Genomic DNA, 55,786 nt, shown 5'->3' with positions numbered 1-55,786 from the left:
CAACCAGCATCCCATCGACGACACGCGCCTGGTCGCGCTGTTGCACGCCTATCTCGATGCGCGCTATCGCTGGCAGTACCGCGACGACTGGCACGACATCGTCATCGGCCTGCCGACGCCCGGCCTGGATCTGCGCTATCCCGACACCGCCGGCTACGGGCTCGTCTCGGCCTGGAATCCGATGTCGATCGCCCGCCCGCCGACCGAGAACCGGCGCTCGGACAAGGCCCTCGATGCGGAACTGTCCGCACTCGGCCTGGCGCACATGCCCGCGTTCGCCAGCGCCACCGACCGCAGCTGGCGCGAGCCAAGCTGGATCGTGTTCGGCATGGACGTGGCCGAGTTCGATGCGCTCGCCCAGCGCTACGGCCAGCTCGGCACCTTGTGGTGGCCGCGCGAAACCGCGGTGCGCCTGCGCATGTACGCCCACCGGCCCGCCGGTCTGGAAGGCGACCAGCACGTCGACTGGCTGCGCTGACCCAAACCCGTCCGCTGCGGATAGGATGGCCGCGCGGTCGTCCGGGCCGCGTCGATACGGGCCCACCGCCGCCGCATGTCCGAGTCCACCGTCGTTCCCCCACTGCTCGCCGCCCGCGGCCTGTGCTTCCTGCGCGACGAGCGGCCGGTGTTCGGACCGCTCGATTTCGACGTGGCCACCGGCGAAGCGCTGCTCGTGCAGGGCGGCAACGGCGCCGGCAAGACCACGCTGCTGCGCGTGCTGGCCGGCCTGCTGGAGGCCGATGGCGGCACGGTCGAAGTCGGCGGCGCGCCGGTTGCGCGCGCGATGCGCGCCGGCGCAATGGCGTATCTCGGGCATCTGCCCGGGCTGAAGGCCGATCTCGACGCGGTCGAGAACCTCGATTTCCTCGCCCGACTGCAGGGCTGCCGGGACAGCCAGAGCGCCGAACGCGCGCTCGCACTGGTCGGGCTCGCCACGCATGCACACCTGCTGGTCCGGCAGATGTCCGCGGGGCAGAAAAAGCGGTTGTCGCTGGCCCGGTTGTGGATGTCGCCGGCGCCTCTGTGGTTGCTCGACGAGCCCTACGCCAACCTCGACCTGCAGGGCATCGAACTGGTCAACCGGATGGTCCGCGCGCAGCTCGAAGACGGCGGCGCAGCGCTGGTGACCACGCATGGCGCCTACGCCGCGCCGCCGGTGCGCACCCGTGAACTGCTGCTGGACGCCACTGCATGAGCGCGACACCCACCCTGCCCGGCAGCGCGGCCGCGCTGATCGCCCGCGACCTGCGCCTGCTGTGGCGGCGGCGCGGCGATGCCTTGCAGCCGGCGCTGTTCGCGTTGCTGGTCGTGGTGCTGTTCGCACTGGCGCTGGGCAACGAGCCCGCGACGCTGCGCGCCGTCGCGCCCGGCGTGCTGTGGGTCGCAGCGGTGCTCGCGGGCCTGCTCGCCCTCGACACGCTGTTCCGCGGCGACGCCGAGGACGGCTCGCTCGAACAATGGATGCTCAGCCCCGTGCCGCTGGCCTGGCTGGTGCTGGTGCGCACCGCGGTGCACTGGGCGACGACGACGCTGCCGCTGCTGGCCGCGACGCCGCTGCTGGCCGAACTGCTGGGCCTGCCACGTGCGCAGCTGCCCGTGCTGCTGGCCGGCCTTGCGCTGGGTACGCCGCTGTTGAGCCTGCTCGGCGCCGTGGTCGCCGCGCTGACCATCGGCATGCGCCGTTCCGGTATCCTGCTGGCACTGCTTGCCCTGCCCCTGTACGTTCCGGTGCTGGTGTTCGGTGCCGGCAGCGTCGCGATCGCGGCGCAGGGGCATGATCCGTCGGGCGGGCTGTTGCTACTCGCCGCGGGCCTTGCCGCCGCGCTCGTGCTGGCACCCGTCGCTGCGGCGACCGCCATCCGCATCGCACTCAATTGACCGGCCCCGCGACGGGTCTGGAGGGCCCCGTCGCCGACGTGCAATCCGTCCCGCAACGCCGCGCCACGCCCGCGACCGCATGCCCGTCATGCACGCGCCGAGACCGCAAGCCCGCCACGCCCGCACGCCTCGCCGAATGAATCCTGTCCTCCGCTGGTTCCACCAACTCGGTTCACCGCCCACCTTCGATCGCTTCGCGCGGCGCTGGGCGCCGTGGGGCTTCGGCCTGGGGCTGCTGACGATGGCCGTCGGCCTGTACGGCGCGCTGTACGTGGTGCCGGCCGACTACCAGCAGGGCGACAGCTTCCGCATCCTCTACATCCATGTGCCGAGCGCATGGATGAGCCTGGCCGTCTTCGCGGCCATGGCGATATACGCCGCGATCGCGCTCGTCTGGCGGATCAAGCTCTGCGAAATCCTCGCGATGGCCTGCGCACCGATCGGCGCCGCGTTCACCGTGATCACCCTCGCCACCGGCTCGATCTGGGGCCGGCCGATGTGGGGCACCTGGTGGGACTGGGACCCGCGCCTGACCACCGAACTGATCCTGCTGTTCCTGTATCTGGGTGTGATCGGGCTCTACGGCGCGATCGAAGACCGCCGCACCGCCGCGCGCGCGGCCGGACTGCTGGCGATCGTCGGGGTAGTGCTGCTGCCGGTGATCCGCTATTCGGTGGTGTGGTGGGATTCGCTGCACCAGGGCCAGACGATCCGCGTGTTCGGCGAGTCGAGCATCGACGGCAGCATGCTGTGGCCGCTGTTGTGGATGGTGGTCGGCACCAAATTCTGGTTCGTCGGCTCGCTGCTGGCGCGCGCGCGGGCAGACAACCTGCGCCGCGAAGCCGGCAAGGACTGGGTGCGGGCGCTGGCCGTACCGACCGGAGATCGCGCATGACCTACATCGAATACGTCGTCGCCGCCTATGCGGTGTTCGCCGCCGTGCTGGCCTGGGATTTCGTCGCGCCGCGCATCCGCACCGCGCAGTTGCTGCGCGCCGTGCGTCTGGTCGCGTCGCGCCGCGCTGCGGCAACGACCGTGGTCGCGGATGACACCGCGGAGCTGAGCCGATGAATCCGGTCCGTCGCCGCCGCCTGCTGTTCTTGGTCGCGATCGTCGCGGCCAGTGCGTTGTCGATGACGCTGATCGCGTTCGCCCTGCAGCGCAACGTGTCCTATCTCTACACGCCGCACGAAGTGCTGGGCGGCATCGCCGGCGCCGCGGTGTCGTCGGGCGAAGCGCGGTTCCGGTTGGGCGGCATGGTGGCCGGCGACTCGTTCTCGCGCGCCGAAGGGTCCATGGAAGCGCGCTTCCGGGTCACCGACGGCGATGCCGAACTGCCGGTGCGCTACACCGGTCTGCTGCCCGACCTGTTCCGCGAACACCAAGCGGTGATCGCCACCGGGCGCATGGACGGCGACACGTTCGTGGCCGAACAGGTGCTCGCACGTCACGACGAGACCTACGTGCCCAAGGAAGTCGCCGACAAGATGGGGCTGGCGCACGACCGGCACGGCGTGGTGACACCCGCCGACACGACGGACGCCGCGCAGTGATCGAAGCGGTGCGTGGTGCGAATCCCGGAGTCGTCGATGCTGCCTGAGCTCGGCCAGATCGCGCTGTTGCTGGCGCTGGTCGCCGCGACCCTGCAGACGGTCCTGCCCCTGCTCGGCGCGCAGCGCGGCCTCGTGCCGTGGATGGCGACCGCACGGCCCGCCGCGTATGTGCAGTGGGCGTTGACCCTCATCGCGTGGGCCATCCTGACGGCCGCGTTCGTGCAACAGGATTTCTCGGTGCGCTACGTCGCCGAGAACTCCAACTCGCTGCTGCCGATGGTCTACCGCTTCACCGCGGTCTGGGGCGGCCACGAAGGCTCGCTGCTGCTGTGGGTATTCGTGCTGGCGTGCTGGAACGCGGCGGTCGCGTGGTTCTCGCGCTCGCTGCCGGACGTGGTGCTGGCGCGCGTGCTCGCGATCATGGGCCTGGTTTGCCTGGGCTTTCTGGCCTTCCTGATCTTCACCAGCAACCCGTTCGAACGCATCCTGCCGATGCCGCTCGAAGGCCGCGATCTGAACCCGCTGCTGCAGGATCCGGGGATGATCGTGCACCCGCCGATGCTCTACATCGGCTACTCGGGTTTCATGGTGCCCTTCGCGTTCGCGATCGCCGCCCTGCTAGACGGCAAGGTGGATGCGCACTGGCTGCGCTGGACACGGCCGTGGACCAACGTCTCGTGGGCGTTCCTGACGATCGGCATCGCTTTGGGTTCTTGGTGGGCCTATTACGAACTCGGCTGGGGCGGCTGGTGGTTCTGGGATCCGGTCGAGAACGCGAGCTTCATGCCGTGGCTCGCCGGCGCGGCGCTGATCCACTCGCAAGCGGTGACCGAGAAGCGCGGCAGTTTCCACGGCTGGACGCTGCTGCTGGCGATCGCGACGTTTTCGCTGTCGCTGCTGGGCGCATTCCTCGTGCGCTCGGGCGTGCTGACCAGCGTGCACAGCTTCGCCGCCGATCCCACGCGCGGGCTCTTCATCCTGGTGTTCCTCGGCCTCGTCGTCGGCGGTTCGCTGCTGCTGTACGCACTGCGTGCGCCCGATGGCCGCGACGGCAAACCGTTCGCGGCGACCTCGCGCGAAACCCTGCTGCTGGCGAACAATCTGCTGCTGGTCGCGGCCTGCGCGATGGTGCTGCTGGGCACGCTGTATCCGCTGCTGGCCGACGCGCTGAACCTCGGCAAGATCTCGGTCGGCCCGCCGTACTTCGGCCTGCTGTTCCTGCTGCTGATGGCGCCGCTGGTGCTGCTGTTGCCGTTCGGTCCGCTGACCCGCTGGCAGAACGAGGACATGTCGCGCCCGCTGCGCATGCTGCTGCCGTGGGCGGCACTCGCGCTGATCGCGGCGACGCTCGCATTCTTCACCGCGCCGCAGGGCCCGTGGAAAGTCGCGATGGGCGTGGCCGGTGCGGTGTGGGTGGCCGGCGGCACGGCGCGATTCGTGTGGACCCGCCTGCGCGCGCCAAGCGGGCGCATGGGCGCGGAGATGACCGGCATGGTGCTCGGACACCTCGGCATCTCGGTATTCCTGGTCGGCGCGTTGCTGGTGGAGGGCCTCAATGTCCAGCGCGAAGTTGCGCTGCTGCCGGGCCAGTCGCTGGAGATCGGACGCGACGCGTTCGTGCTCGACAGCGTTGTGCATCACGTTGGTCCGAACTACGAATCCGACCGCGGCACCGTGCGCATGCTGCGCGACGACCGGCTGGTGACCACGCTGCATCCCGAGAAGCGCACCTACGCAAGCGGCGGCCAGGTGATGACCGAAACCGCGATCCGTCCCGGCGTGTCGCGCGATGTCTACGTCGCACTCGGCGAGCCACTGGGCGGCGGCGCCTGGGCGCTGCGCGTGCACGTCAAACCGTTCGTGCGCTGGGTCTGGGCGGGCGCGTTCCTGATGGCGCTGGGCGGTTTCGTGACCGCGGCGGATCGTCGCTTCCGACGTCCGCGTCGCGAGAAGGCCGCGTGAGCGCCTTGCGCGCCCGCTGGCTGCCGCTGGCCGTGTTCGGGGTGGTTCTCGCGCTGCTGGCTGCGGGCGTCTGGCTGAGCCGCAATCCCGATCGCGATGCCCTGCCCTCACCGCTGATCGGCAAGCCCGCGCCCGCATTCGAGTTGCCGGTGCTCGGCGCACCCGCGCAACGGGTGACGCAGGACGACCTGCGCGGCGCGCCGTACCTGCTCAACGTCTGGGGCAGCTGGTGCCCCGGATGTCGCGAAGAACACGCCGTGGTCAGTGCCTTCGCGAAGACCGGCCGCGTGCGCGTGATCGGCTTCAACTGGAAGGACGAACCGGAAGACGCGACGCGCTGGCTGGCGCAGTTCGGCAATCCCTACGACCTCGTGCTCACCGACTACGACGGCAAGGCCGCGATCGAATGGGGCATCTACGGCGCGCCGGAAACCTTCCTCGTCGATCGCGACGGCACGATCCTCTGGAAGCACGTCGGCCCGATGACCGACGCGACCATCCACGACCAGCTCCTGCCGGTCGTCGCACGCATGGAGGCGCGATGATCCGCGCCCTGCTGTGTGCGTTGCTGCTGTGCGTGGCGTGGCCGCAGGCCGCGTACGCACAGGTCGCCGTCGATGCCGCGCCGTTGCGTTTCGAGGACACCGCCGAAGAACGCCGCTTCCACAGTCTCGTCGCCGAGCTGCGCTGCGTGATGTGCCAGAACCAGTCGCTGGCCGATTCCAATGCGCAGATCGCGCATGACCTGCGCCGCGAAGTGCTGACCCTGATGCGCGAAGGCCTGGATGACCCCGCGATCAAGTCGCATCTGGTCGCGCGATATGGCGAGTTCGTGCTGTATCGTCCGCAGGTCGGCCCGGCGACGTGGCTGCTGTGGTTCGGCCCGCTGCTGCTGCTGGGCGCGGGCGGCGTGGTGATCTGGCGGGCCGTCGCGGCCCGTCGCCACACCGCACCGCTGCCGCCCGACGACACGGAGACCTGGTGATGTCGCTCTTCGTCGTGCTCGCGATCATGTTGACGCTGATGACCGTCGTCGCGCTGACCTGGGGACTGCGCCGCGGCGCCGCGCGGGTCGCGATCGCGGTGACCCTGCTCGTGCCCGTGCTCGTCGCCGGCCTGTACGGCCTGGTCGGCACGCCGCAGGCGCTCGATCCCGCCGAACGCACAGCGCCCGATTCGCTCGACGATGCGATCGTGCGTCTGGAGGCCGACCTGCAGCGGGATCCGCGGCAGCCCGAGGGCTGGCTGCTGCTGGGCCGCGCGTATGCGGAGCTGGCGCGTTTCGACGATGCCCGCGATGCCCTTGCGCGCGCGGCGAAGCTGCTGCCCGAGGACGACGCAATACAGGTGGAAGCCGCGCAGGCCAGCGCTCGCGCCGCGCCGGACCGCCGCTTCGATGCGGCTGCGGTGCAGACGCTGCGCGACGTGCTCGCACGCAATCCGGATCATCAGCACGCGCGCTGGTATCTGGGCATCGCCCAGCGCCAGGCCGGCGACGATGCCGGCGCCGTCGTGACCTGGACGCCGCTGCTGACGCTGCTCGACGGTGCCGCGGCGGACGCGCTGCGCACCCAGATCGCTGCTGCGCGCACTGCCGCCGGCCTGCCTGCGGACGATGCATCGGCGACGACCGCACCCGCGCCGGGCGTGCATGCGTTGCGCGTCCGCGTGCGGCTCGAGCCCGCCGGCGCCTCGCTACCCGGCGATGCGACGGTGTTCGTCATCGCCCGCCAGCCCGGCGGTCCGCCGATGCCGGTCGCGGTGCAGCGCCATCCTGTCTCAGCGTTGCCGCTCGACATCGTGCTCGGGGATGGCGACAGCCCCATGCCGACCCAGCCGCTGTCGGGGCTCGACACCGTGGAACTGGTCGCACGCGTCTCGCGCAGCGGCGATGCCGCGCGCGGCGCAGGCGATTTCGAGTCGGCGCCGGTGCGGGTGTCGCTGCCCGCGCGCGATCCGGTCGAGCTCGTCGTGCCCGTCGCCGCGGCACCCTGACCGGCGCGGCATCGCGACTCGCTACACTGGCGCGATGACCGAATTCATCCCACCGGCCAGCCGCTTCATCGCCCTGCCCTCGCCCTTTCCCATGAAACGCGGCGGCGCGCTCCACGATGCGCGCATGGCGTACGAGACCTGGGGCACGCTCGATGCGAGGCGCGGCAACGCCGTGCTGATCGTCACCGGCCTGTCGCCGGATGCGCACGCCGCCAGCCACGCCGGCGACGCCACGCCGGGCTGGTGGGAGGCGATGCTCGGTCCCGGCAAACCGATCGACACCTACCGCTGGTTCGTCATCTGCGTGAACTCGCTCGGCAGCTGCAAGGGCTCCACCGGCCCGGCTTCGTGCGATCCCGCCACCGGCGCGCCGTACCGGCTCGCATTTCCGGACCTCTCGATCGAGGACGGCGCGGACGCGGCTGCACACGTCGTGGCGTCGCTCGGCATTGCGCAGCTCGCCTGCGTGATCGGCAATTCCATGGGCGGCATGACCGCACTGGCGCTGCTCGCGCGATTCCCCGGTCTTGCACGCACGCACATCAACATCTGCGGCGCGGCGCGTGCGCTGCCGTTCTCGATCGCGATCCGCTCGCTGCAGCGCGAGGCCATCCGCCTCGACCCGATGTGGCAGAACGGCGCCTACACCGACGACGCCTATCCGGAGAGCGGCATGCGCATGGCGCGCAAGCTCGGTGTCATCACCTACCGCTCGGCGCTGGAATGGGACGGCCGCTTCGGTCGCGTGCGGCTGGAATCCGACCGCCGCGAGGAAGAGGAACCATTCGGTCTCGAGTTCGAGGTCGAGAGCTATCTCGAGGGCCACGCGCGCCGCTTCGTGCGCCGCTTCGATCCCAACTGCTATCTCTATCTCAGCCGCTCGATGGACTGGTTCGACATCGGCGAAAGCTGCGGCGGCAGCACCGATGACGGGCTGGCGACGCTGCGCCTCGAACGCGCGCTCGCGATCGGCGTGCACACCGACATCCTGTTTCCGCTGCAGCAGCAACAGCAGATCGCCGACGGACTGCGCGCCGGCGGCGTCGACGCGGCGTTCCTGCCGCTGGAATCGCCGCAGGGACACGACGCGTTTCTCGTCGACATCGCCCGCTTCGGACCTGCCGTCGCGTCGTTTCTTGCTGCGCTGCCGCCTGCACGCGCGTCGTCCGCGGGCTAGACTGCGGCGATGCATGTCGAGTCTGCCGCCACCGAACATCCGGATATCGCCTTCGAAGGCCGGGACCGCCTGATCGCCGCGATCGACACCGCGGTCGCCGCCGGGGACTCCCATGCGGTCACCGGCGCGCTGCGCAGCGCGATGTGCGCATTGATCCGCGATCCCGCCGTCGAACTACCCGCCTGCACGCTTTCGCCGGTCGATGGGCACTACGCACGTCGCGAGCTGTATCGCAGTCCGGCGCATGGCTACAGCGTCGTCGCGATGACCTGGGCGCCGGGCCAGGGCACGCCCATCCACGATCACGACGGCCTGTGGTGCGTGGAAGGCATCTGGCGCGGCACGCTGGAAATCGCCCAGTACGAACTGCTCGAATCCGACGGCGCGCGTTTCCGCTTCCGCGCGGCCTCGGGCATGCAGGTCGGCGTCGGTAGCGCCGGCAGCCTGATTCCGCCGCACGAGTACCACACCATCCGCAATCCCAGTCCGAATGCGGTCGCGGTCTCGCTGCACGTGTACCAGGCTCCGATCGTGCACTGCGCACGGTTCCGCGCCGACGCCGGCGAGTGGTATCTGCGCTACGACGCGTCACTGGCCGTCGATACGCTCGACTGAGCGCACGCGCCACACGCACACGAACGTGAACACGGGGGCGCATCCCGCGACCCCAGCCGCTACAGTGCGTCGGCTCTCCCGCTGTTCCCGTCGAGACCGATGACCCGATTGCTGCTGACCGCCACCGTGGCGATGTTGCTCGCTGCCTGCGGCCGCGCGCCGAACGTGCCCGATGCCGACGGCGGCGCGGTCGATGCCCTGGTCGACGCGCAGTTCGATGCGTTTCTCGCCAACGATCCCGAAGCGATGACCGTGCTCGGCATCGACAGTCCCGATTCGCGGCTCGCGGCCGGTCGCCTCACCGATGCTTCGCTGGTGCACCGCGCCGAGCTGCGCGACACGCTGGCCGCCAACCTCGCCGCGCTCGACGACATCGACGACGACGCGTTTGCACCGCAGCAGCAGCGCACGCTGGAGATGGCGCGCTGGTTCTACCGCAGCCAGGCCGATCTGATCGGCGTCGACTGGGCGCCGGCGTGGCTGCCCCTGCGCACCAACCTCTACGCGGTCGACCAGCTGTCGAGCATTCCGATGGCGCTGCCGGGATTCTTCGAGAACGCGCAGCCCGTCACCGGCGCGGCCGAGGCGCGCAACTACGTCGCGCGTCTGCATGCAGTGGCGACCAAGCTCGACCAGGTAGGCGACAACCTCGACCTGCAGGCGCGCCATGGCGTCGTGCCGCCACGCGTCGCGCTGGAAGGCGCCGCCCTGCAGATCCGCGACCTCGTGCGGGTCGGCGTCGACGCCAGTCCGTTCGTGCAGGCGTTCGCCCGCAAGCTCGATGGCGTACCGGACATCGACGCCGCATTGCGCGAGGAACTCCTGCGCGATGCGCGCAGCGCCATCGAGGACCAGACCCTTCCCGCCTACGCCCGGTTGCTCGCCCGCATCGAGACCGCCATCGGCGCGCAGGATGCGAACGACGGCGTCTGGGCCCTGCCCGGCGGCGGCGACTACTACGCGGCCGCGTTGCGCTGGAACACCGGCGTGGGCATCGACGCCACCCAGCTGCATGCCCTGGGCCACGCCGAGGTCGGCCGGATCCGCGGCGAGATGGCTGCGATCGTGCGCGACCGGCTGCCGCTGACCGATGTCGCTGCGCCGCCCGGCGGCACTTCTGTCGACGCTGCAGGCGACGCAGCCGTGACGGTGGCAGCGGCGGAGGCGGATCGTGAGGCCCTGCGCGCGGCCGTCCAGGCCCGGCTCGACAGGATCGAGGACGCCCTGCCGCGGGTCTTCGGCACGCTGCCGACGCAGCCGCTGGACGTCCAGCTGGCGCCGCCCGGCGCGCACGGCACCGCAGCCGTCTACTACGTGCCGCCCGGCGGCGACGTCCGCCCGGGGACGCTGGTGATCGATGCCGCGCAGGTGCGTGCCCTGCCCGAAGGTGGACTGCCGACGCTGGTCTACCACAACGGATTGCCCGGCCATCATCTGCAGGTCGGGCTGGCCCAGGCCCAGGTCGCACTGCCGCGCCTGCGCCGCAGCCTGGCGCCGACCGCCTTCACCGAAGGCTGGGCGATGTATGCCGAGCGTCTGGCCGTCGAAATGGGTGTCTACGACGACGATCCGCGGGGCGATCTGGGCCGGCTGCGCGCCGAGCTGGTGCACGCCGCGCGACTGGTCGTCGATACCGGCCTGCATTCCGAACGCTGGACACTGGCGCAGGCGCAGACCTACCTGCGCGACGTCGCCGGCCTGAGCGAGGCCCAGGCGCGCAGCGAGGCGCAGCGTCAGCTGGTGCGTCCGGGCCGCGCGTGTGCACACACCGTCGGTCTGCACACCCTGCTCGCGCTGCGCGCGCATGCGCGGCAGTCGCTGAAGAAGCGGTTCGACCTGCGCGCCTTCCACGGCGTGCTGCTGGAGAACGGCGCACTGCCGCTGGACGTGGTCTCGCGCGCGATCGATGCCTGGATCGCCGCCTCGAAGATCGAGGACGAAGGCGGCGCCGGCTGAGCCGGCGCCACAGGATCAGTCGGACAGCAGCTGCCTGACCTCGACCCGCAGCGTCCGGCCGCCTTCGATCAGCCAGGCCCGGCCATCGACGACGATGCCGTCGCCGACGTGCGCCTGCTCGACCAGTCCATCCTCGACCGCGCCACCGGACGCCGCGTCGAAGCGGACCTGTTCCGGCATCCGCGACACCGGCTGCGGCACACCGGGGCGCAGCGCGGGCGGCCGGCCCTCGACGTCCGACACCATGTAGCCATTGGGGCACGGCGCGCGCACGCAGCGGATGTTGCTCAGGTGCACGCGGAACACGCCATCCGCCAGACGCACTTGGCCGTTCGGTTGCGACGGCACGAGGTCGCCGCCCGGCGGCGTGGCGAGTTCGCGCTCCGCGACGGGCTCGGGATCGGCGATGCGCGACGCCGGCTGGCTGGCGCAGGCGGACACGGCCAGCGGCAGCAGCACCGCGAACAGGATCCGCAGGCGGCGCGCACGCGCGGCCGACCGGCGCGGCCGCGCCCACATCCAGGCCGCTGTCGGATGCGGCGTCGTTCGATCGTGCATGTTCCCTCCCGGACTCCCGGCCCTGCGCCGGCGCGCACATGATGCCGGCCCGCATGTTCGAAGAACGCAAAGAGACCGGGATTCAGGCCCTGCCGCGCTTCCGCTATACTCCCGCGTCCGTGCCGGAGTGGCGGAATGGTAGACGCAGCGGACTCAAAATCCGCCGCCCTTAAAAGCGTGCGGGTTCGAGTCCCGCCTCCGGTACCAGTCGACGGCCCGCGCATGCGGGCCGTTGCCGTTTCAGGCCCGTCGCGCTGTTTTCGTTCGACATCGGTCCTCGCATCCGGCATCCGATCGCTCGGCTAGCATGCCTGCATGTGCCTGATCGCCATTGCCTGGAACGTCCGCCCCGACCTGCCACTCGCGCTGATCGCGAATCGCGACGAATTCCACGCCCGACCCACGGCGGCCGCCGCATTCGATCCGCAGCACGCCGACGTCTACGGCGGTCGCGACCTCGTGCAGGGCGGCAGCTGGCTGCTGGCGTCGTCGCGGCGACGGCTGGCCGCGGTGACCAATGTGCGCGCCGGTGTCGCACCCGAAGCGGCTGCGCGGTCGCGTGGCTGGCTGGTCCGCGATTTCGTACAGGGCGATGCATCGGCTGCCGACGTTGCGCAGGGCCTCTCTGCGACCGCACGCGACTACGGCCGCTTCAACCTGCTGGTGTGGGACGGCGCAGCGCTCTGGTTCGCCACCAATCATCCCCAGTTCGCAGCGACGCCGGTGGCGCCGGGCCTGCACGCGATGTCCAACGGCGCTTTCGACGCACCGTGGCCGAAGAGCACCGCGGCCACGCGGACGCTGGAGAACTGGCTCGAGACGACCGCGCATCCTGCCGGCGCTGCGCCGGTCGACGAGGCGGCGTTGGCCCCGTTGTTCGCCGGTCTGCGCGACACGCGGACGGCGCCGGATGCGGCCCTGCCACAGACGGGCGTCGGCATCGTGCTGGAGCGGCACCTGTCGCCCGCCTTCATCGAGGATGCGCGCTATGGAACGCGGTGCAGCAGCGTGGTGCTGGTGGACCAGGCGGGACTCTGGATCTGCGAGCGGCGCTTCGACGCCGAGGGTCAGGCGATCGACACCTCGCGGCAGCGCCTGGACACGCGGGCGCCGTAAGCGCCGTACGCCCCGGACGCAGGACGCGATGCGTCGCGCCGGCCCGGGTCACGATCACCGTCTGGACACGGACTTACACACGCGCCGCTGTGCACACGCACGCGGTGATTCGGCGCCATGCCGTCAGTTCGACGTAGCCTCGCAGCGCACCGGCGCATCGTTCTCCAACGCCTGCTCCCAGCCGTTGGGGCTGCGCGTGGCGACCGTGTTGTTGATGCAACTCTCGCTCTCGCCCGCCTGGCGTGCAGTCATCGGACCCGACAGCCGGCGCGTGCCGTCGTCGACCGGCATCGCCGTCTCCAGCGGCGCGCCCGCAACGTCGGGCGTCACGGGCGGCGCCGTGTCGGGATCGGGAGCGTCGATCGCAGGCCCGGGCGATGCGACCGGCGCGGAGCCGGCCGGTGCCTGCGCCATCGGCGCAGCGGTGTCGACAGGCGCGGCGTCGACCGGCACGGCTGCCTGCTCGACCATCGGCGCAGGCGTGGGGTCGAAGCGGTCGCGCAGCATGCCGCCGATGGCGTCGGCGACCAGGCTGCCGACCATCACGGCGAGCGCGACCGGCAGGAAAAAGGCCCAGGGGGATACGGCATCACGGTCGTAGCGCATCGACGGCTCCAGAGTCCTGTGGGCACACCGGCGGCTCGGACGCCGGATATGCGGAAGATCCAGTCTGCCGCATATTTCCGGCCGCCCGGGCCTTCCAGCGCCGAAAAGTGCGGCCAACATGAGGTCTTCCCGCGTCCGCGCCCACGTCTCGAACCGATTGGCGTCCGCGTTGGCGAGCCGTCAGCAGCGCACGGCCGTCAGGCGATCGGTCACCATGAGGGCTAAGGTCGCGGCCAGGGCCACCAGCCACGCCCCGTCAGGGCGTAGCGATCGGCCGCGCGTTCGAACCGGTTGCGGACACTCACCCCGCCGAAGAGCAGATACGCCGGCAGGAACAGCGGGCCGAGCACCATGTACTGGTAGACGTGCGCGCGTTCGTGGTCTGCCAGTTGGACGGGCGCGTCGTCGCACCAGCCAGCGCGGTGTGCGTAGGTCGTGCAGCGCACGTCCAGCGAGTGCCCGGTGTGCAGGATCGTGTTGCCGAACGTGATCGCCCCGCCCGGCCCCCACGGCCAGCGGTCGAACACCAGTGCGAGATCATCGCGCCGCCACCGGCACTGCGCACCGAACGGCAGGCCGGCCAGGCCGCCAAGAAGACCGATCAGCGTATTGGGCGCTGTCCAGATCGCGCCGGATACGAGCGCCGCGACGCGGACCGCCGGCTGCACGTCAGCCGTCTCCTTCCGGCATCAGCATCCACAGCAGGAGATAGACGATCAAACCCGGAAACGCCGCCGACACCACCGACACGACGACGAACAGCGCGCGCAACAGGGTCGGGTTCCAGCCGAAGCGGCGGGCGATGCCGCCGACGACGCCCGCGACCACGCGATCCTCGCGCGTGCGGCTCAATGAGGTCGACATCGCCATCAATGCATCCCCAATGTGCGTCGGCGCGTCATGCGCGCTGCGCCAGCCAGTCGTGGATCGCCGACGGCACCTGCGTCTGCGCGCGACCCGACACGTAGATGCCGATGTGGCCGCCGCGGAACGACAGTTCCGAATAGTCTTGCGTGCCGACCAGCGTGCGCAGCGCGCGCGACGCGTCGGGCGGCACCAGGTGGTCCTGTTCGGCGAAGATGTTGAGCACCGGCATCTCGACCAGTCCCAGATGCACTTCGCGATCGCCGATGACGATGCCGCCGTTGACGAAGCCGTTGCCCTGGTAGAACTGCTTGATGTACTGCCGGAAGGTCTCGCCGGCCTGGTCGGGCGAATCGAAGATCCACTTCTCCATGCGCAGGAAGTCCTCGAGCGCCGGCGCGTCGTCGAGGATGTCGACCACGCCCACGTACTTCTGCACCAGCAGGCGCCAGGGTTTCAGCGTCAGGTAGCACGCGTTCATCATATCGGCCGGCACGTTGCCCAGCGTGTCGACGAACAGGTCCACGTCGAGATCACGCGTCCAGTGCGCGAGCATGTTGTCGTCGGTGTGGAAGTCCACCGGCGTGACCATCGTGATCAGATTGCGCACGCGCTCGGGATGCAGCGCGGCGTAGCTCAGTGCGAACGTGCCGCCCTGGCAGATGCCGAGCAGGTTGATCGACTCGAGACCGCTGCTGCGACGCAGGTGATCCACCGCGCCACCGAGGAACCGTTCGATGTAATCCTCAAGCATGAGGAAGCGGTCGGAGCGGTCCGGGTAGCCCCAGTCGAGGATGTAGACATCTTCGCCGCGCTCCAGCAGCCCCTTTACGATGGAGCGGTTGTGCTGCAGGTCGACCATATACGGTCGGTTGACCAGGGCGTAGGCGATCAGCAGCGGCACGCGCGCGGTCGGTGCCTTCTCGCCGATGAAGCGGTACAGCACGACCTTGCCGTCGCGCCAGACTTCCTGTTTGGTCGTCGCGCCGTAATCGAAATCGCCGACGTCCCGCAGCGTGCGCAGGCTGGCGCCCAGCTTCTGCTGGAGACGGGTCGCTTCGTCCGCGATGCGGTCGGGCGTGATGTGCAGTGGTCCGGGCATGGTCAACGCTTCCCTTTACGCGGCTTGCCGCCCTTGCCCTGCAACGGCTCGGGCGCCTGCGGAATCGGCGAGATGAAGCCCAGGTTGGGCAGGCTGCCGACGCGGCTCGGTGCGCGCGCGGCCTTGCGCGAGGCGCGGGCCGGCGCGGCGGGGGCCTGCTTCGTCCGGCGGGCGGGTCGCGTACTGCGCGTCGGTGCCTTGGGGGCCGCTGCCGGGCTGCGACGGCGGGCGCTGGAGGCGGGCCGCGACTTCGCTGCCGCCTCCGGATTCGATGCGGTCTTCTTCGCGCGAGCTGTCTGCGCGGCCGCCGTCTTCGCCGGCGCGACCTTCTTTGCAGAGGCATTCTTCGCAGGCGTCTTCGCGGCAGCGCGCTTGTTGCTGGCCTGCTTCGTGGCCACCCTTCTGGCCGCAGTCTTCTTGACGGCACGCTTTTTTGCAGACGTCTTCGCAGGCGCGCGTTTCGCGGTTGCCCGATTCGCCGCCGGTTGCGCCGGCGCTGCGTTCTCCGCCGCGACACGCGATGTCGACGAGACCGGCGCGGGCGCCGGCGTCACGACCCGCGGGGGCCCCGCCGGACGTCGCGGCGGCGGATTCGACGCCGCGGTGGCCTGCGCGCCTGCACCACCATCCACGGCATCGAGACGGTCACGCAGACGACGCAGGGAACGCTCGAGATCAGCGATCTTGCGATGCGCGCCATCGAGCTCGGTGCGCGTCGGCAGGTCGAGTACGCGGCAGGCCTGTTCGACCTCGCGCTGCACGGCCTGACGCAGGCGCATCTGGCCGCCCACCATGTCGGCGTAGGCCTTGCGGAACGCAGGCGACAACGCGACTTCGGCATACGCGTCCTCGGCCGCATCGATCCACAGGTCGAACAGCGCACGCGGAGTTTCGATCGGCGTCGCCGGATCGCGCGCGGCGAGCTTGCGTTCGAAGATGCCGAACGCGGCCGTCGAGGCCTGCATCAGCAGCGTCTGGTAGTCCTGCTGGCTGCGCTGGTGCTCGGCGAACGCACGGCCGAGCTGCTGCCAGCGCTCCTGGTGCTCGCGCGTCAGACCGAAGGTCGGCAGCGCGAACGCATCGCGTCCGCCGCCGCCCATCGCCTGGCCTGCACCCACCGCATCGAGCCACGGCTTGAGCCGCTGCAGCCACGTGTCCCAGCCTTCGATGCCGGGCCCCTGCAGACCGCCAAACATCGCGCCGACGGGATTGCCGCCCATCGCGTCGCGCCACGCGGCGGTGATCGCCTCGGGCGATGCGTCTCGACCCGCGAACTGGGCGGCGACGCGCTGCATCTGCTCGAGCCAAGGACCCGCCATGGACTGGAACTGCCGCAGCGCATCCGCGCCCGCGTCCGGTGGTTGCGCGCCGCCCATGAACCACGGCGGGGGTTCGCCCCAGGGCGCGGCGCCCGCGCCCGGCGACGTGGCGCCCATCGGATTCCACGCGTTGCCCGGCATCGTGCGCTGCAAGGCATCGCGCCATGTGTCCCAGTAACGGCGCGCGAGGCGCTCCAGATCCGCGGCCTGCGCGTCCGGTCCCTGTCCCATGTTGAACATCGTCGACTCCTGCGAACCGGGTTCGATCATAGCAACGCCTCGCGGCGTCGACCGTGTCAGAACTTGGGAATGCGCAGCGTCTTGCTGACCATCATCGCGCCGGACACGGCGAACACCAGCACCAGCGGATGCAGCAGCCACGGGCCCAGACGCAATTCGCCCAGCCACAACGCATCGCCGATGCTGCCCTGCCAGGCCGCGACGACCAGCAGAACCACCAGCAGCAGGCTGGACGGAATCGGCGTGCCCTCGAAGAACTTCACCTTGTCGCTGCCCTGCGACAGCGTCTCGGCGGTCACGTTGTAGCGCGCGAGGCGACTGACGCCACAGCAGACGAAGCCGGCGAGCACGAGCACGTCCCAGCCGCCCTGCATGCCGCAGGCATAGGCCAGCGCGGCCGGTGCGACGCCGAAGGAGATCACGTCGGCCAGCGAGTCCAGTTCCCGGCCCAGCGTGGAGGCGACCTTGCGCCAGCGCGCCACCCGGCCGTCGAGCGCGTCGAAGACGAACGCCAGGGGAATCAGCGCCATGCCCAGCAACAGATCGCGCACGCTGCCGTCCTGCAGATAGCGCATCGCCGCGAAGACCGCGCCGGTGCCGCAGAAGGCATTGCCCAGCGTGAACCAGTCGGCCAGCTGGAAGTCGCGCAGCATCGAGAAGTGGCGGGGTCGGGACATCGGGGCTCCAGGGAAATGGCGTGCGGCGATGGTGCCGCGCCGGCCCACGCGGCTGCGTGAGTGTTGACAACAAGATATCAATCCGATATCACAACTCAAACCCACCCGAGGATGCCGCGATGCAAGAGAACCCGATCCGCTCCCTGCCCGGCATTCCGGTCCTGCTGGTCCAGCTGGTGGTCCTCGCGGCATGCGCGTGGACGTTGCTCGGCGCCGGTGGCGCATTGCCGGTCGTCGCGATCATCGTCGCGCTGGCGACGGCGTTCACCCTGATCGGCCACTACATGATCGAGCCCAACCAGGCCGCCGTGCTGAGCCTGTTCGGCAAGTACGTCGGCACGGTCAAGGACGCCGGCCTGCGCTGGAACAATCCCTTTCTGGCCAAGAAGAAAGTGTCCTTGCGCGTGCGCAACTTCGAGAGCGGCCGGCTCAAGGTCAACGAACTCGAAGGCAGCCCGATCGAGATCGCCGCGGTCATCGTGTGGCGCGTCGTGGACTCGGCGGAAGCCGTGTTCAACGTCGACGATTACGAGAGTTTCGTGCACATCCAGTCCGAGGCGGCGCTGCGTGCGATGGCGACCAGCTACCCCTACGACCAGCACGAAGACGACCAGATTTCGCTGCGCAGCCACCCGACCGAAATCTCCGATCGCCTCAAGGAGCATCTCGACGAGCGCCTGACCGCGGCCGGCGTCGACGTGCTCGACGCGCGCATCAGCCACCTCGCCTACGCCCCGGAGATCGCCCACGCGATGCTGCAGCGCCAGCAGGCGAACGCGGTCATCGCCGCGCGCACGCGCATCGTCGCAGGCGCCGTCGGCATGGTCGAAATGGCGCTGGCGGAGCTGGACAAGAGCGGCGTGGTCACGCTGGACGAGGAGCGCAAGGCGTCGATGGTCAGCAATCTCCTGGTCGTGCTGTGCAGCGATCGCGGCACCCAGCCGATCGTCAATACCGGCTCGCTGTACTGATGGCCCCGCATCATCTCGCCGCGCTGGTGTTCGCGTTGATGGCGATCCCGGCGTTCGTGTCGGCCCGCTGGCTGGTGCAGGGCCGCCTGCCACTGTCTGCCGGCAGCGGCGGCATGAGCGTGCGCGACAAGGCCGTGCTCGACAGCAAGCTCGCACGGCTGTTGCGGATGATCGGGCTGGCGATGCTGGCCACCGCGCTGGGCCTCGCGCTGTGGGGGGACGAAGAACGCCGCCTGCTCGCGCTGATCGTGGTGATGTTCTGCGCGGTCAACGGCCTGGCGGCCGCGTGCATCTTCACCGTCGCCAGCGCCAAGCGCCGCGCCCGCGGAGGCGGCGGGTGACCGATAAGAAGGCCTATCCACTGCGCATCAACGCCGCGATCCTCGCGGCCGTGCAGCGCTGGGCCGACGACGATCTGCGCAGCGCGAACGCGCAGATCGAATACCTGCTGCGCGACGCGCTGCGACGTGCGGGCCGGATCTCCCCGCCCGCCCAAACCGAACCAGGCAAGGACACCGATCATGAGTGAGCGCTGGCAGTACAAGGTCGAGGAAATCAAGGTCAGCCTGCTGGGCGGCCTCAAGCCGGCAGCCATCGAGGAGCGCCTGCAGACACTGGGGCTGCAGGGCTGGGAGCTCGTCAACGCCGTGCACCCCACGCCGGTCGGCCCCACCGTGCTGTTCCTCAAGCGGCGGACGTGAGCACCGCCATGCAGGCGCCGCGACCGCGCCAGGACCTGCGCATCGCGGTGCTGCTCGCGGCTGGTGGCGCGGTCGCCACGCTCGCGGTGATCCCCTATCTGCTGCAGATCGACCCCGCGCGCATGACCGGCAACGGGGCGATCGCGCTGCCGGCGCTCGTCGCGATCCAGGCGATGTCGATGTTCATCGTCTGCACGCTGCTGGCCTGGGCCGGCCTGCGCATGGGCCATCGCGTCGGACTGGGCGCGCCGCTGCTGCAGCATTGGGTCAGTCGCCATGGTGAGGCACGCCTGCGCGAAAGGCGGCCTTGGCAGGCGATCGGTCTCGGCATCGCAGCCGCACTGGCGATCCTCGCGCTGTCACGCGTGGTCGACCCGCTGCTGCTGCCTGCAACCGACGTGGCGATGACCGACATCGCCGGCGCGCGCAGCGCGCTCTACGGCCTGATGGCCTCGTTCTACGGCGGCCTCGTCGAGGAACTGCAGCTGCGCCTGTTCCTGATGACCCTGATCGCATGGGCCGCCAGCTGGGTGCAGCGCAGGCGCACCGGCGTCGAAGGAACGCTGTCGCCGCGCATCGCCTGGATCGCGATCCTGGTCGCCGCGCTGCTGTTCGCGCTCGGCCATCTGCCGACGGCCTCCACGGTCTGGGGCCTGGATGCCGGCGTCGTGGTCCGCACGCTGCTGCTCAACGGTCTCGGCGGTGTGGTATTCGGCTGGCTGTACTGGAGGCGCGGCTTCGAGATGGCCGTGGCGTCGCACTTCGCCGCGGATCTGGTGCTGCACGCGCTGGTGCCGCTCCTGTCGCCGCACAGCGTGCTGTGAGGCAACGCGCGCGGGCTGGCGTCATCCGCGGCGCCAGGGATACGGACCCGATCTGACGGCCGGCACCTGCGCCGCTAAGCTGCGCGGTATGCACGCCCACCCGTCGTCCCGCTTCCTGTTCAACACGCCCGACATCGAGCTCTGGCCCGCGGCGCTGCTGCGTGCGCGCAGCAATCGCGACGCACGCGTCCTGTCGCTTGCGACGCAGGTCCTGCGCCGCAAGCGCGACGGCGCGTATCTCGCCGCCGTACTGCCGGACGGCATCGTCGGCCTGATGCCGCGCTGGCAGCGCGAGGCCGGCATCGACGACGCGCTTGACCTGCTCGATGCCGGCGCACTGCGCGCGCCCCGGGCACCCGCGCCCGATCTGCCGGTGTCGCAGGTCGAAGCCCGGCTCGAGGCACTGGGTCTCGACGCTGACGCGTACGCCGCACGCACCGGCCTGGCGCTCGTGGCCGAGCCGGCATGGCTGACGTTCGCCGGCGTCGATCGCTATCGCCGGCCCTTGTGGCTGGAGGCCCGGACCGCGCGCGCATGGCAGGGCCTGCATGCGGCGGCCGCGCGCGACGGCGTGACGCTCGACGCGGTTTCAGGCTATCGCAGCCACGACTACCAGCTGGGCATCTTCGATCGCAAACGTGCGCGCGGGCTGTCGCTCGACGCGATTCTCGCGGTCAACGCAGCGCCCGGCTACAGCGAACATCATTCCGGCTGCGCGCTGGATATCAGCGCGCCCGGCGAGCCGCCGGCCGACGACTCGTTCGACGCGACCGCGGCATTCGCATGGCTGACCCGCCACGCGCCCGGGCATGGCTTCACCCTGAGCTATCCGCGCGACAACCCGCACGGCATCGTCTACGAACCCTGGCACTGGCGGTATCGATCCGCCATCGACTGAGGCAAGCCGGACCGGGCGATCAGCGCCGCCATGCAGTGACGGCCAGCAACAGCCAGCCGAGCATCGTCAGCATGCCGCCCCAGGGTGCGAAGAACGCCGGCCCACCGAACAGATGCCGCGACACCAGTGCGCCGGCGAACAATAGCGTGCCCACCAGCAAGGCGACCAGCGAAACGAGTTCGAAGGTGCTGCGCACGGCGCGGCCGAGCACCACGAGCACGATGCCGTGGCCGAATGCGAACACCGCCGCGGTCTGCAGCGCGCTGCGCGCATCGCCATCGACGGCGTGCGCCGCGTAGGCCGACAGGCCGACCGAGATGCCGGCCAGCAGCGCGCCGGCCGCAACCAGACCGCCCACGTGTCGCGACGCACGCGTGGAACCGATGCCCATGACTGCCTCCGATGCCGTTGCGACGCGGCCGCTTGGCCGTTCCTGCCGCGGAAACCAGGATCCTGAAACGACACACGCCGCATCCCTGAGGATGCGGCGTGCGATGTAGACACTGCGCGTGGCGCGGCTTACTCGGCCGGCGCCGCTGCAGGTGCCTCGGCCGCCTCGGCAGGCGCCGGGGTCTCGGCCGGCGCCGGCGTTGCCGCCGGTGCGGCTGCGGCAGGCGCCGCATTCGGATCACGCAGCGTCCAGAACACTTCGAACTCGCCGTTCTCGGTGAACGCGGTATCGATGCCGTTGATGTAGTTCTCGTACGGACGATCGGTGACCTCGTAACCCTGCGTCAGTGCCCAGGCGCGCACGGCGTTGCGGACGTTGTCCAGCTCGGCCATGAAGCCCTTGTAGTTCGCCTTGGCGACGCGGGCGCGCGGCACGAACATCGCCTTCACCGGGCCCAGCAGCTCCAGACCGGTCAGTTCGACCGCATCGGTGGTCGATGCGACGACCGGCGGCGCGGCGGCTGCAGCCTCTTCACCCTCGGCGTCGGCGTCAGCTGCCGGCGCGGCAGGCGCGGCCGGACCGGTGCCCTTCTTGCGGACCGGCATGCCGATGTCGAAGGTGTAGGTCTCGCGGCCCAGCTCGGTGGTGATGATGCGCAGCGGACCGGCGGCCTCGAGATTGTTGGCGGCCATGGTGCGGTTGATCCACTCCACGTTGGCCTTCATCGAATCCTGGATGACCTGGTTGTTGCGCTCGACGGCGCCCGCAGCCACGACCAGCAGGTTCTCGGCCGGACGATCGGCGGCGGTCAGGTTCGCCAGCGTGCTGCCCTCGGCGCGGTAGTCGACGTTGGGGACGGCGGCCAGCATGTTGGTCAGGCGACCCAGCCCCAGCTTGATGCCGTCGCCGACGTTGCGGCTGACGTAGAGACCGGCGAAGCGGCCCAGCAGATCCCAGCCGTAATCGACGCTGTAGGTCTGGGTGATCTCGATGTTGCGGTTGTTGCGGCCGGTGGGCCTCAACGTGAACGTGGTCTGCTTGTTGTCGCCACGCGTCTCGCTCTCGACCGCGTAGACCACGCGGGTGCCGGGCTCGGACTCGACGATTTCCCAGCTGCCGTCACCGACGCGCTTGAGGCTCGAGCTGTAATCGATACGGGCGCCGACGCCAGCGTCGGGACCGGAGATCTTGAGCTCGGCGCTCGGATCGTAGGCGGTCACCGGCGACCAGTCCTTGAAGCGAAGCACGCTGTTGAGCGTGTCGAAAACGATCGTCTGGCGACGGTTTGTTTCCGCTGATTCGGTCAACGTGCGGCTGGAGGGAAGCAGAACGGCCACCACGAGAAACAGCACGGCGACGATGACGCAGGAAATCAGCAGTTCGAGCAGACGGGTCATTCAGAGTTCTCCAGGACCAAATCCGGCCTGAGGCGGCACAGACCGGCAATCGTATCAAGTTGCGTGTAACCGGGCGAGTCTCTTCAAGCCTCGAATCGACGGACGCGTCCGGTCACCGGTCGTGCCCACCGGATCGGGCTGCCGCCGGGCCGGGCATGTTCAGAAACGCGATGTCTGTGGACTGCGAACGCCTGCTGGCGCCCGCGCCCTGTGCGGCGCGCGCCGAAGCGCCGCGCTGCACGCACTCCGGATGTCGTGACCCTCCGGGCGCACCGGGGTGTGCAGGCCGGCGTGCGGCTTGAATTCGCGAATAGAAATGGCTTGCGACGCCGTGCCCTGAGGTGCAGGCGGGCGTGCACGGCGTTGCGGCATGCCGGGCGGTCTGCCCATCAGACCAGCGGCAACTCGAAGCCCGCGGGCACAGCCCGGGGACGGTCGCGCAGACTGAGCTTGGATGACGAGCTGCAATTCGAAGGCCTTGAGTACGGCCCGGGTGCGGTCGCGCACGCCGAGCTTGGACAGGGTGGGAAACGCCTGCACGCGAACCGCGGGTTCGCGGGCGCTTCGAACGCCCGTCGCGCTGCGGCGGGCCGGGCATCCTGTCGGTCAGACGAGCTGCAATTCGAAGGCCTTGAGTACGGCCCGGGTGCGGTCGCGCACGCCGAGCTTGGACAGGGTGAGAAGCGCCTACGCGCGAACCGCAGGTTCGCAGGCGCTTCGAACGCCCGTCGCGCTGCGACGGGCCGGGCATCCTGTCGGTCAGACGAGCTGCAATTCGAAGGCCTTGAGTACGGCCCGGGTGCGGTCGCGCACGCCGAGCTTGGACAGGATGTTCGACACGTGGTTCTTGATCGTGCCCTCCGCCACGCCCAGCGAATTGGCGATTTCCTTGTTGGAAAAACCGCCGGCCATCAGCCGCAGGATCTCGGTCTCGCGATCGGTCAGCGGATCCGGCTTGTCGAGGCTGACGAATTCATTGCGCATCTGCTCCAGGCCCGTGAGCAGGCGCTGGGTCACGGCCGGCTGGACCAGCGAGCCGCCGCCAGCCACGGTACGGATCGCGCCGACCAGCTGGTCCAGCGACACGTCCTTGAGCAGATACCCCTTGGCACCGGCTTTCAGGCCCGCGAGCACCAGCTGGTCGTCGTCAAACGTGGTGAGGATGATCGTCGGCGGCAGCGTGCCCGCGCGCGACAGTGCCTGGATCGCCTCGAGCCCGGACATTGCCGGCATGCGCATGTCCATCAGCACGACGTCGGGCTTGACCTCGGGAATCGTCTCGACCGCCTGCCGGCCGTCGGACGCCTCGGCGATCACTTCGATGCCGCCGTCGAGCGCGAGCAGCGAACGGATGCCCTGGCGCACCAGGGTCTGGTCGTCGACCAGGCAGACTCGGATCATGGTGCCTCCCATTGCGGATTCATGCCGGCGACTGCGCTTCGCCCCGGCGCGCAGCATCGCGCAGCCCGGTCGCATCCGCCAGCGGCAGTTCCAGCTTCAGGACGAAACCGCTGCCCGGCGCGGTCTCCACCTGCAGCGTGCCGCCGTACGCGGCCAGCCGCTCGCGCATGCCGGTCAGGCCGTTGCCGATCCGCGCCGCCTCGGCGCCACGCCCGTCGTCGCGCGCATCGACCCGGATCGTGTCGCGGTCCTGGCTGTAGCGCAGGCGCAGCAGGCTGGCGCCGGAGTGGCGCACGGCGTTGGTGATGATCTCCTGCGTGCAGCGCAGCAGCACGTGCGCGCGCTCGGGATCGTCGACGACGAACTGCACCGGCAGCTGCATGTCGACCTGCAGACTGGGCACATGTTCGGCCAACGGCAGCAGCGTCGCGCGCATGTCGATCGCATCGTCGTCGCGCAGCTGGCTCACCGCCTCGCGCACGTCGCTGAGCAGCAGCTTGGCCAGGGTCTGCGCCTGCCCCACATGCTCCTGGGCCTGGCCGCTGGCCAGATGACTGGCGATCTCGAGATTCAGGCTCAGCGCGGTGAGGTGGTGACCGAGCAGATCGTGCAGTTCGCGCGAGATGCGGGTGCGTTCGTTCACCCGCACGCTCTCGGCCAGCAGGGCGCGGGTCGCGCGCAGTTCGGCGTTGAGCCGGCGCTGTTCCTCGCGCGCCTGCGCCTGCTGGTGGCCCACGAAACCGGTGACGAACGCGAAGCCGGTGAAGCCGACATACAGGGCGGCCTGCAACACGGCCTCCGACCAGGTGAAATCGAAGCCGCGCACGTAGACCGGCACGATCACGAACTCGCAGGCCACCAGCAGCGCCACGCCCACCCACAGGGGCAGCAGCCAGGGCAGTACGCAGGCCACCACCATCAACAGGATGCTGCCCAGGCCACTCTGGCTGTAGTAGCTGATCGCGATCGCACTGCCCGCCAGCAGCAGCACCAGCAGGTGATCGAACGCGCGGATCCGACGCTCGCCCAGCCCCCGGGTCAGCCAGGCGTAGCTCATGCCGAACACGGCCCAGGCGGCCCAGGTCGGCCAGCTGTCGAGCGCCAGCCGCATGCCGCCATCGGTCAACTGCTCTACCGGCGCCAGCGACAGCATCAGCAGCGGCAAGCCGATCATCGCCCAGGTGAACAGGCCGGCGATGCGCAGGAGACGGTTGTGGTTCAGATCACGGAGCATGCCGGCATGTTAGGCACATGCAGCGGTCTCCGGACGGGCCTGAAGTCATGCCGGCACGCGCGTCGCCGGTCGCCCGGCGATCCCCGGCATGCAATAATCCGGGCCTGTGCGACGCGCAGCGGCAGGAGCGCCGCGACCGGTCGTCTCGCGCGTTCATCGGTAGTCTCTGGAGTCTGGAATGTCGATCGTCGTCCGCGACGTGCATGCGCACGAGCTGGATTCCATCCTCGAACTCAACAACGCCGCCGGTCCCTCGATCCTGCCGCTGGATGCGGCCCGTCTTCGGCATCTGCACGACACCGCGGAGTATTTCCGGGTCGCCGAGCGCGATTCGGTGATGGTGGGATTCCTGATCGGCTTCGGTGCCGGCAGCGATCACGAGAGCAGCAACTTCCGCTGGTTCCAGTCGCACTATTCCGACTTCTTCTACATCGACCGCGTCGTCGTCGCCAGCCGCCGCCGCGGCGGTGGCGTGGGCCGCGCGTTCTATGCCGACGTGCAGAGTTACGCCGAGGTGCGACATCCCCTGCTGACCTGTGAAGTGTTCCTCGAACACGACAACGACCCGGTCCGCCTGTTCCATGGCAGCTTCGGCTTCCGCGAGGTCGGGCAGCACGTGATGCCCGGCAGCGGCATCCGGGCCTCGATGCTGGTCAAGGACCTGTGCAGCTATCCCTGGGTGCGCGAGACCTACGGCGGCGTGTTGCCCGACGAACCCTGGCTGGGCCGCCCCCGCGTGCCCGTCCGCACCCCCGAGGAGACGAAAGCCTGATGGCGTCCCGCCCTGCTCCCGCCGCCGATTTCGAACCGGCCGGCGAACTGAAGATCGGCCAGGTCGGCATCGCCAACCTGCGCGTGCGCATGCTCGATGTCGCCCGCCTGGCCGAGGAAATGCGCAGCCGCGTCGCGCGCGCGCCCAAGCTCTTCGACCGCGCCGCGGTGATCCTGGATTTCGGCGGCCTGGCTGAACTGCCCGACGCGACGACCGCGCAGGCGCTGATCGATGCGCTGCGCGACGCCGGCGCGCTGCCGGTGGCCCTGGCCTGGGGCAGCCCGGCCAATGCGGCGCTCGCCGAAGCACTGGATCTGCCGGTGCTGTCGAAATTCCGCGCCCAGTACGAAAACGCCGACGCGGCGCCCGCGCCCGCACCATCGCGTCCCGCGCCGACGCCGGAACCCGCGCCGCCCGTGGCCCCGAAGCCGGCACCGGCCACCGCCGCCGTGGAACCGGGCCTGATCCAGGCCGGCTCGGTGCGTTCGGGCCAGCAGCTCTACGCCCAGAACCGCGACCTGACCGTGCTGTCCTCGGTCGGCGCCGGCGCCGAGGTGATCGCCGACGGTTCGATCCATATTTACGGCCCGTTGCGGGGCCGTGCACTGGCAGGCGCACAGGGCAGTCCGACTGCGCGTATCTTCTGCCGCAGTTTCCATGCCGAGCTGGTCGCAGTAGCGGGCCACTACAAAGTGCTGGACGATATTCCCCGCGAACTCCATGGCAAGGCCGTCCAGGTCTGGCTGGAGCATGACGAATTGAAGATCGCCGCACTCGAGTGACGGCGACACACCAGGAGATGTGTTTTGGCTGAAATTATCGTAGTCACCTCGGGCAAGGGCGGCGTCGGCAAGACCACCAGCAGTGCCAGCATCGCGATCGGCCTTGCCCGGCAGGGCAAGCGCACGGCGGTCGTGGACTTCGACGTGGGCCTGCGCAACCTCGACCTGATCATGGGCTGCGAGCGCCGCGTGGTGTACGACCTCGTCAACGTGGTGCAGGGAGAAGCGTCGCTCAAGCAGGCGCTGATCAAGGACAAGCGGTTCGACAACCTGTACGTGCTGGCCGCGTCGCAGACCCGCGACAAGGACGCGCTGACCACCGAAGGCGTGGAGCGCGTGCTCAAGGAACTCGCCGACGACGGCTTCGAATACATCGTCTGCGATTCGCCGGCCGGCATCGAGAAGGGTGCGTTCCTGGCGATGTATTTTGCCGATCGCGCCGTCGTGGTCGTCAACCCCGAAGTCTCGTCGGTGCGCGACTCCGATCGCGTCATCGGCCTGCTGCAGTCCAAGACGCGCCGCGCCGAGAACGGCGAGCGCGTGCAGGAACACCTGCTGCTCACCCGCTACAGCCCCGCGCGCGTCGAGACCGGCGAGATGCTGTCGATCACCGACGTGGAGGAAGTGCTGGGCCTGAAGACGATCGGCGTGATTCCCGAATCGGGCGACGTGCTCAATGCATCCAACAAGGGCGAGCCGGTGATCCTGTCGGCCGAATCGAACGCCGGCCAGGCCTACGACGATGCCGTCGCGCGCCTGCTGGGCCAGGAGCGCCCGATGCGCTTCACCGCCATCGACAAGAAGGGCTTCTTCAGCAAGCTGTTCGGAGGCTGATCATGGGTATGTTCGATTTCCTCAAGCCGAAGAAGAACACCGCCTCGATCGCGAAGGACCGGCTGCGCATCATCGTCGCCCAGGAACGCACCAACCGTGGCGCGCCGGACTACCTGCCGCTGCTGCAGCGCGAGCTGCTCGAGGTGATCCGCAAGTACGTCAGCATCGACGTCGAAGCGGTCAAGGTGGACCTGGTCAAGGACGGCGACCACGACGTGCTCGACATTTCGGTCGCGCTGCCCGAGGAGCGTCAGGCCACCGCCTGAGCCGTCGCCGTGGACGCCCCGCGCACTTCCGATGCGGCCGCTCCGGCCGCGACCGTGCTGTGCTTAGCGGACATCGGCTTCGACGCACCGGCCGCACTGCTCGCGGGCTACGGATTGACCCTGCATCGCGTCGCCGACGGCGCGCCGATCCCGGGCAGTTACTGGGGCGCGCCCGAAGCGGGCATCATCGGCACCGACGTCCATGCGCGCGGCGATACGCCGGTGCATTCGATGCTGCACGAGGCCGGGCACCTGATCGTGCTCCCGGTCGAGCGCCGCGCCGCCGTGCACACCGATGCGACCGACTCCGTCGAAGAGGAAGACGCGACCTGCTATCTGCAGATCGTCCTGGCCGATGCCCTGCCCGGCGTCGGTCGCGATCGCCTGATGGCGGACATGGACACCTGGGGCTACACCTTCCGGCTGGGCTCGGCCCGCGCCTGGTTCGAGCACGACGCGGACGATGCACGCGCGTGGCTGGTGGCGCGTGCGCTGCTGCCCACCGGAGCGCAGGGCCGGGTCCCGACGGAACCCGCCGGATGACAACCTGCGCATCATCGCGATGCGCCTCCGCCCGGATGTCGGCTTCCGATTCACTTGCGAGCGCGCAGCCGCCGCACTAGCCTCCCGGTTCCCAAGCTGACCGGAAGCTGTCCGTGAAGAAGTCCCACACCACCCTGCTCGCCCTGGCCGTCGCCGCGAGCCTGACGCTCGCCGGCTGCAACCGCTCCGAATCGCCCGACACCGCCGCGACCGCGGGCGCGCCCGCCGCGCCGGCCGGCGAGACCGCCGACCAGTTCATCGCCCGTGTCAACGCAGAAGTCAGCACGTTGATGCCCGAGCTGACCGCTTCGCAGTGGCTGTCGGCGACGTACATCAACGACGACAGCCAGTTGCTGGCGGCCAAATACAACGAGCGCTATCTCGCCCAGCTCAACAGCTGGATCGAGCAGGCGCGCAAGTTCGAAGGCCAGCAGATGTCGCCGGAGACCGCGCGCGCGATCAACCTGCTCAAGCTCGGCGCCTCCATGCCGCCGCCGCGCAATCCCGAGCATCTCGCCGAGCTGACGAAGATTGCGTCGAAGATGGAAGGCACCTACGGCAAGGGCGTCTACTGCACCGGCGAAGGCGAAGCCCGCCAGTGCCGCCAGCTGGGCCAGCTGGAAGACGTGCTGCGCAGCAGCCGTGACTACGACGCGCAGCTCGACGCCTGGCAGGGCTGGCACACGATCGCCCAGCCCATGCGCGGTGACTACACGCGCTTCGTCGAACTGGTCAACGAGGGCGCGCGCGATCTCGGCTTCGCCGACGCCGGCGAAGCGTGGCGCTCGGGCTACGACATGCCCCCGGCCGAGCTCGCCGCCGAGACCGACCGGTTGTGGAACCAGGTCAAGCCGCTCTACGAACAGCTGCACTGCTACACGCGCACGCGCCTCGAAGCGCGATATCCGGGCCGCGGCACCGTCGACGGCGGCCTGCTGCCGGCGCATCTGATGGGCAACATGTGGCAGCAGGACTGGGGCAATCTCTGGGATGTGCTGCAGCCCTACCCCGACGCCGGCGATCTCGACATCACCGGAGCGCTGGAGCGCGATTACCAGACCCAGCTCAACGAGCGGATGGTCAAGGAAAACGCGCTGATCGACTCCGACCGCCGCGCCGACATCGCCCATGCCGCGCAGGTGGACAACGCCAAGCGCATGAACGAACGGGCGCAGGACTTCTACACCTCGCTCGGCATGCCCGCGCTGCCCGCCAGCTTCTGGACCAACACCCAGTTCGTGAAGCCGCGCGACCGCGATGTGGTCTGCCACGCCAGCGCCTGGGACATGGGCGTCAAGATCGACGGGCAGCCCGACGTGCGCACCAAGATGTGCACCAAGCCGAACGAGGAAGACTTCACGACGATCTACCACGAGCTCGGCCACGTCTATTACTACCTCGCCTACAACGGCCGCCCGCCGCTGTTCCAGAGCGGCGCGCACGACGGCTTCCACGAGGCGATCGGCGACACCATCGTGCTGTCGATGACGCCGCAGTACCTGCAGTCGATCGGTCTTGTCGGCGCGCAGCAGCAGACGCAGGAATCGCTGGTCAATTCGCAGATGCGCATGGCGCTGGCGAAGGTGTCGTTCCTGCCGTTCGGCCTGATGATCGACCGCTGGCGCTGGGGCGTGTTCGACGGCTCGATCACGCCGGAGAACTACAACAGCGCGTGGTGGTCGCTCAAGGCGCAGTACCAGGGCGTCGCCCCGGCGACCGCGCGCGGCGAGGAGTTCTTCGACGCCGGCGCCAAGTACCACGTGCCGGGCAATACGCCCTATACGCGCTACTTCCTGTCGCACGTGCTGCAGTTCCAGTTCTACAAGGCGCTGTGCGATGCGTCCGGCCACACCGGCCCGCTGAACGAGTGCAGCTTCTACGGCAACAAGGCCGCCGGCGAGAAGTTCTGGGCGATGCTCGAGAAGGGCAACAGCCAGCCGTGGCAGCAGACGCTGAAGGAACTGACCGGCGGCGAGCAGATGGATGCCGCGCCGGTGCTCGAATACTTCGCGCCGCTGCAGGCCTGGCTGACCCAGCAGAACGAAGGCAAGACCTGCGGCTGGACCGCGCCCGCGTCCGCGCAGTCGCCTGCGCCTGCAGCTGCTCCGGCTGCACAGCCGGCGGCGGAGAAGCCTGCGCAGGGTTGATGTCTTCAAGTTCGGAAGTCAAAGGGCCGGCATTGCCGGCCCTTCTTTTTTGTTCGTCGCCCAGATTCGTGGGTGAGGCCTCTCCACTCCGGAGACGGAGCGGCCTGTCAGGCAGCAGCCGCCTTTCCCTCGGTCAGGGCGTCGTGCCCTGACTCGGGCGCGCGCCATCCCTGGCGCGCTCGGCGCGGCCACTGCCCGCCAGTCCGCTTCCTGATCTGTCGGATTGCGACTTCTGCATCGAGTGATGCCTTCGCGTTCCTGCGCGGCGCGAAAGGGAATCCGGCTTGACCGGACATGCGTCTGTCGAAAGCCGCCGGAACAACGGGGCGAAGACGCAGCATCGTCGCCACGCGCGACGAGAGGCGTTTTCCACGGACGTGGAAAAACGCAAAGCACTCACGCGGGACTCCAGCCTGGTGCCGCGGAGAGTGGGCTATGAATAGCCCGCGGCGGCGCGTTAGCCATGGGCGAGCAGCGACTGCGCGGCGCGCTGCGCCGGGCCGGGGAGCACTGCGGCGCGGCGCGTGCTGACCGAGCCCAGGCGCAGCGTCCGGATGGAGGCCCGCTGCATCCCGAGTGAGCAGCTTTACCAGAGACGTGCAAAGCGCGGGCTCTTGCCACGAGCCAGCTACATCTGATCCGTCGGCTCCATCGCTGCCGCGTTCTTGGGACATGCCGGCGGACGTGGCGAGCGTGCGAGTTCCCAGCGCCAGAACGCCCAGCCGACCAGCATGAAACCGGCCGAGGTCGCGGCCAGCAGCAAAGGCTGATGGCTGACCAGCGGCGACAGCAGTCCGGCGACGGCGGCGTTGAGCACCAGACCGGTGAAGGCCTGCAGCGACGACGCCGAACCGCGCTGGCGCGGATACATGTCGAGGATCGCGAGCGTGAGGATCGGGAACGTCAGTGCGATACCGAAGGAATTGAGCATCGCCGGCATCACCGCCCACGGGATTGCCGGCTGGTCGACCAGCAGGTTGTAGCCGACGTTGAGTACCATCGCGACACCGCTGCACGCGAAGCCGATGTTCGCCAGCCGCGTGCCGGTGATGCGACCTGCCGCGCGTCCCGAGACCCAGGAGCCGAGCATCATGCCGCTGATCATCGGCACGAAGAACCAGCCGAACTGGCGCTCGTTGAGGCCCAGCACGTCGACGACGAACACCGGCGTCGAGGCGATGTACAGGAACAGCGCCGAGAAATTGAACGCACCCGCCGCGGCGATGCGCTGGAAGCGGCGGTTCGCGACGATCGACACGTAGTCGCGCAGCAGCCGGCGCGGCGCGAGCGAGATCCGGAGTTCGCGCGGGTGCGTCTCCGGCAACCACCGCCAGACGACGACCAGCAGCACCAGCGAGAACGCGACCAGGAACCAGAAGATCAGCGGCCAGCGGCCCCAGCCCAACAGCCAGCCGCCGATGATCGGCGCGATCGCCGGGGCGATGCTGAAGATCATCATGACCTGGCTCATCAGACGCTGCGCATCGTCGCCCTGCAGCACGTCGCGGATCACCGCGCGGCCGACGATCAGGCCCACGCCGGCAGACAGCCCCTGCAGCGCGCGAAACGCGAGCAGCGTGGTCAGATCGGTCGACAGCGCGCAGCCCACCGAGGCGAGCACGAACACCGCCAGGCCGCCGAGGATCACCGCGCGCCGGCCGATCGCATCCGACAGCGGCCCGTGCACGATACTCATCAGCGCGTAGGCGATCAGATACACCGCGATCGTCTGCTGCATCGCGGCCGGGTCGGCGTCGAGATCGGCGCGCATCGCCGGGAACGCCGGAAAGATCGTGTCGATCGAGAAGGGCCCGAACATCGCCAGACCCGCCAGCAGCAGGGCCAGCGTGCGGATCGACGGCATGCGCGGCTGTCTCATGCGCGGCGCGACCACGGGCGCGCAGCAGCGGTTCGGATGCGGGACGCGGGCGCGACACCGTGCGCAGTACAGCAGGAATCAGACATCGGAATACCGGCAGGCGTCCGCGCGCGCGGACCGGGGGGGGACGGCGCAGGCGCCGCGAAAGAGCGCGCCATCATAGGCCGACCGGTGCGCACACCCCGGCAACGGCGCGTTCCGCCGGCCCAGCGCGGCACGCGCGGGCACGCGACGGGGCCGGTATACTGCGCCGCGTATGCAGTGGGAGAAGCGGACGCTCGGTGCGAGGGTCCGCTGCCGTAGGCGCAACCGCCCGGAATCGCTCAGGCTCAGTACCGCTGCAGCGGCAACACTCTGGAGAGACCGGAGGCCCTCAGGGCAGACCCGGCGCCGAAGGGGCACGAAGCACACTGCTTCCAAACTCTCAGGCAAAAGGACAGAGGGGCAACGCGGAAGACCGGCGGTCTTCGGCCCTGTCGTCCGCGGCGCGGACCGGCATGGACCTGCGCCGGTCGTCCAGACGCCCCGCCTCTTCCGGATGCCCGCCATGACCGCTTCGACCCTGCGCGACCTCGAACACCACTCGGCCTTCGTCGAACGCCATATCGGCCCGAACGACGCCGAGATCGCCCACATGCTGGGCGTCGTCGGCCACGATTCGCTCGACGCGATGACCGACGCGATCGTGCCGGGCAGCATCGCCTCGCGCAGTCCGCTCGCCCTGCCCGACGCGATGACCGAAGTCGACGCGCTGGCGAAGATCCGCGGCGTGGCGACGCATAACACCGTGCTGCGCAGCGTGATCGGCCAGGGCTACTACGGCACGCACACGCCGAACGTCATCCTGCGCAACATCCTCGAGAACCCGGCCTGGTACACGGCCTATACGCCCTACCAGGCGGAGATCTCGCAGGGTCGCATGGAAGCGCTGATCAACTTCCAGACCATGGTCACCGACCTGACCGGCATGGACATCGCGAACGCCTCGCTGCTCGACGAGGCGACCGCCGCGGCCGAGGCGATGACGCTGGCCAAGCGGTCGGCAAAGTCGAAATCCAACGTGTTCTTCGTCGCCGACGACGTGCACCCGCAGACGCTCGACGTGCTGCGCACGCGCGCGGATGGTCTCGGCATCGAGCTGCTGATCGGCCCCGCCGCCGATGCATCTGGCGCCGACACCTACGGCGTGCTGCTGCAGTACCCGAACACCTTCGGCCGCATCGACGACCATGCCACCGTCGCCGAAGCCGTGCATGCGCGCGGCGGCGTGGTCGCGGTCGCGACCGACCTGCTCGCCCTGACCCTGATCCAGGCACCGGGCCGCTGGGGCGCCGACATCGTCGTCGGCAACTCGCAGCGCTTCGGCGTGCCGTTCGGCTTCGGCGGCCCGCATGCCGGCTTCATGGCTTGCCGCGATGCCTACAAGCGTTCCATGCCGGGCCGCCTGATCGGCGTCTCGGTCGATTCCGCCGGCAACCAGGCCTATCGCCTCACGCTGCAGACCCGCGAGCAGCACATCCGCCGCGAGAAGGCGACGTCGAACATCTGCACCGCGCAGGTGCTGCTGGCGGTGATGGCGTCGATGTACGCCGTCTACCACGGCCCCGACGGCCTGACCCGCATCGCCCGCCGCACGCACCGCTTCGCCTCGATCCTCGCCGCCGCGCTCGACAAGGCCGGCGTCACCGTCGGCGACGCGTTCTTCGACACGCTGCACGTGACCGGCGCCGATGCCGATGCGCTGCACGCCAAGTCGCGCGAGGCCGGCTTCAACCTGCGCGCGATCGATGCGTCGTCGGTCGGCATCAGCCTCGACGAGACCACGACCCGCGATGAAGTGATCGCGCTGGCGAAGCTGTTCGGCGCGGACGCAGACATCGAGGCGCTGGACGCCGCGACCGCCGATGCGCTGCCGACCCCGCTCGCGCGCGACACGCAGTTCATGACCCATCCGGTGTTCAACACCCACCACAGCGAACACGAGCTGCTGCGCTACATGCGCACCCTGGCCGATCGCGATCTGGCGATGGACCGCACGATGATCCCGTTGGGCTCGTGCACGATGAAGCTCAACGCGACCGCCGAGATGATCCCGGTCACCTGGCCCGAGTTCGCCAACATCCATCCGCTGGCGCCGGCCGACCAGACCGCGGGCTACACCGAGCTGATCGACGGCCTGGAAGCGATGCTGGTCGAGATCACCGGCTACGACGCGGTGAGCTTCCAGCCCAACTCCGGCGCGCAGGGCGAGTTCGCCGGCCTGCTCGCGATCCGCGCCTACCAGCAGGCGCAGGGCCAGGGCCATCGCGACATCTGCCTGATCCCGGAATCCGCGCACGGCACCAATCCGGCGTCGGCGCAGATGGTCGGCATGACCGTGGTCGTGACCCGCTGCGACAAGGACGGCAACGTCGACATCGACGACATCCGCGCCAAGGCCGAGAAGTATTCGGATCGTCTGGCCGCGCTGATGATCACCTACCCGTCCACGCACGGCGTGTTCGAGGAAGACGTGGTCGCGATCTGCGACATCGTCCACCAGCACGGCGGCCAGGTGTACACCGACGGCGCCAACATGAACGCCCTCGTCGGCGTGGCCAAGCCCGGCAAGTGGGGGTCGGACGTCAGCCATCTGAACCTGCACAAGACCTTCTGCATTCCGCACGGCGGCGGCGGCCCGGGTGTCGGCCCGTGCGCGGTCAAGTCGCATCTGGCGCCGTACCTGCCGCGCGCGCTCGGCGGCGACGGCGCGGTCGGCATGGTCTCGGCGGCGACGCATGGTTCGGCGTCGATCCTGCCGATCAGCTGGATGTACATCGCGATGATGGGCGCCGACGGTCTGCGTCGCGCCACCCAGGTCGCGCTGCTCAACGCCAACTACGTGGCCAAGCGCCTCGCGCCGCATTACCCGACGCTCTACACCGGCCGCAACGATCTCGTCGCGCACGAGTGCATCCTCGATCTGCGCCCGATCAAGGACGCGACCGGCATCAGCGCCGAAGACGTGGCCAAGCGCCTGATCGATTTCGGCTTCCATGCGCCGACGCTGAGCTTCCCGGTGAGCGGCACGCTGATGGTCGAACCGACCGAGAGCGAATCGCTGCACGAACTCGACCGTTTCATCGATGCGATGATCCAGATCCGGGGCGAGATCCAGGCGATCGAGGACGGCCGCCTGGACCGCGACGACAACCCGCTCAAGCACGCGCCCCACACCGCGATGCAGGTCACCGCCAGCGAGTGGACGCACGCCTATCCGCGCGAACTGGCCGCGTTCCCGTTGGCCACGCTGCGCCACACCAAGTACTGGCCGCCGGTCGCGCGCGTCGACAACGTGCACGGCGACAAGAACGTGTTCTGCAGCTGCATTCCGATCGGCTCGGCCGAGGACGCGCCGGAGGCTTTCAGCGAACCGGACGTCGTCTGACTGACCGCGGACGACCGGCCGCTGCCGGTCGATCTGCGGACTGCGTCACAACCTGACCCGGCCGTCTGGCCGGGTCTTCTTTTTTGCGCGGGTTGTTCAGGCGACATCCGCCTCGATCCGTGTGGCAGCTGCGCCCGAACTTGGCACGGCGGTTGCTTTGCAGGTGCAGCCCTCCCCCTTCCGGCTCCCCTGCATGCTCGTCGGCACCTACAACCCGTTGCTCGTGGTCATTTCGTATGTCGTGGCCGCGTTCGCGTCCTATGTCGCCCTCGACATGGCCGGGCGCATTGCCGCGAGCGACGGCTGGGCGTCCAGGAGCTGGCTGGTCGGTGGCGCGATCGCGATGGGCTTCGGCATCTGGTCGATGCACTTCATCGGCATGCTCGCCTTCCAGCTGCCGATTCCGCAGGGTTACGACCTCGCGGTGACGCTGTACTCGCTGCTGATCGCGATCTGCAGTGCAGCGTATGCGCTGAACGTGATCGCCGGTCGCGACCTGCCCGCGCGCAAGCTCGGCGTCGCGGCGCTGATCCTGGGCACCGGCATCGCCGCGATGCACTACGTCGGCATGGAAGCGATGCACATGCAGCCCGGCATCGACTACCACGCGGGCTGGTTCGCGCTGTCGATCGTGATCGCGATCGTCGCCGCCGGCGCCGCGCTGTGGATCGCGTTCTCGCTGCGCCGCGAAGGCGCCGGCGTACTGCGCGCCCGCGGTCTGGCGGCCCTGGTCATGGGCGTGGCCGTCGTGGGCATGCACTACACCGGCATGGCGGCGGCGCGCTTTCCCGAAGGCAGCATCTGCGGCGCGGCGATCGCCGGCGGCATCTCGCCGCAGTGGCTGGCGAGTCTGGTCGGTGCGACGACGTTCGCGATCCTGGGCATGGCGCTGACGACCTCGATCCTGGACCGGCGTCTGCAGGAGCGCACGGCGCTGCTCGGCGATTCGTTGAAGAAGGCCAACCAGGAGCTGACCTATCTCGCCCTGCACGACAACCTGACCAAGTTGCCGAACCGCCTGCTGCTCGAAGATCGCCTCGAACACGCGATCCGCCGTGCGGTCCGCAACGGTCACCGGTTCGCGCTGCTGTTCGTCGATCTCGACGGGTTCAAGGCGGTCAACGACGCGTATGGCCATCCGGTGGGCGACCGCCTGCTGCTGCAGGTCGCACGTCACCTGACCGCCGAGATCCGTGCTGAAGACACACTGGCACGCCTGGGCGGCGACGAATTCGTGGTGCTGGCCGACATCCGCGAACCCGGCGACGCGGCGGCGCTCGCCGAAAAACTGCTGGAGACGGTGGCGATGCCGGTGCAGATCGAAGGCGGCGATCTGCACGTGACCGGCAGCATCGGCGTGGCCATCTTCGGCGCCGACGGCACCAGCGCGCGCGAGCTGATGGCGAACGCCGACGCGGCGATGTATTCGGCCAAGGACCAGGGGCGCAATGCCTACTGTTTCTTCGAGCCGTCGATGAACCGCGGCGCGCATGCCGAACTCGCGCTGATCCAGGACCTGCGCCGGGCGCTCGCACTCGAACAGTTCACCCTCGCCTACCAGCCCAAACTGCGCGCGCCCGACGGCCCGCTGGTCGGCGTCGAGGCACTGCTGCGGTGGCACCATCCCGAGCGCGGGCTGGTGATGCCCGACACGTTCATCCCGCTGGCCGAGAAGACCGGCCTGATCCTCGAGATCGGGCGCTGGGTCATCCATGAAGCCTGTCGCCAGTTGATGGAATGGCGCGCACAGGGCCGCACGGTGCCGACGGTGTCGGTGAACCTGTCGGCGACGCAGTTCCGCTCGCCCGGGCTGCTGGGCAAGATCAAGGAAGCGCTCGCGCGGCACGGCATGCCGCCATCGTCGCTGGTGCTCGAGATCACCGAATCCACCGCGATGCACGACCCGGAGGCGAGCCTGGTGATCCTGCAGCGGCTGTCGGCACTGGGCGTGCAGATCTCGATCGACGATTTCGGCACCGGCTATTCCAGCCTGCTCTATCTCAAGCGGCTGCCCGCCAGCGAGCTCAAGATCGACCGCGCCTTCGTCAAGGATCTCGTCGCCGGCAGCGAGGATGCCGCGATCGTCTCGGCGATCATTGCGCTCGGCCGCACGCTGAACCTGTCGGTCATCGCCGAAGGCGTGGAGACCGCGGCCCAGCAGCACTTGCTGACCGAGCTGGGATGCACCTCGCTGCAGGGTTTCCACTTCGGCATGCCCGGCGACGCCGCGGCGATCGGCGCACGGCTGTAGCGACGCAGCGCCGATAGGCCGTGCGGCGCGCACCGTGCGCCGCGAGAAGACCGCGCGTCCAGGGTGGCGCGCGAGCTGCGTCACCTCACCGGCCTGACCGCAGCGGCACCGCCGCGTCGCGCCTGCCGGATTCACGGCCCCCGGGCAGCCGGTGCGTCACGGTCGGGGCCCGCAGGCACGAGACCCACCGACATGTCCTCTAACACCCCCAAGTCCGCGACCGCGCCCGACCAGGCCCAGCAGGCCGATCACGTGGCGGTCAACGACCGCAAGGCGGCGCGCGGCGATGCGTACGCCGACGACAACAACCGGTCTGCCGAAGGCAACGATGCAGCGCTGATCTCCGGACCCGCGTTCGTACGCCGCGTGCACGCGGACGGCACGGTCGAGGCGGTGGCGCCCGACGCAGAGAAGACCCCGGACGCCGACGCCGAGCGACCCGCGGACCACGACGCACCGGCGACGAAATAGACCGCTCTGCGCCGCGCACCTGGAGCCGCCGCCGGGCCTGGTGCCTGGCGCTTCGCGGCGTGGCTGGCCGCCGGGTGCGCGCGCGGACAACGGAATCCTGACATCCGGTTCGCGCACGTCCTGCGTCGATCCCCTAGAATCCGCTCCGTCCTCGCCCCCGGAGTCATCGCATGTCGTCTGCCCCCCTCGCCTACCGCCGCGTCCTGCTCAAGTTGTCCGGCGAGGCCCTGATGGGCGACGAGGATTACGGCATCGATCCGAAGGTCATCGGCCGTCTGGCCGACGAAGTGATCGAAGCGCAGAAGGCCGGCGCGGAAGTCGGCCTGGTCATCGGCGGCGGCAACATCTTCCGCGGCGCGGGTCTCGCGGCAGCCGGCATGGACCGCGTGACCGGCGACCAGATGGGCATGCTGGCGACCGTCATCAACGCGCTCGCGATGCAGGACGCGCTGGAGAAGCGCGGCGCCCGCGCCCGCGTCATGAGCGCGATCAAGATCAACGACGTCTGCGAGGACTACATCCGCCGTCGCGCCATCCGGCATCTCGAGAAGGGCCGCATCGCGATCTTCGCCGCCGGCGTCGGCAGCCCGTTCTTCACCACCGATTCGGGCGCAGCATTGCGCGGCATCGAGATCGGCGCGGACCTGCTGCTGAAGGCGACCAAGGTCGACGGCGTGTACGACGCCGATCCGAAGAAGGTGCCGGACGCCAAGCGCTACGACCGCCTGACCTACGACGACGTGCTGCGCCAGGGCCTGGAAGTCATGGACACCGCCGCGTTCGCGCTGGCGCGTGACTCCGATCTGCCGCTGCGCATCTTCGACATGAGCCAGGCCGGCGTGCTGCTGCGCATCCTGCGCGGCGAGCCCATCGGCACCCTGGTGCAGGGCCGCAGCTGAGCCCGTTGCGCGCAGCCTCGCGCTGCGCTGCGGCATCACCCGGCCCCGTCGTCGGCCGCGGACGCTTATAATCGTCCGATTCGCACACGGACCGGGGCTGCCCATGCTCAACAACATCAAGAAAGACACCCAGACCCGCATGGCCAAGAGCGTCGAAGCGCTCAAGCACACGCTGGTCAAGGTGCGCACCGGCCGCGCCTCCAGCGCGCTGGTCGACCACATCAAGGTCAACTACCACGGTTCGGAGATGCCGCTGAACCAGGTCGCCAGCGTGGTGGTGTCCGATGCCCGCTCGCTGACGATCACGCCGTGGGAGAAGCAGATCGTCGGCGCGATCGAGAAGGCGATCCTCGGCTCCGACCTCGGCCTGACCCCGAATACCGCCGGCACGACGATCCGCCTCAACCTGCCCGCGCTGACGGAAGAACGCCGTCGTGACCTGTCGAAGGTCGTGCACAGCGAAGGCGAGGACAGCAAGGTCGCCATCCGCAACATCCGTCGCGACGCCAACCAGCAGGTCAAGGAACTCCTCAAGGAGAAGCAGATCTCCGAGGACGACGAGCGCCGCACCGAGGACGAGATCCAGAAGATCACCGATGCGGCGATCAAGGATGTCGACGAGGTCGTCAAGGCCAAGGAACAGGAACTGATGTCGGTCTGACGGCCTGGCCGCAGTCCGCATGAACGCTCCGATTCCGACCGGCTCCGTACCGCGCCACATCGCCGTCATCATGGACGGCAACGGGCGCTGGGCGGCGCGACGCAAGCGTCCGCGGATGATCGGCCACCGCGCCGGCGCACGCACGGTCAATCTGTGCATCGACTTCTGCCTCCAGCGCGGCGTCTCCGCGCTGACCCTGTTCGCGTTTTCCAGCGAAAACTGGGGCCGTCCCGACGAGGAAGTCGGCGCGCTGATGAAACTGTTCCTCGGCGCGCTCGACCGTGAAGTCGACGAGCTGCACCGGCGCGGCGTACGCCTGCGCTTCATCGGTGAGCGGAGCCGGTTTAGCGACGCCATTCGTGGCCGCATGGCGGCGGCGGAGGCGCTCACCGCCGGCAACATGCGCCTGACGCTGGCCGTCGCCGCCAGCTACGGGGGGCGCCAGGACATCGCACACGCCGCGCGCGCGCTGGCCGAGGAGGTCGCGGCCGGGCGGCTGCGACCCGACCAGATCGATGAAGCGGCGCTCGGTGCGCGCGTCGCACTCGCCGACCTGCCGGCGCCCGATCTTTTCATCCGTACCGGTGGCGACCTGCGCATCAGCAATTTCCTGCTGTGGCAGCTGGCCTACACCGAACTGTGGTTCACCGAGACGCTGTGGCCCGAACTTGGGGTCGAGGAACTCGAACAGGCACTCCAGGTCTATGCCTCGCGCGAGCGGCGCTTCGGGCTGACGGGCGAGCAGATCGCCACCGCACAGGACGCGCCCGGGGAGGGCCACCCATGACATCGACCCGCATTCTCGCGGCCCTGCTGATGGCCCCGGTCGCCATCGCGGCGGTGCTGCTGCTCAACACGCCGTGGATGGCTGCCGTCTCGGCGATGCTCTTTCTCGCCGCGCTGTGGGAATGGCTGCGACTGACCGACATCGACGACACGCTCGCGCGGACCGCGCTGCTGGCACTGAACCTGCTGCTGATGGTGGCCATCGTCTGGGCCTCGGCCACTGGTGGCGGCTCGTTGGTGCTGCTGAAGATCCTGGCGATGATCGGTGTCGGCTGGTGGCTGCTGGCGACGCTGTGGCTGCGTCACTACGACTTCGCGTCCGATCACGACACCAGAGCGCGCGTCTTCAAGCTCGCCGCGGGCACGCTGGCGGTCATTCCGGCCTGGGCGGCGCTGTGCGTGATCCACGCCGGCGAGAACGGCGGGCACGGCAACCGCTGGCTGCTGCTGGCGCTGGCGATCGTCTGGGCCACCGACACCGGCGCGTATTTCGCGGGCCGCAAGTTCGGCAAGCGCAAGCTGGCGCCGCGCATCAGCCCGAACAAGACCGTCGAAGGCCTCGCGGGCGGCGTGGTGGCCGGTGTCATCGTCGCGGTCGCCTTCGCGCCACTGGCCGGCGCGAGCGTCGCGCAATTGCCGCTGGTCGCACTGGTCGCCGTGCTGACGGTGCTCGCATCGGTGGTCGGCGATCTGTTCGAGAGCCTGCTCAAGCGTCACGTCGGTGCCAAGGACTCGGGCACGCTGATTCCCGGCCACGGCGGCGTGCTCGATCGCCTCGACAGCGTGCTGGCGGCACTGCCGGTATTCGCGTTCGGCCAGATCTGGCTCGGCTTCTGACGATGCGGGTCGCCACCGCCACCGCCACCGCCTCCGTCGGCCGGACGGGTCGCGCATGATCCGCAAGATCGCGATCCTCGGCGCCACCGGCTCCATCGGCACGTCGGCGCTGGACGTCATCGCCCGGCATTCCGACCGCCTGCGCGCGAGCGTGCTGGCGGCCGGCAGCAACGTCGACGCCCTCGTCGCCCTGTGCGTGACGCATCGTCCGGACCACGCGGTGATCGCCGATCCTGCGTCGCTCGACGCACTGGCGACGGCCCTGCGCGCTGCGCGCCTCGACACCACGCCACATGCCGGCATGCCAGCGCTCGACGCGCTTGCTGCCGATGCGCATGCTTGCGACACGGTCGTCGCCGCGATCGTGGGCGCCGCCGGTCTCGATTCCACCCTGGCAGCGCTGCGCGCCGGCAAGCGCGTACTGCTGGCCAACAAGGAATCGCTGGTGCTGGCCGGCGCGCTGATGATGCAGGCCGCGCGCGACGCGGGCGCGACCATCGTGCCGATCGACAGCGAGCACAACGCGATCCACCAGTGCCTGCCCGCCGACGGCGACTGCAGCGGCGTGGCGCGGATCATCCTGACCGCCTCCGGTGGCCCGTTCCGCGGCCGCGATCGCGCATCGCTGGCCGACGTGACGCCGGCGCAGGCGATCGCGCATCCCAAGTGGTCGATGGGGCCGAAGATCTCGGTCGACTCCGCCACGCTGATGAACAAGGGACTCGAACTGATCGAGGCGCATCACCTGTTCGCGATGCCGGCCGATCGCCTCGACGTGCTGGTCCATCCGCAGAGCTTGGTGCATTCGTTCGTCGAGTTCATCGACGGCTCCACGCTCGCGCAGCTCGGATTGCCCGACATGCGCACCGCCCTCGCGGTGGGCCTGGGCCATCCGGACCGCATCGCCTCGGGCGTCGCGGGTCTGGACCTGCTGCAGCATGGTCGGCTCGATTTCGAAGCGCCGGATACCGTCGCGTTTCCCTGCCTGGCCCTGGCGCGCGATGCCCTGTCCGCCGGCGGCACCGCGCCCGCCCTGCTGAACGCAGTGAATGAAGTGGCGGTTTCAGCCTTTCTTCAGGGGCGACTGCGTTTTCTAGCGATTCCTGCGCTCGTCGGGCATGTGCTCGACACGCTTCCCGCCGCTGCGGCGGCGTCGCTGGCCGTGCTGCGCGATGCCGATGCACGCGCACGCAGCGCCGCCCTTCGTGCCATCGACTCCGGTGCCATCCATTGAACAAGCGTGATGTCTGAATTCTTCGGCTCGGTGTGGTGGCTGATCGTCAGCCTCGGCGTGCTGGTGACCTTCCACGAGTTCGGCCACTACTGGGTCGCGCGCCGGTGCGGTGTGCGCGTGTTGCGGTTCTCGGTCGGCTTCGGTCGTGCGCTGTGGTCGCGCCGCGGCAAGGACGGCACGGTCTACCAGGTCGCGATGATCCCGCTGGGCGGCTACGTCAAGATGCTCGACGAACGCGAAGGCCCGGTGCCCGAGGCCGAGGCGCATGCCGCCTTCAATCGCGCCTCGGTCTGGAAGCGCATCGCCATCGTCGCCGCCGGCCCGATCGCCAACCTGATCCTGTGCGTCGCGCTGCTGTGGGCGATGTTCGTGATCGGACGTCCCGATTACGCGCCCGTGGTCGGGCAGTCCAGCGGCATCGCCGAAAGTTCGGGGTTGCGTGCGGGCGACAGGATCGATGCAGTGGGCGACCGGTCCACGCCCACCTGGATGGAAGTGCAGCTGGCGCTGCTGCCGGCCGCGCTCGACCGCCAGGACGTCGCCGTGCACGTGACCGACGAGCGCGATCGCAAAGTGGTGCGCGACCTGCGGCTGTCCGAACTGCCCGAGGATTTCGACCAGCGCCGGATCACGCCGGCGATCGGCCTGTGGCCGCGCCATCTGCTGCTGCCTGCGGTCGTGGGCCGCGTCGAACCGGAAGCCGCGGCCTGGGGCGTCCTCGCCGAAGGCGATCGGTTGACGGCCATTGACGGCCGCCCGGTGCGGGTTTTCGAAGACATCGGCCCACTGGTGCAGGCGCTGGGGGATCGCGGCGGCCAGGCGATGGTCGAGGTCGAGCGCGATGGCGAGCGCCTCGCGCTGGAGATGGCGCCCAGACGCACCGAACTGCCGGACGGCCGCGGCGCGTACTGGGCGTTCGGCATCGCGCCGCCGCGCGATCTGCCGTTGCCGCCCAAGGATGCGATGCAGCAGTACGGCGTACTGGCGTCGGTGCCGGCGGCGTTCCACGAAGTGGGACATCTGACCGGCCAGCTGGTCGGCATGATCGGCCGCGCCTTCAGTGGCCGCGTCGCGATCGAGAACACCGTCGCCGGCCCGATCACCATCGCGCGGGCCGCCAACACCTACGCCGGCCAGGGGCCTGCGTGGTACCTCACCATCCTCGCACTGCTGTCGCTGAGCCTGGCGATCCTGAACCTCCTCCCCATCCCGCTGCTGGATGGGGGACACCTGTTGTATTACCTTATCGAGTTGGTCAAAGGCAGCCCGGTCAGCGAGCGCGCGATGGTGGCCGGGCAATACGTTGGCATGGCCCTGCTGGCCAGTCTGATGGGCCTGGCGTTCTACAACGACATCCTGCAACTCGTGCGCTGACCCTGCCCCGCCCCGGATTCCGCCGCGCGCACCGCGCCGGAACCACTCCCCTACCCGGATTCAAAGATGACGCGAATGCCTGACCGCCGATTGCTCGCCCTCGCCCTCGCCTCGGTGATCGCCGCACCGGCCTGGGCCCAGACGGCCGCGAACGCACCTGTCACCGCGCCGGCGGCCGCCACGCTGCCTCCGCTGGCGCCGTCCAGCGCCAGCAGCTTCACGGTCAGTGACATCCGTGTCGACGGCCTGCAGCGCATCGGCGCGGGCACCGTGTTCACCTATCTGCCGGTCGAGCGTGGCGACACCGTCAACCCGACCCGCATCAGCGAGTCGGTGCGCGCGCTGTACCGCACGGGCTTCTTCGAAGACATCCAGGTCGCACGCCAGGGCGACATCCTGGTGTTCACGGTCAGCGAGCGCCCGGCGATCAACCGCCTGACGCTCACCGGCAACAAGGACATCAAGACCGAGGACCTGACCAAGGGCCTGACCGAGATCGGCCTGTCCGAAGGCGAGACCTTCGACCGGCTCGCGCTCGACCGCGTGACCCAGGAACTGGTGCGCCAGTACAACAACCGCGGCAAGTACAACGTCAAGATCACGCCGACCGTCTCGCGTCTCGACCGCAACCGCGTCGATATCACGATCAACGTCGAGGAAGGCAAGGCGGCCAAGATCCGCCACATCAACATCGTCGGCAACGAAACCTACGATCTCGAGACGCTGACCGACAACTGGGAATCGGGCGAGTCGAACTGGCTCAGCTGGTACCGCCGCGACGACCAGTATTCGCGCGAGAAGCTCGAGGGCGATCGCGAAAAGCTGAACAATTTCTACCTCGACCGCGGCTACATCGATTTCAGCGAGGACAGCGTCCAGGTCTCGATCAGCCCCGACAAGGCCGACATGTTCATCACCGCCGGCGTCACCGAAGGCGAGATCTACAAGGTGTCGGACGTGCAGATCACCGGCAACACGGTGCTGCCGAAGGAAGAGATTGAGAGCCGCGTCTTCGTGCAGAAGGACCAGGTGTTCTCGCGCGCGCTGCTGGAACTGAGCTCCGACGCGATCGTCGCCACGCTCGGCAACATCGGCTATGCGTTCGCGCAGGTGAATCCGATTCCCGAGGTGGACCGCGAGAACCGCACGGTCGCGATCAACCTGCAGGTGGTGCCGGGTCCGCGCGTGCAGGTGCGCCGCGTCCAGTTCAAGGGCAACAGCCGCACGTCGGACGAAGTGATGCGCCGCGAGATGCGCCAGTTCGAAGGCGCGTGGTACTCGCAGGCGGCCGTCGACCGCTCGAAGGTCCGCCTGCAGCGCCTGGGCTATTTCGAATCGGGCAGCGTCAACGTCGAGAGCCAGCCGGTGCCCGGCAGCAACGACGAGGTCGACGTGGTGTTCAGCGTCACCGAGACGACTTCGGGCAGCTTCACCTTCGGTCTGGGCTATTCGCAGCTGGCGGGACTCACCACCTCCGTGCAGCTGTCGCAGAACAACTTCCTCGGCAGCGGTAATCGCGTGTCCGTCGAAGCGCAGCGCAACGTGTTCTTGCAGCGCTACTCGTTCTCCTTCATGAACCCGTACTTCACCGACGGCGGCATGTCGCTGGGCTACAACCTGTGGTGGCGCGAGTTCGACAACTCCGAGTTCAACACCGCGCAGTTCTCCTCCACGAGCGCGGCCGCGCAGACGGTGCTCGGCATTCCGCTCACCGAGAACGACTCGATCTCGCTGCTGCTGGGTATTGACCGCAACCAGATCTTCACCTTCCGCGGTTCGTCGCCCGAATCGATCGTCGACTACGTCGATGCCTTCGGTTCGCGCACCTTCCACGCCTGGCGCAGTGAACTGGCCTGGGCGCGCGACACGCGCAACGACTTCCTCCAGCCCACGCGCGGCATGCTGCAGCGCGTCTCGCTGGAAACCACGCTGCCGGGCTCGACCGCCGAGTACTACAAGCTCAACTACGAGATTTCGAAGTACTGGCCGATCAACCGCCATCTGGTGCTCAACACCCGCGCCGAACTCGGCTATGGCGACAGCTACGGCAGCGATGTCGTGCGCAATGTGTGCTTCACCGCGCCCACGCCGCCCACACCGCCGACAACCGGCAATCCGAATCCGCCGGCGCCCGCTCCGCCGCCGCCGCCGAGCGACCCGTGTGAAACCGGATCCGACGATTACATCCGCACGCTCACTGCGACCGGCCTGCCGTTCTACGAGAACTTCTACGCCGGTGGCCCGCGCTCGGTGCGCGGCTTCCGCGACAACACGCTCGGCCCGCGCGAGACGGCGCTCGGCAGCTCCTTCCTGCAGCCCGTCGGCGGCGCGGTCAAGACCATCGGCTCTGCCGAGATGTTCTTCCCGCAGCTGATCAAGTCGCCTGCTGCACGTATTTCCGCCTTCGTCGATTTCGGCAACGTCTACCGGGATGTCGACAGCTGGGACGCCAAGGAGCTGCGGGCATCGGCAGGTATCGCGCTGATGTGGCGGGCGCCGGTCGGCCCCATCTCGATCAGCTACGCGTACCCGCTGCGCCAGCAGAAGGAAGTGCGCGGCGGTTCGGGCGATCTGATCAAGCAGGCTGATGAGGTCGAGCGCCTGCAGTTCACCTTCGGCGGCGCGTTCTGATCCAGCGCCGCCGATGACCGACACGCAGACCCGCCACACCGCCGAAGCGCTCGCGCAGCGCTTCGGTCTCGTCGTCCACGGCGCGCCGGAGACCTCGGTGTCCGGCGTCGGGACGCTGGCCAAGGCGACCAGCGGACAGCTCGCGTTCCTGTCCAATCCGCGTTACCGCCCACAGCTGGCCGACACCACGGCCGGCATCGTGGTGTTGCGCGAATCCGACGCCGAGGGCTACGCCGGCACCGCGCTGATCGCGAAGGACCCCTATGTCGCCTACGCGAAGATCGCCGCGCTGTTCGACCCCGCGAGTGTCGCGCCGGTCGGCATCCACGCCTCCGCGGTCATCGATCCGAGCGCGCAGGTCGATGCGTCCGCATCGATCGGCCCGCACGTCAGCGTCGGCGCACGCAGCGTGATCGGCGCGGGCGTGACCATCGGCGCCGGTTGCGTGATCGGCGAAGACTGCGTCGTCGGCACCGGCAGTCATCTCGTCGCGCGGGTGACCCTGGTCAAGCGCGTGCGTCTCGGCGCCCGTGTCACCCTCCACCCCGGCGCCGTCCTGGGCTCCGAGGGCTTCGGCCTGGCGATGGACGCCGGGCGCTGGATCAACGTGCCGCAGCTCGGCGGCGTGGTCGTCGGCGACGACTGCGACATCGGCGCCAACACCACCATCGATCGCGGCGCGCTCGAAGACACCACGCTGGCCGAAGGCGTGCGCCTCGACAACCTGATCCAGATCGGCCACAACGTGCGCATCGGTGCGCACACCGCGGTCGCGGGCTGCGTCGGCATCGCCGGCAGCACGAAGATCGGCAGTTACTGTCTGCTCGCCGGCAAGGTCGGCGTGGCCGGCCATCTTGAAATCTGCGACCACGTCGTCGTTCACGCGATGACGATGGTGTCCGCATCCATCACCGAGCCCGGCGAATATTCCGCCGGCATTCCCGCCCAGCCCACGCGCGAGTGGCGGAAGAATGCCGTGCGGATCCGTCAGCTCGATTCGCTCGCGCGCCGCGTCACGGCGCTCGGGAAGGGGGAACCATGACGACCGACATCACGCTGCCGATCCTCATCGACGGCGTCCACAAGCTGTTGCCGCACCGCTATCCGTTTCTGCTGATCGACCGCGTGGTCGAGTTCGAACACGGCAAGCGCGTGCTGTGCTGGAAGAACGTGTCGGCCAACGAGGAGTTCTTCCAGGGCCACTTCCCGGGCCAGCCGGTGATGCCGGGCGTGCTGGTGATCGAGGCGCTGGCCCAGGCCGGCGGCATCCTGACCCACCTGACCAAGGGCAAGGACTGCGAGGGCAATCTCTCCTACCTGGTGAAGGTCGACGCGGCGAAGTTCTCGCGCATGGTGGTGCCGGGCGATCGTCTCGAGCTCGAAGTCACCATCAAGCGCGAGATCCGCAACATGACCATGTACAGCGGCATCGCGCGTGTGGACGGCCAGCAGGCGGCCTGCGCGGAGATTCTCTGCGCCGAGGTTCCGCGCTGACATGGGCGCCGCGCAGGTCCATCCCAGCGCGGTCGTCGATCCCGGCGCGAAGCTGGGTGAGGACGTGCGCATCGGTGCGTTCACGCTGGTGGGACCGGACGTCGAGATCGGCGCCGGCACCATCGTCGGCCCGCATTGCAGCCTCCACGGCCCGACGCGCATCGGCCGCGAGAACCACATCCACGGCCACGCCGCGATCGGCGGCGAGCCGCAGGACAAGAAGTTCGCCGGCGAACGCGCGGAACTCGTCATCGGCGACCGCAACACGATCCGCGAATTCGTCACGATCAACCGCGGCACCGGCGACGGTGGCGGCATCACCCGCGTCGGCGACGACAACTGGTTTCTCGCGTACACGCACGTCGCGCACGACTGCGTGGTCGGTAACCGCTGCGTGTTCTCGAACAACGCCACGCTGGCCGGCCATGTCACCGTCGGCGACCACGTGATCCTCAGCGGCTTCGTCGGCATCCACCAGTTCTGCCGGATCGGCGCGCATGCGTTCATCGGCATGGGCGCGTTCGTCAACGGCGACGTGCCGCCCTTCGTGATGGTGGCGCAGGACGGCTACGGCCGGCCGCGTGGCATCAATGCCGAAGGCCTGAAGCGACGCGGCTTCGACGCCGCGCGCACCTCGGCGATCAAGCGCGCCTACCGCGCCCTGTACGTGTCGGGTGATTCGCTGGCCGACGCGCGCGTGCGCCTGGAAGAGATGGCGCAGGGCAGCGACGACGTGCGTGCATTTCTCGATTTCATCGAGGCAGGCGAGCGTCCGCTGCTGCGTTGACCGCTCCCGCGGCACGACTCACCGTCGATGCCGCACAATGCCACCGTGTCCAGTCCCACGCCCGCATCCGTGCCCCTGATCGACGACCGCACGCCTAGCGTACCGTTGCGCATCGCGCTCGTGGCCGGCGAAGCCTCCGGGGACCTGCTCGGCGCCGGTCTGATCGAACAGCTGCGCGCGCGCTATCCCCAGGCGCGCTTCGCCGGCGTCGGCGGCGATGCGATGCGCGCGGCCGGCATGGAGACGTGGCACGACGCCTCCGAACTTGCGGTCATGGGTCTTTCCGAGGTTCTGCGGCATCTGCCGCGCCTGCTGACGTTGCGCCGGACGCTGCGCGCGCGCCTGCTCGACTGGCAGCCCGACGTCTTCATCGGCATCGACGCGCCCGACTTCAATCTCGGACTGGAGCGCACGCTCAAGGACCGCGGCATCCGCACCGTGCACTACGTCAGCCCGTCGATCTGGGCCTGGCGACAGGGGCGTGCGGCGAAGATCGGCCGCAGCGCGGATCTGGTGTTGTGCCTGTTCCCGATGGAGCCGCCGATCTACGCGACCCACGGCGTCGATGCGCGCTTCGTCGGCCATCCCCTGGCCGAGATGCTCGCGCTCGAACCCGACCGCGCGGCCGCGCGCGATGCGCTCGGATTGCCGCAGGGCGCGCCGGTGCTCGCCGTGCTGCCGGGCTCGCGCCTGGGCGAGATCGGCCGGCTCGGCGAGGTGTTTCTCGAGGCCGCCGCGCGGGTCGCAGAGGCGCTGCCGGGCCTGCGCATCGTCGTGCCGGCCGCGAACGCGGGCTGCCGCGCCGCGATCGATGCACTGCTCGCGCAGCCCCGCTTCTCCGCGCTGGATGTCCGCGTGCTCGACGGGCAGGCGCGCGCCGCGATGGTCGCCAGCGACGTCGTGCTGCTCGCGTCGGGCACCGCGACGCTCGAAGCATTGCTGGCCAAGCGGCCGATGGTCGTCGGCTATCGCATCGCGCCGAGCACGGCGTTCCTGGTGCGCCTCTTCAAGCTGATGAAGGTCGATCGCTTCTCGCTGCCCAACGTGCTGGCGGGCTGCCTGATCGCGCCGGAATTCATGCAGGAAGACTGCACGCCCGGGAACCTGTCCGCCGCCGTGCTGCACTGGTTCCGCGATCCGGCCGCGGCCGATGCGCTGCAGCCGGTCTATCGCGATCTGCATCTGCAGCTGCGCCAGGGCGCGTCGGCCACCGCAGCAGAGGCCGTCTCGCGTCTGGCCGTGCCCGCCCTGCCCGCACCGGCGCGGACACCGTGACCCGCCGCCTGCGCATCGCAGGTGTCGACGAGGCCGGACGTGGCCCCCTGGCCGGACCGGTCGTGGTCGCGGCGGTGATCCTGCATCCCAAGCGCCCGATCGACGGCCTCGACGATTCCAAGAAGCTGACCGAAAAACGCCGCGAGGCGCTGTATCCGCGGATCGTCGAGCATGCGCTGGCCTGGCGGGTCGAGTTCGTCGAAGTCGACGAGATCGATCGCATCAACATCTTCCAGGCGACGATGGTCGGCATGGCGCGTGCGGTGCAGGCGCTGGCACCGGCCGCGGAGCGCGTGCTGATCGATGGCAACCGCCTGCCGCGCGGCCTGCCCTGTCCGGCGCGCGCGATCGTCGGCGGCGACGCGATCGAGCAGTCGATCATGGCGGCCTCGATCCTCGCCAAGGTGGCGCGCGACCGCGCGATGGTCGAACTGCATGCGCAGTTTCCCGATTACGGGTTCGACCGGCACAAGGGCTATGGCGCGCCGACGCATCTGGCCGCGCTGCGCGCGCATGGGCCGTGCGTGCATCACCGCCGCAGCTTTGCGCCGGTGGCGTGCCTCCTGCCGCAGGCCATGTCGGACGTCATCGCCGAACCCGCCACCGCGGACCTGTTCGCCGAGCCGTTGCCGGCCTGATCTGCGCGCGTCGGACGCCCACGACTGAACCGTTCCCGGTGGGCCGGCACACAGCCGCCGCGCCAGATCGCGACCCGTCCCCTGTCAAGCCTTGTCCGCCCCCCGCCCCGGCCCTAACCTGACCCTCCGGTCGCCACGCCCACGCAATGTCCGCCCGCTTCGCCCATCTGCATGTCCACAGCGAATACTCGCTCTCCGATTCGACGATCCGGATCAAGGAGCTGGTCAAACGCTGCGCCGCGCTCGACCAGCCGTCGGTGGCGCTGACCGACCGCAACAACCTGTTCGCGCTGGTGAAGTTCTACAAGGCGGCCGAGGGCGCCGGTATCAAGCCGGTGATGGGCGCCGACATCTCGCTCGCCGAAGGCGATGAACCGGCCTCGACGCTGACCCTGCTGTGCCGCGACCACGACGGCTATCTGTCGTTGTCGCGCCTGCTCACGCGCGCGTGGATGGAAGGCCATCGCACCGATGGCGTCGTGGTGCGCCCGGACTGGTTGCGCGAGGCGAATACCGGCCTGTTCGCGATCGCCGGTCGCCACGGTCCGGCGGCGAAGCTGCTGGCCGGCGGTCGCGACGATCTTGCGCGGCAGTGGTACGCGCAATGGCGCGAGGTGTTCGACGACCGCCTGTTCCTGCAGCTCACCCGCTGCGGCTTCGACGACGAGACCGTGCACAACGCGCTCGCGCTGCAGGTGTCGTCCGATCTCTCGCTGCCGGTGATCGCCGGCAACGACGTGCGCTTCCTCGATGCCGAAGGCTTCGATGCGCACGAGGCGCGCGTGTGCATCTCGACCGGCCGCGTGCTGGACGATCCGCGTCGCCCGAAGCTCTACACGCGCGAGCAGTACCTCAAATCGGCCGACGAGATGGCCGCGCTGTTCTCCGATGTCCCCGACGCGATCGACAACACGCTCGCGCTCGCGCAGCGCTGCAATCTCGAACTGCGCCTGGGCACCTACTACCTGCCCGCGTACCCGGTGCCCAGCGAACACACGCTCGACACCTGGATCCGCGCGCAATCGCACGAGGGCCTGGTCGAACGCCTGGAGAAGTACCCGGTGGCGGCTGGCCACACGCGCGAGAGTTACGTCGAGCGGTTGAACGTCGAGCTCGACGTCATCTGCAAGATGGGATTCCCGGGCTACTTCCTGATCGTCTCGGACTTCATCAAGTGGGCCAAGGAACACGACATCCCGGTCGGTCCCGGCCGTGGTTCGGGCGCCGGCTCGCTGGTCGCGTGGGCGCTGAAGATCACCGACATCGATCCGCTGCCCTACGACCTGCTGTTCGAACGCTTCCTCAATCCCGAACGCGTGTCGATGCCCGACTTCGACATCGACTTCTGCATGGACCGCCGCGACGAGGTCATCGACTACGTCGCCGCGAAGTACGGCCGCGACCGCGTCAGCCAGATCATCACCTACGGCACCATGGCGGCGAAGGCCGTGGTGCGCGATACCGGCCGCGTGCTCGGCTATCCCTACGGCATGGTCGACGGCATTTCCAAGCTGGTGCCGCCGACGCTGGGCATCGGCCTCGAGGACGCGCTCGGTCGCACCGACAAGTCGCGCAGCGACGATGCCTGGCGCTCCGATGAGCTGATCGCGCGCTACAACGACGAGGACGACGTCCACGATCTGCTCGATCTCGCCCTGCAGCTCGAGGATCTGACCCGCAACGCCGGCAAGCACGCCGGCGGCGTGGTGATCGCGCCGTCGCCGCTCAGCGATTTCTGCCCGCTGTACGCCGAACACGACGAAGGCAGCCTGGGCCGCAATCCGGTCACCCAGTTCGACAAGGACGACGTCGAGACGATCGGCCTGGTGAAGTTCGACTTCCTCGGCCTGCGCACGCTCACGATCATCGACTGGGCGGTCAAGGCGATCAACGCGCGCCGCGCGACGGCGGGCGAGGACCCGCTCGACATCGCCGCGCTGCCGCTCGACGACGTGGAGAGCTACAGACTGTTCGCGCGCGGCGACACGGTCGCGGTGTTCCAGTTCGAATCGCGCGGCATGCGCGAGCTGCTCAAGCGCGCGCAGCCCGATACCTTCGAGGACATCATCGCGCTCGCCGCGCTGTTCCGTCCCGGCCCGCTGGGCTCGGGGATGGACAAGGAATGGGTCGACCGCAAGCACGGCCGCACGGACGTGAGCTACCCGCATCCGTCGCTGGAGCCGGTGCTCTCGCCCACCTACGGCGTCATCGTCTACCAGGAACAGGTGATGCAGATCGCCCAGGTCCTGGCCGGCTACTCGCTGGGCGGCGCGGACATGCTGCGCCGCGCGATGGGCAAGAAGAAGCCCGAGGAGATGGCCAAGGAGCGCGCCAAGTTCGAAGCGGGTGCGGCGGCGAACGCCGTGGATCCGGTGCAGGCGACGCAGATCTTCGACCTGATGGAGAAGTTCGCCGAGTACGGCTTCAACAAGTCGCACTCGGCCGCCTACGCGCTGGTGGCGTACCAGACCGCGTGGCTGAAGGTGCACTACCCGGCCGAGTTCATGGCCGCGGTGCTGTCGTCGGACATGGACAACACCGACAAGGTCACCGGCTTCCTGACCGAAGCGCGAACGATGGGCCTGGACGTGCTGCCGCCGGACGTCAACGCGTCGGCCTACATGTTCGAGGCGATCGATCCGCAGACCATCCGTTACGGCCTGGGCGCGGTGAAGGGTGTGGGGCGCGGCGCCTGCGAGAACATCGTCGAGGCGCGCGTGCAGGCGGGCGTGTTCCCCGACCTGCTGGACTTCTGCCGACGCGTCGATTCCTCGCGGCTCAACAAGCGCACGCTCGAAGCGCTGATCAATGCCGGCGCGATGGACGCGCTCGGCAAAAACCGCGCCTCGCTGATGCTGCAGTTGCCCGAGGCGCTGAAGGCGACCGATCAGCTCACCCGCAACCGCAACGCCGGCATCGTCGACATGTTCGGCAGCAGCGTCGGCGACAGCGACGCGCTGCACATCGATCTGCCCGAGTGCGAGGAATGGCCGCTCAAGCAGAAGCTCGACGGCGAACGCGACACGCTGGGCCACTACCTCAGTGGCCATCCGCTCGATCCCTATCGCGACGAACTGCAGGCGCTGGTCGGCACCGATCTGGGGCAGCTCGACAGCCTGTGGGCGGCGCGCGACCAGAAGGGCGGCGGCAACAGCTGGCGCCCGGAAACCCAGGTGATCATCGCCGGCCAGGTCGGCGCGATGCGCAAGCGCGGCGACTCGCAGGCCTTCGTGCTGCTGGAAGACGGCCGCGGCCGGCTCGAATGCGGCTTCTTCGCCGACGCCAGCAGCGAGTACGCGCACCTGCTGACCCGTGACCGCATCCTGATCGTCGAAGGCGGCCTGCGCGAGGACGAGTTCAGCGGCGGCTTCGCGCTGCGGGTGAAGCGCTGCTGGGACTTCCATGCCGTGTGCCCGGAGCACGCACGCCGGCTGTCGCTGCGCCTGGACCTGCGCGTGCCCGGCACGCTGGCGCGCGTGGAACAGGTGCTGGCCCAGCACCGCCCCGGCAAGACGCCGCTGCGTCTGGATCTGCTGCTGGAGGCCGGCAGCGCCGGCACGCTCGACGTCAACGGTGCGCATTCGGTCCGCGTGGACGCCGAGCTGCCCGGCACCCTGCGCGCCCAGGCCGGCGTGCGCATCGCCCGGCTGGACATCGCCAAGCCCTGGGCGCACTGACGGCCCGCCGGGCAGACGCCCGGTGCCACAACATCCGTCAACATGCGCCGATCTGCGATCCAGACGCCGTCGTACGGCCCCATCGGGCGCTCTCCGCTAGACTGTCGCCCTTTCCGGCTCCGGCCGGGCCCGCGTGGCGCAGTGCGCCCGGGTCCGCACCGCGGTCGCCTCCCAATGGACGGCTCTCCCGAATGAATCCGAATTACCTCGACTTCGAACAGCCCATCGCCGATCTCGAAGCGAAGATCCAGGAACTGCGCCAGGCCAGCGACGGCCCGGCGGTCAACATCGACGCCGAGCTCGCCACGCTGCGCGACAAGCTGCGCAAGCGCACCGCGCACATCTTCCGCGACCTCACGCCCTGGCAGGTCTCGCAGCTGGCGCGCCACCCGCAGCGCCCGTACACCAACGACTACATCCGCAGCATCTGCGACGAGTTCGAGGAGCTGGCCGGCGACCGCGCCTACGCCGACGACGCCGCCATCGTCGGTGGTCTCGGCCGTATCGACGGCCGCAGCGTGGTGATCATCGGCCATCAGAAGGGCCGCGACACCCGGACCAAGGTGCGTCGCAACTTCGGCATGCCGCGCCCCGAGGGCTACCGCAAGGCGCTGCGCCTGATGAAGATGGCCGAGCGCTTCAAGCTGCCGCTGCTGACCTTCATCGACACGCCCGGCGCGTATCCG

Annotated in this window: 54 protein-coding genes, 1 tRNA gene, 3 pseudogenes and 1 riboswitch (2 of these 59 cut by a window edge); of the genes and pseudogenes, 44 read left to right on the top strand and 14 right to left on the bottom strand. The window is 69.2% G+C overall.

Annotated elements, in window-relative coordinates; genetic code table 11:
* From CURTO8I2_RS03210 to CURTO8I2_RS03150, 13 genes are all read left to right on the top strand, one after another.
* On the top strand, nucleotides 1-478 hold the 3' portion of the coding sequence (locus tag CURTO8I2_RS03210) for a DUF3293 domain-containing protein (protein WP_159678611.1). 5 nt of this gene lie to the left of the window's left edge; only the last 478 of its 483 coding nucleotides appear in the window; its start codon lies off the left edge, out of view; it ends in the stop codon at nucleotides 476-478.
* A gap of 75 nt (nucleotides 479-553) precedes the next feature.
* Nucleotides 554-1,195: a heme ABC exporter ATP-binding protein CcmA gene (ccmA, locus tag CURTO8I2_RS03205; RefSeq protein ID WP_159678610.1), complete on the top strand. Its 642-nt coding sequence runs from the start codon at nucleotides 554-556 to the stop codon at nucleotides 1,193-1,195.
* The gene (gene ccmB / locus CURTO8I2_RS03200) at nucleotides 1,192-1,878 is read left to right on the top strand and encodes a heme exporter protein CcmB (RefSeq protein WP_159678609.1); all 687 of its coding nucleotides are present in this window, start codon (nucleotides 1,192-1,194) and stop codon (nucleotides 1,876-1,878) included. Before ccmA ends, ccmB begins: the two co-directional genes overlap by 4 nt.
* 136 nt (nucleotides 1,879-2,014) lie before the next feature.
* A complete protein-coding gene (locus CURTO8I2_RS03195) occupies nucleotides 2,015-2,773 on the top strand; it encodes a heme ABC transporter permease (protein ID WP_159678608.1) in 759 nt (252 codons plus the stop codon).
* Nucleotides 2,770-2,949: a heme exporter protein CcmD gene (gene ccmD / locus CURTO8I2_RS03190; RefSeq protein ID WP_159678607.1), complete on the top strand. Its 180-nt coding sequence runs from the start codon at nucleotides 2,770-2,772 to the stop codon at nucleotides 2,947-2,949. The genes CURTO8I2_RS03195 and ccmD overlap by 4 nt, the downstream gene beginning before the upstream one ends.
* A complete protein-coding gene (ccmE, locus tag CURTO8I2_RS03185; protein ID WP_159678606.1) occupies nucleotides 2,946-3,431 on the top strand; it encodes a cytochrome c maturation protein CcmE in 486 nt (161 codons plus the stop codon). The genes ccmD and ccmE overlap by 4 nt, the downstream gene beginning before the upstream one ends.
* Before the next feature lie 36 nt (nucleotides 3,432-3,467).
* A complete protein-coding gene (locus CURTO8I2_RS03180) occupies nucleotides 3,468-5,393 on the top strand; it encodes a heme lyase CcmF/NrfE family subunit (RefSeq protein WP_159678605.1) in 1,926 nt (641 codons plus the stop codon).
* Complete coding sequence (locus tag CURTO8I2_RS03175; RefSeq protein ID WP_159678604.1) at nucleotides 5,390-5,938, top strand: DsbE family thiol:disulfide interchange protein; 549 nt, start codon at nucleotides 5,390-5,392, stop codon at nucleotides 5,936-5,938. The genes CURTO8I2_RS03180 and CURTO8I2_RS03175 overlap by 4 nt, the downstream gene beginning before the upstream one ends.
* Nucleotides 5,935-6,378 (top strand): cytochrome c-type biogenesis protein, encoded by a 444-nt coding sequence (locus CURTO8I2_RS03170; protein ID WP_159678603.1) that lies wholly within the window; start codon nucleotides 5,935-5,937, stop codon nucleotides 6,376-6,378. Before CURTO8I2_RS03175 ends, CURTO8I2_RS03170 begins: the two co-directional genes overlap by 4 nt.
* Nucleotides 6,378-7,388, top strand: coding sequence for a tetratricopeptide repeat protein (locus tag CURTO8I2_RS03165; protein ID WP_159678601.1), 1,011 nt, complete (start codon nucleotides 6,378-6,380; stop codon nucleotides 7,386-7,388). The genes CURTO8I2_RS03170 and CURTO8I2_RS03165 overlap by 1 nt, the downstream gene beginning before the upstream one ends.
* Before the next feature lie 34 nt (nucleotides 7,389-7,422).
* Nucleotides 7,423-8,565, top strand: a complete 1,143-nt coding sequence (locus CURTO8I2_RS03160; RefSeq protein WP_159678599.1) for a homoserine O-acetyltransferase — start codon at nucleotides 7,423-7,425, stop codon at nucleotides 8,563-8,565.
* A gap of 9 nt (nucleotides 8,566-8,574) precedes the next feature.
* On the top strand, nucleotides 8,575-9,180 hold the full coding sequence (locus CURTO8I2_RS03155) for a cysteine dioxygenase family protein (protein ID WP_159678597.1): 606 nt from the start codon (nucleotides 8,575-8,577) through the stop codon (nucleotides 9,178-9,180).
* Between the two features lie 99 nt (nucleotides 9,181-9,279).
* A complete protein-coding gene (locus tag CURTO8I2_RS03150; RefSeq protein WP_159678595.1) occupies nucleotides 9,280-11,136 on the top strand; it encodes a DUF885 domain-containing protein in 1,857 nt (618 codons plus the stop codon).
* A 15-nt stretch (nucleotides 11,137-11,151) separates the two neighbouring features.
* On the opposite strand, the gene CURTO8I2_RS03145 is transcribed toward CURTO8I2_RS03150, so the two are convergent.
* A complete protein-coding gene (locus tag CURTO8I2_RS03145; RefSeq protein WP_159678593.1) occupies nucleotides 11,152-11,694 on the bottom strand; it encodes a hypothetical protein in 543 nt (180 codons plus the stop codon).
* 121 nt (nucleotides 11,695-11,815) lie between these two features.
* On the opposite strand from CURTO8I2_RS03145, the gene CURTO8I2_RS03140 reads away from it, so the two are divergent.
* Together CURTO8I2_RS03140 and CURTO8I2_RS03135 are read left to right on the top strand one after the other, a co-directional pair.
* Nucleotides 11,816-11,901 (top strand) — tRNA-Leu (locus tag CURTO8I2_RS03140).
* 108 nt (nucleotides 11,902-12,009) lie between these two features.
* The gene (locus CURTO8I2_RS03135; RefSeq protein ID WP_159678592.1) at nucleotides 12,010-12,810 is read left to right on the top strand and encodes an NRDE family protein; all 801 of its coding nucleotides are present in this window, start codon (nucleotides 12,010-12,012) and stop codon (nucleotides 12,808-12,810) included.
* A gap of 123 nt (nucleotides 12,811-12,933) precedes the next feature.
* On the opposite strand, the gene CURTO8I2_RS03130 is transcribed toward CURTO8I2_RS03135, so the two are convergent.
* The 6 genes from CURTO8I2_RS03130 to CURTO8I2_RS03105 form a co-directional block, all read right to left on the bottom strand.
* On the bottom strand, nucleotides 12,934-13,416 hold the full coding sequence (locus tag CURTO8I2_RS03130) for a hypothetical protein (RefSeq protein ID WP_159678590.1): 483 nt from the start codon (nucleotides 13,414-13,416) through the stop codon (nucleotides 12,934-12,936).
* Nucleotides 13,417-13,637: 221 nt separating this feature from the next.
* On the bottom strand, nucleotides 13,638-14,084 hold the full coding sequence (locus CURTO8I2_RS03125; protein WP_159678588.1) for a hypothetical protein: 447 nt from the start codon (nucleotides 14,082-14,084) through the stop codon (nucleotides 13,638-13,640).
* 1 nt (nucleotide 14,085) lies between these two features.
* Nucleotides 14,086-14,280: a PspC domain-containing protein gene (locus tag CURTO8I2_RS03120; RefSeq protein ID WP_201295523.1), complete on the bottom strand. Its 195-nt coding sequence runs from the start codon at nucleotides 14,278-14,280 to the stop codon at nucleotides 14,086-14,088.
* A 34-nt stretch (nucleotides 14,281-14,314) separates the two neighbouring features.
* Nucleotides 14,315-15,382, bottom strand: coding sequence for a class III poly(R)-hydroxyalkanoic acid synthase subunit PhaC (gene phaC / locus CURTO8I2_RS03115; RefSeq protein ID WP_159678584.1), 1,068 nt, complete (start codon nucleotides 15,380-15,382; stop codon nucleotides 14,315-14,317).
* Between the two features lie 2 nt (nucleotides 15,383-15,384).
* Complete coding sequence (phaE, locus tag CURTO8I2_RS03110; protein ID WP_159678582.1) at nucleotides 15,385-16,971, bottom strand: class III poly(R)-hydroxyalkanoic acid synthase subunit PhaE; 1,587 nt, start codon at nucleotides 16,969-16,971, stop codon at nucleotides 15,385-15,387.
* Nucleotides 16,972-16,997: 26 nt separating this feature from the next.
* Entirely contained in the window at nucleotides 16,998-17,618 is a 621-nt protein-coding gene (locus tag CURTO8I2_RS03105) for a CDP-alcohol phosphatidyltransferase family protein (protein WP_201295473.1), read from the bottom strand.
* A gap of 119 nt (nucleotides 17,619-17,737) precedes the next feature.
* Here CURTO8I2_RS03105 and CURTO8I2_RS03100 point away from each other — a divergent pair, with 119 nt between their 5' ends.
* The 6 genes from CURTO8I2_RS03100 (at nucleotide 17,738) to CURTO8I2_RS03075 (ending at nucleotide 21,012) form a co-directional block, all read left to right on the top strand.
* Nucleotides 17,738-18,589, top strand: a complete 852-nt coding sequence (locus CURTO8I2_RS03100; RefSeq protein ID WP_159678580.1) for an SPFH domain-containing protein — start codon at nucleotides 17,738-17,740, stop codon at nucleotides 18,587-18,589.
* The gene (locus CURTO8I2_RS03095) at nucleotides 18,589-18,930 is read left to right on the top strand and encodes a hypothetical protein (protein WP_159678578.1); all 342 of its coding nucleotides are present in this window, start codon (nucleotides 18,589-18,591) and stop codon (nucleotides 18,928-18,930) included. Before CURTO8I2_RS03100 ends, CURTO8I2_RS03095 begins: the two co-directional genes overlap by 1 nt.
* Nucleotides 18,927-19,118 (top strand): Arc family DNA binding domain-containing protein, encoded by a 192-nt coding sequence (locus tag CURTO8I2_RS03090; protein WP_159678576.1) that lies wholly within the window; start codon nucleotides 18,927-18,929, stop codon nucleotides 19,116-19,118. Before CURTO8I2_RS03095 ends, CURTO8I2_RS03090 begins: the two co-directional genes overlap by 4 nt.
* Complete coding sequence (locus CURTO8I2_RS03085; protein WP_159678574.1) at nucleotides 19,111-19,290, top strand: DUF4177 domain-containing protein; 180 nt, start codon at nucleotides 19,111-19,113, stop codon at nucleotides 19,288-19,290. Before CURTO8I2_RS03090 ends, CURTO8I2_RS03085 begins: the two co-directional genes overlap by 8 nt.
* On the top strand, nucleotides 19,287-20,114 hold the full coding sequence (locus CURTO8I2_RS03080; protein ID WP_159678573.1) for a CPBP family intramembrane glutamic endopeptidase: 828 nt from the start codon (nucleotides 19,287-19,289) through the stop codon (nucleotides 20,112-20,114). Before CURTO8I2_RS03085 ends, CURTO8I2_RS03080 begins: the two co-directional genes overlap by 4 nt.
* Before the next feature lie 88 nt (nucleotides 20,115-20,202).
* Complete coding sequence (locus tag CURTO8I2_RS03075; RefSeq protein WP_159678572.1) at nucleotides 20,203-21,012, top strand: M15 family metallopeptidase; 810 nt, start codon at nucleotides 20,203-20,205, stop codon at nucleotides 21,010-21,012.
* Nucleotides 21,013-21,031: 19 nt separating this feature from the next.
* Here CURTO8I2_RS03075 and CURTO8I2_RS03070 read toward each other — a convergent pair whose 3' ends face one another.
* The 6 genes and pseudogenes from CURTO8I2_RS03070 to CURTO8I2_RS03050 all read right to left on the bottom strand — a co-directional run bounded on the left by CURTO8I2_RS03070 (nucleotide 21,032) and on the right by CURTO8I2_RS03050 (nucleotide 25,435).
* A complete protein-coding gene (locus CURTO8I2_RS03070) occupies nucleotides 21,032-21,403 on the bottom strand; it encodes a DUF423 domain-containing protein (RefSeq protein ID WP_159678571.1) in 372 nt (123 codons plus the stop codon).
* A 239-nt stretch (nucleotides 21,404-21,642) separates the two neighbouring features.
* Nucleotides 21,643-22,800, bottom strand: a pseudogene (locus CURTO8I2_RS03065) (SRPBCC family protein); the annotation flags it as partial.
* A gap of 456 nt (nucleotides 22,801-23,256) precedes the next feature.
* Nucleotides 23,257-23,322, bottom strand: a pseudogene (locus CURTO8I2_RS15405) (DNA-binding response regulator); the annotation flags it as partial.
* Nucleotides 23,323-23,406: 84 nt separating this feature from the next.
* Nucleotides 23,407-23,475 (bottom strand): annotated as a pseudogene (locus CURTO8I2_RS15400) (DNA-binding response regulator); the annotation flags it as partial.
* A gap of 84 nt (nucleotides 23,476-23,559) precedes the next feature.
* Nucleotides 23,560-24,201: a response regulator transcription factor gene (locus CURTO8I2_RS03055; protein ID WP_159678569.1), complete on the bottom strand. Its 642-nt coding sequence runs from the start codon at nucleotides 24,199-24,201 to the stop codon at nucleotides 23,560-23,562.
* A 19-nt stretch (nucleotides 24,202-24,220) separates the two neighbouring features.
* Nucleotides 24,221-25,435, bottom strand: coding sequence for a sensor histidine kinase (locus CURTO8I2_RS03050; RefSeq protein ID WP_159678568.1), 1,215 nt, complete (start codon nucleotides 25,433-25,435; stop codon nucleotides 24,221-24,223).
* Nucleotides 25,436-25,613: 178 nt separating this feature from the next.
* Between CURTO8I2_RS03050 and CURTO8I2_RS03045 the strand changes: the two genes are divergently transcribed.
* From CURTO8I2_RS03045 to CURTO8I2_RS03020, 6 genes are all read left to right on the top strand, one after another.
* Nucleotides 25,614-26,207 carry a GNAT family N-acetyltransferase gene (locus CURTO8I2_RS03045; protein WP_159678567.1) on the top strand — a complete coding sequence of 198 codons (594 nt, stop codon included), beginning with the start codon at nucleotides 25,614-25,616 and terminating at the stop codon, nucleotides 26,205-26,207.
* Nucleotides 26,207-26,989, top strand: coding sequence for a septum site-determining protein MinC (gene minC, locus CURTO8I2_RS03040; protein WP_159678566.1), 783 nt, complete (start codon nucleotides 26,207-26,209; stop codon nucleotides 26,987-26,989). Before CURTO8I2_RS03045 ends, minC begins: the two co-directional genes overlap by 1 nt.
* Nucleotides 26,990-27,013: 24 nt before the next feature.
* Nucleotides 27,014-27,823 (top strand): septum site-determining protein MinD, encoded by an 810-nt coding sequence (gene minD, locus CURTO8I2_RS03035; RefSeq protein ID WP_159678565.1) that lies wholly within the window; start codon nucleotides 27,014-27,016, stop codon nucleotides 27,821-27,823.
* A 2-nt stretch (nucleotides 27,824-27,825) separates the two neighbouring features.
* Complete coding sequence (minE, locus tag CURTO8I2_RS03030; RefSeq protein WP_055248846.1) at nucleotides 27,826-28,089, top strand: cell division topological specificity factor MinE; 264 nt, start codon at nucleotides 27,826-27,828, stop codon at nucleotides 28,087-28,089.
* Between the two features lie 9 nt (nucleotides 28,090-28,098).
* Complete coding sequence (locus CURTO8I2_RS03025; protein ID WP_159678564.1) at nucleotides 28,099-28,632, top strand: hypothetical protein; 534 nt, start codon at nucleotides 28,099-28,101, stop codon at nucleotides 28,630-28,632.
* 113 nt (nucleotides 28,633-28,745) lie between these two features.
* Nucleotides 28,746-30,779 carry a M2 family metallopeptidase gene (locus CURTO8I2_RS03020; protein ID WP_159678563.1) on the top strand — a complete coding sequence of 678 codons (2,034 nt, stop codon included), beginning with the start codon at nucleotides 28,746-28,748 and terminating at the stop codon, nucleotides 30,777-30,779.
* Between the two features lie 628 nt (nucleotides 30,780-31,407).
* On the opposite strand, the gene CURTO8I2_RS03015 is transcribed toward CURTO8I2_RS03020, so the two are convergent.
* On the bottom strand, nucleotides 31,408-32,643 hold the full coding sequence (locus tag CURTO8I2_RS03015) for a multidrug effflux MFS transporter (protein ID WP_236550987.1): 1,236 nt from the start codon (nucleotides 32,641-32,643) through the stop codon (nucleotides 31,408-31,410).
* Nucleotides 32,644-33,002: 359 nt separating this feature from the next.
* Nucleotides 33,003-33,108, top strand: a riboswitch (glycine riboswitch).
* Between the two features lie 97 nt (nucleotides 33,109-33,205).
* Here CURTO8I2_RS03015 and gcvP point away from each other — a divergent pair.
* From gcvP to CURTO8I2_RS02930, 17 genes are all read left to right on the top strand, one after another.
* Nucleotides 33,206-36,085 carry an aminomethyl-transferring glycine dehydrogenase gene (gcvP, locus tag CURTO8I2_RS03010; RefSeq protein ID WP_343161347.1) on the top strand — a complete coding sequence of 960 codons (2,880 nt, stop codon included), beginning with the start codon at nucleotides 33,206-33,208 and terminating at the stop codon, nucleotides 36,083-36,085.
* Between the two features lie 193 nt (nucleotides 36,086-36,278).
* The gene (locus CURTO8I2_RS03005; protein WP_159678558.1) at nucleotides 36,279-38,336 is read left to right on the top strand and encodes an EAL domain-containing protein; all 2,058 of its coding nucleotides are present in this window, start codon (nucleotides 36,279-36,281) and stop codon (nucleotides 38,334-38,336) included.
* 192 nt (nucleotides 38,337-38,528) lie between these two features.
* Nucleotides 38,529-38,807 (top strand): hypothetical protein, encoded by a 279-nt coding sequence (locus CURTO8I2_RS03000; protein ID WP_159678556.1) that lies wholly within the window; start codon nucleotides 38,529-38,531, stop codon nucleotides 38,805-38,807.
* Nucleotides 38,808-38,977: 170 nt separating this feature from the next.
* Nucleotides 38,978-39,706 carry a UMP kinase gene (gene pyrH, locus CURTO8I2_RS02995; protein ID WP_159678555.1) on the top strand — a complete coding sequence of 243 codons (729 nt, stop codon included), beginning with the start codon at nucleotides 38,978-38,980 and terminating at the stop codon, nucleotides 39,704-39,706.
* A 103-nt stretch (nucleotides 39,707-39,809) separates the two neighbouring features.
* The gene (gene frr / locus CURTO8I2_RS02990; protein ID WP_159678553.1) at nucleotides 39,810-40,367 is read left to right on the top strand and encodes a ribosome recycling factor; all 558 of its coding nucleotides are present in this window, start codon (nucleotides 39,810-39,812) and stop codon (nucleotides 40,365-40,367) included.
* Nucleotides 40,368-40,386: 19 nt separating this feature from the next.
* On the top strand, nucleotides 40,387-41,154 hold the full coding sequence (gene uppS / locus CURTO8I2_RS02985; protein WP_159678551.1) for a polyprenyl diphosphate synthase: 768 nt from the start codon (nucleotides 40,387-40,389) through the stop codon (nucleotides 41,152-41,154).
* Entirely contained in the window at nucleotides 41,151-41,990 is an 840-nt protein-coding gene (locus tag CURTO8I2_RS02980; RefSeq protein ID WP_159678549.1) for a phosphatidate cytidylyltransferase, read from the top strand. Before uppS ends, CURTO8I2_RS02980 begins: the two co-directional genes overlap by 4 nt.
* 55 nt (nucleotides 41,991-42,045) lie before the next feature.
* On the top strand, nucleotides 42,046-43,224 hold the full coding sequence (dxr, locus tag CURTO8I2_RS02975) for a 1-deoxy-D-xylulose-5-phosphate reductoisomerase (protein WP_159678547.1): 1,179 nt from the start codon (nucleotides 42,046-42,048) through the stop codon (nucleotides 43,222-43,224).
* Nucleotides 43,225-43,233: 9 nt separating this feature from the next.
* On the top strand, nucleotides 43,234-44,598 hold the full coding sequence (rseP, locus tag CURTO8I2_RS02970) for an RIP metalloprotease RseP (protein WP_159678545.1): 1,365 nt from the start codon (nucleotides 43,234-43,236) through the stop codon (nucleotides 44,596-44,598).
* A 66-nt stretch (nucleotides 44,599-44,664) separates the two neighbouring features.
* Nucleotides 44,665-47,229: an outer membrane protein assembly factor BamA gene (bamA, locus tag CURTO8I2_RS02965; RefSeq protein WP_159678543.1), complete on the top strand. Its 2,565-nt coding sequence runs from the start codon at nucleotides 44,665-44,667 to the stop codon at nucleotides 47,227-47,229.
* 13 nt (nucleotides 47,230-47,242) lie between these two features.
* Complete coding sequence (lpxD, locus tag CURTO8I2_RS02960) at nucleotides 47,243-48,271, top strand: UDP-3-O-(3-hydroxymyristoyl)glucosamine N-acyltransferase (protein WP_159678541.1); 1,029 nt, start codon at nucleotides 47,243-47,245, stop codon at nucleotides 48,269-48,271.
* Nucleotides 48,268-48,723 (top strand): 3-hydroxyacyl-ACP dehydratase FabZ, encoded by a 456-nt coding sequence (gene fabZ, locus CURTO8I2_RS02955; RefSeq protein WP_159678539.1) that lies wholly within the window; start codon nucleotides 48,268-48,270, stop codon nucleotides 48,721-48,723. Before lpxD ends, fabZ begins: the two co-directional genes overlap by 4 nt.
* Nucleotide 48,724: 1 nt before the next feature.
* Nucleotides 48,725-49,510, top strand: coding sequence for an acyl-ACP--UDP-N-acetylglucosamine O-acyltransferase (lpxA, locus tag CURTO8I2_RS02950; protein WP_159678537.1), 786 nt, complete (start codon nucleotides 48,725-48,727; stop codon nucleotides 49,508-49,510).
* A gap of 45 nt (nucleotides 49,511-49,555) precedes the next feature.
* Nucleotides 49,556-50,785, top strand: a complete 1,230-nt coding sequence (gene lpxB / locus CURTO8I2_RS02945) for a lipid-A-disaccharide synthase (protein WP_236550986.1) — start codon at nucleotides 49,556-49,558, stop codon at nucleotides 50,783-50,785.
* A complete protein-coding gene (gene rnhB / locus CURTO8I2_RS02940) occupies nucleotides 50,782-51,423 on the top strand; it encodes a ribonuclease HII (protein WP_159678533.1) in 642 nt (213 codons plus the stop codon). Before lpxB ends, rnhB begins: the two co-directional genes overlap by 4 nt.
* Before the next feature lie 146 nt (nucleotides 51,424-51,569).
* The gene (gene dnaE / locus CURTO8I2_RS02935) at nucleotides 51,570-55,100 is read left to right on the top strand and encodes a DNA polymerase III subunit alpha (RefSeq protein ID WP_159678532.1); all 3,531 of its coding nucleotides are present in this window, start codon (nucleotides 51,570-51,572) and stop codon (nucleotides 55,098-55,100) included.
* Nucleotides 55,101-55,291: 191 nt separating this feature from the next.
* A protein-coding gene (locus CURTO8I2_RS02930; protein ID WP_159678530.1) for an acetyl-CoA carboxylase carboxyltransferase subunit alpha crosses the window boundary here: on the top strand, nucleotides 55,292-55,786 show its 5' portion. 465 nt of this gene lie beyond the right edge of the window; only the first 495 of its 960 coding nucleotides appear in the window; the start codon lies at nucleotides 55,292-55,294; its stop codon lies beyond the right edge, outside the window.

The sequence above is a fragment of the Luteimonas sp. 9C genome, assembly GCF_902506295.1.
Classification (GTDB): Bacteria; Pseudomonadota; Gammaproteobacteria; order Xanthomonadales; family Xanthomonadaceae; genus Luteimonas.
The sequence above is the reverse complement of the archived record's forward strand: the minus strand, read 5'-3'. Positions and strand labels throughout refer to the sequence as shown.

Bases quoted from the DNA above. Each gene is read 5' to 3' on its own strand.
- ccmA (WP_159678610.1), top strand. From the start codon at position 554: ATGTCCGAGTCCACCGTCGTTCCCCCACTGCTCGCCGCCCGCGGCCTG.
- ccmB (WP_159678609.1), top strand. From the start codon at position 1,192: ATGAGCGCGACACCCACCCTGCCCGGCAGCGCGGCCGCGCTGATCGCC.
- CURTO8I2_RS03195 (WP_159678608.1), top strand. From the start codon at position 2,015: ATGAATCCTGTCCTCCGCTGGTTCCACCAACTCGGTTCACCGCCCACC.
- ccmD (WP_159678607.1), top strand. From the start codon at position 2,770: ATGACCTACATCGAATACGTCGTCGCCGCCTATGCGGTGTTCGCCGCC.
- ccmE (WP_159678606.1), top strand. From the start codon at position 2,946: ATGAATCCGGTCCGTCGCCGCCGCCTGCTGTTCTTGGTCGCGATCGTC.
- CURTO8I2_RS03180 (WP_159678605.1), top strand. From the start codon at position 3,468: ATGCTGCCTGAGCTCGGCCAGATCGCGCTGTTGCTGGCGCTGGTCGCC.
- CURTO8I2_RS03170 (WP_159678603.1), top strand. From the start codon at position 5,935: ATGATCCGCGCCCTGCTGTGTGCGTTGCTGCTGTGCGTGGCGTGGCCG.
- CURTO8I2_RS03165 (WP_159678601.1), top strand. From the start codon at position 6,378: ATGTCGCTCTTCGTCGTGCTCGCGATCATGTTGACGCTGATGACCGTC.
- CURTO8I2_RS03160 (WP_159678599.1), top strand. From the start codon at position 7,423: ATGACCGAATTCATCCCACCGGCCAGCCGCTTCATCGCCCTGCCCTCG.
- CURTO8I2_RS03155 (WP_159678597.1), top strand. From the start codon at position 8,575: ATGCATGTCGAGTCTGCCGCCACCGAACATCCGGATATCGCCTTCGAA.
- CURTO8I2_RS03150 (WP_159678595.1), top strand. From the start codon at position 9,280: ATGACCCGATTGCTGCTGACCGCCACCGTGGCGATGTTGCTCGCTGCC.
- CURTO8I2_RS03145 (WP_159678593.1), bottom strand. From the start codon at position 11,694: ATGCACGATCGAACGACGCCGCATCCGACAGCGGCCTGGATGTGGGCG.
- CURTO8I2_RS03135 (WP_159678592.1), top strand. From the start codon at position 12,010: ATGTGCCTGATCGCCATTGCCTGGAACGTCCGCCCCGACCTGCCACTC.
- CURTO8I2_RS03130 (WP_159678590.1), bottom strand. From the start codon at position 13,416: ATGCGCTACGACCGTGATGCCGTATCCCCCTGGGCCTTTTTCCTGCCG.
- CURTO8I2_RS03120 (WP_201295523.1), bottom strand. From the start codon at position 14,280: ATGTCGACCTCATTGAGCCGCACGCGCGAGGATCGCGTGGTCGCGGGC.
- phaC (WP_159678584.1), bottom strand. From the start codon at position 15,382: ATGCCCGGACCACTGCACATCACGCCCGACCGCATCGCGGACGAAGCG.
- phaE (WP_159678582.1), bottom strand. From the start codon at position 16,971: ATGATCGAACCCGGTTCGCAGGAGTCGACGATGTTCAACATGGGACAG.
- CURTO8I2_RS03105 (WP_201295473.1), bottom strand. From the start codon at position 17,618: ATGTCCCGACCCCGCCACTTCTCGATGCTGCGCGACTTCCAGCTGGCC.
- CURTO8I2_RS03100 (WP_159678580.1), top strand. From the start codon at position 17,738: ATGCAAGAGAACCCGATCCGCTCCCTGCCCGGCATTCCGGTCCTGCTG.
- CURTO8I2_RS03095 (WP_159678578.1), top strand. From the start codon at position 18,589: ATGGCCCCGCATCATCTCGCCGCGCTGGTGTTCGCGTTGATGGCGATC.
- CURTO8I2_RS03085 (WP_159678574.1), top strand. From the start codon at position 19,111: ATGAGTGAGCGCTGGCAGTACAAGGTCGAGGAAATCAAGGTCAGCCTG.
- CURTO8I2_RS03075 (WP_159678572.1), top strand. From the start codon at position 20,203: ATGCACGCCCACCCGTCGTCCCGCTTCCTGTTCAACACGCCCGACATC.
- CURTO8I2_RS03070 (WP_159678571.1), bottom strand. From the start codon at position 21,403: ATGGGCATCGGTTCCACGCGTGCGTCGCGACACGTGGGCGGTCTGGTT.
- CURTO8I2_RS03055 (WP_159678569.1), bottom strand. From the start codon at position 24,201: ATGATCCGAGTCTGCCTGGTCGACGACCAGACCCTGGTGCGCCAGGGC.
- CURTO8I2_RS03050 (WP_159678568.1), bottom strand. From the start codon at position 25,435: ATGCTCCGTGATCTGAACCACAACCGTCTCCTGCGCATCGCCGGCCTG.
- CURTO8I2_RS03045 (WP_159678567.1), top strand. From the start codon at position 25,614: ATGTCGATCGTCGTCCGCGACGTGCATGCGCACGAGCTGGATTCCATC.
- minC (WP_159678566.1), top strand. From the start codon at position 26,207: ATGGCGTCCCGCCCTGCTCCCGCCGCCGATTTCGAACCGGCCGGCGAA.
- minE (WP_055248846.1), top strand. From the start codon at position 27,826: ATGGGTATGTTCGATTTCCTCAAGCCGAAGAAGAACACCGCCTCGATC.
- CURTO8I2_RS03015 (WP_236550987.1), bottom strand. From the start codon at position 32,643: ATGCCGTCGATCCGCACGCTGGCCCTGCTGCTGGCGGGTCTGGCGATG.
- gcvP (WP_343161347.1), top strand. From the start codon at position 33,206: ATGACCGCTTCGACCCTGCGCGACCTCGAACACCACTCGGCCTTCGTC.
- CURTO8I2_RS03005 (WP_159678558.1), top strand. From the start codon at position 36,279: ATGCTCGTCGGCACCTACAACCCGTTGCTCGTGGTCATTTCGTATGTC.
- CURTO8I2_RS03000 (WP_159678556.1), top strand. From the start codon at position 38,529: ATGTCCTCTAACACCCCCAAGTCCGCGACCGCGCCCGACCAGGCCCAG.
- pyrH (WP_159678555.1), top strand. From the start codon at position 38,978: ATGTCGTCTGCCCCCCTCGCCTACCGCCGCGTCCTGCTCAAGTTGTCC.
- frr (WP_159678553.1), top strand. From the start codon at position 39,810: ATGCTCAACAACATCAAGAAAGACACCCAGACCCGCATGGCCAAGAGC.
- uppS (WP_159678551.1), top strand. From the start codon at position 40,387: ATGAACGCTCCGATTCCGACCGGCTCCGTACCGCGCCACATCGCCGTC.
- CURTO8I2_RS02980 (WP_159678549.1), top strand. From the start codon at position 41,151: ATGACATCGACCCGCATTCTCGCGGCCCTGCTGATGGCCCCGGTCGCC.
- dxr (WP_159678547.1), top strand. From the start codon at position 42,046: ATGATCCGCAAGATCGCGATCCTCGGCGCCACCGGCTCCATCGGCACG.
- rseP (WP_159678545.1), top strand. From the start codon at position 43,234: ATGTCTGAATTCTTCGGCTCGGTGTGGTGGCTGATCGTCAGCCTCGGC.
- bamA (WP_159678543.1), top strand. From the start codon at position 44,665: ATGACGCGAATGCCTGACCGCCGATTGCTCGCCCTCGCCCTCGCCTCG.
- lpxD (WP_159678541.1), top strand. From the start codon at position 47,243: ATGACCGACACGCAGACCCGCCACACCGCCGAAGCGCTCGCGCAGCGC.
- fabZ (WP_159678539.1), top strand. From the start codon at position 48,268: ATGACGACCGACATCACGCTGCCGATCCTCATCGACGGCGTCCACAAG.
- lpxA (WP_159678537.1), top strand. From the start codon at position 48,725: ATGGGCGCCGCGCAGGTCCATCCCAGCGCGGTCGTCGATCCCGGCGCG.
- dnaE (WP_159678532.1), top strand. From the start codon at position 51,570: ATGTCCGCCCGCTTCGCCCATCTGCATGTCCACAGCGAATACTCGCTC.